The following is a 57,671-nucleotide window of genomic DNA, read 5'->3' as shown; positions in this document are numbered from 1 at the left end:
CCCGAGTGTTAGATAAGCTATATAATAAACGTTGAATTTCATTTGTGTCTTTAGCACTTTTTACTCCCCTTTCACACTTCCCTTTTTTCTTCTTTTTTTGTATAAGAGGAAGACGATAAGAAGTTTAATGTTTCATGTAATTGATCAGCTGCATAAAAAGCTTCCTGGTCTTTGGATATATCTCCAGGTTTATTTCCTTTCCCAATAATATATCCTTCAAAAGGTAGACCAACAAAGTCAAAGATGTAGTTGAATTGCTGAATTAATGGTAATCCTTTTATAAAAGGAGAATCTCCCCCAACTGCAACTACATAGGCCTTTTTCTTAGACATGATTTTTCGAAAGTCTTTATATTGAGGATCTCTCATCGTTTGGGACCATCGATCAATAAAGTTCTTCATTGTTCCTGTCATACTGTACCAATAAATCGGTGTCGAAAATATGAGAATATCGTGGTGCACCATTCGATATATTAGGGAGTTATAATCATCACCAACATCTTGAAAGCCGTCTTCAGTGTGGCGCATATCATCTATTGGTTTAATATTGTAATCCCTTAAGTAAATGGAATCTACTTCGAGATCCTTAATAGAACGTTTAGTTAACGTCTCTGTATTTCCATTTGGGCGAGTACCTCCGTAAATAACTGCAATACTCATAATTATTCCACTCCTTTTTTTTGACTGTTTATGATTTATAGCTTAAACTACACATATAAATCAGTAAAACAGATTATTCCGTTTGGTTCAATCGATATTTCCGATTTAGGAGGGAGACGAATATGGATATTAAACAACTCATCACTTTTAAGACGGCTACCGAAACTCTTAATTTCACCAAAACAGCTAGTATATTAAACTTTGCTCAATCTAGTGTGACAGCCCAAATTAAAGCATTAGAAGAAGAGCTAGAAAAACCTTTATTTGAACGCTTAGGTAAACGCCTAACATTAACCGAGGCAGGAAAAGAATTTAAAATCTATGCGGAAAAAATCATTAAACTAAATGAAGAAGCAAAAATGGCCATCAGTGGAAATAAAGAACCTTCTGGCACCCTTATCATCGGAGCACAAGAAAGTCAATGTACTTATAGGTTACCTACCATATTAAAAGAATTTAAAGATCGATACCCTAATGTAAAGTTAATATTTAAACCAGCTCATTCCGACGAGTTAGCTAGAAAGCAACTAATGAATGGTATGCTTGATATTGCCTTCATTATGGATATAACGAAACCTGAAGAAGCTTTAACGATAAAACCTTTGATACAAGAAGATATCAAGATGGTGGCTGCTCCAAACCATCCATTAGCTTCGAAGTCAGAGGTTTATCTTAAAGATATTGAGCATGAAACACTGCTATTAACCGAAAGTGGTTGCTCCTACCGTACTCTTTTAGAAAAGTCTTGTCACTCAGCAAAAGTCTACCCAGTAAATAAGTTTGAATTTGGTAGTATCGAAGCCATAAAGCAATGTGTGATTGCAGGATTAGGAATTGCTGCATTACCTACAATGGTTGTTGAAAAAGATATTAAAATGGGGAGAATGGTGGAATTAAAATGGGATAATAATATTCCTCCTATTTTCACCCATATCGCTTGGCATAAGGATAAATGGATGACTCCTCCATTGGAAGATTTTATTGAATTAACTCAAAGAACTTTCAACAGACACAAGATTTAAACATAAAAAATCGCTAAGAGTTTGTTAAACCTAGCAATTTTTTCATGTTAACCAGAATAATCACTTACTGGAAAAAAGAAGCATCAAAAATAATAAAACTCTAAGGCTATCCCTTGCCTTAGAGTTTTATTCTATCTTATTCAATTATCGGGTGCTTAGTTTAAATACACTTTTTACAAACTCTATCTAATTTTATCATAAACTTCCTTAATCATTCCTTACTCCATTATATGGCCCTTAATGGAATAAGGAACGATTATTGTTTCTCTTCCGACAGCTTTCTATATATGGGGAAATTAGGTCTTAGCTACAGCCTTACGCGAAATGGGAAGAATAGAAAAAACGATCTTTATTCTTAATTACATATCGGATGAAACTTTAAGAAGAAAAATACAAAGAGGATTGAATAAAGGAGAAGCGATGAATGGACTGGCAAGAGCTATTTTCTTCGGAAAACAAGGAGAGCTTAGGGAACGAACCATACAGCATCAATTGCAAAGAGCCAGTGCTTTAAACATAATTATCAATGCTATCAGTATCTGGAATACCCTACATCTAACAAAAGCAGTTGAATATCAAAAAGAGACAGGTAGTTTTAATGAAGACTTATTGCACCATATGTCACCTTTAGGCTGGGAACATATTAATTTACTAGGAGAATATCATTTTAATTCGGAGAAAGTGATCTCATTAGATTCTTTAAGACCACTACAACTTTCTTAACGTTGTTAAAAATGGGGGAATCGTCTTGGAAAAGAGCTTAGCGTTGTAAATCCGCATTTTCCTGATACTACCCCTACTACTATTTTTTGAGGCAAGTTTATGAGTTAATAAAAGATTTATGGCAATGTAATGCTTCAAATATTACAAGGATGTTCTCTAAAAACTATGCTTTCGGGCAATATTATGGTTCAAATTGTGGCGGACTTATAATTCAAATCACAAAATAAATCGGATGCTAGAAGACCAAAATAAAGTTAATAGACCAATACTCACTGATGATACAAAAGAAAGAATCCAACGCTCTTTACAGCAATCCTTAGAATACAATGAAGAGGTATTCCTCTCTTACTACAGAAAGGGATATTTACATCACCAATACATAACAGTGACTTCTATAGATCCAGGAAACAAATTGATTCATTGTCTTGATGCTTTTAATACACATACACAATTAAAATTTGATGAATTAATTGATATTAAATAAAAAGAATGCATACACAATCGTACAATTTATTAAGAAGACTCCATTCTGAAAAAATTTAATCAAAATGGAGTCTTTTGTTAGAAATATTCATTTGTTTTTTTAAAATACTGAAAATAATTAATGCAAAATAGTTATTTAAAAGAGTTAAACCCCTAACGGTACGTTAAGAGGCTGTGATTAACAAACTCTTACTAAAAATACATGAGATTGATGAAGAAATATGATAATTGATCCCTCGCATTATAGCACTAAATTAATTTAAATTTCAACTTGATAAATTTTCGTGTGCATTCAATTTATTAAAATACGTATTATCCGTTCAAACGATACTAAAAATTTAAAATGGTATAAGCATATTTATAGACCTGTCTTTTATTGTTCATATAAAATAAAAAAGTACGAAATACCCTATTTTGTATGTGATCCTGCAAGGTAACTTGTGGGATTTTTTATTGTCATTAAATCGGAGGGATTATATGGGATACTTTAATGTTGAATTAATGAAAGCTGAAATTACTCAAGAAGAAGCTATATATATAGTTACAAATTATATACAAAGGATAGCTGACAATAAGGCAGATAAATTATATGCTGCCGAAGTAATTGAGAGAGTTCATAATGAGGATAGCTCAACGAAAGATATTGATTTTATTATACGTTGTCGTAAAATGCTATAAAACAAAAAGGAACTCTGCAATATTAAAGAGTTCCTTTTTTATATTGTATTGAAAAAATTTTATGTTTCTTAAAAATGCTCTTAGAATTTCAGGATAAAGTGAGTAAAATGCATATGTAGAAAGGAGGTTTTACAATATGCAAAATCAAACAAAAACTTTTCATTTGAAAATAAAATTTTTCGGATTCAAAATAAGTATTAATTATTCCTTTTAAAAGAATCTAGCCTGTTTTTATTTGAGTACTAAAAGGTAGGATATCTCTTATTCCTATCTTTTAGTTTAACACCATTATTTTCATGAATTTTTAGACTGTAACAATTTTATTAGATCCTAAAATCTCTAAACTTTTCTCTAAAACTTTCTCATTATCAATGATAATAACATGCAATTTTTTTCTAGCTCTTGTCATCATTTGATAGAGCATTTTTGTATTATCATAATAGTAATCTTTTTTACTTGTTAGTAAATTTTTATTGTAAAAAAAGTTAGAATCTATCACTACAATTACATTATCAAATTCCTGTCCAATAACCTCATGTGCGCTTTTATTATCTCCGTTTTGATACACTTCATATGGATAATATTTATTTCCGTAACCAGGCGTATAATTTATAGCCTTCCATCCCCTATCAGTCAGTTCTTGAATATAATCCCTCACACTAGTATGACCCTCAAAATACTGCACGCTAATATTAGAATAAATTTGATGTGCATTACTTTTTGATGTATCAAACAAATTTGTGATAAAGGAAATAATCTCTTTATTGGTTCTAATTGTTTTTGTCAATGGAAAATGTCTTGGAGATACCTCAGCTTTTAAAAATTCAGGAATATTATTGCTAACTTCCCAACTAGCCAGACATTGATTAGGATCATATGAAAAAATACATTTCACATTGTTATCATTAATCCTTTGTAATATTTCCTCTAATTGGTCTTTACGTATGCGTTGAACTTCGTCTATGACAATCAGATCATATTCATTAAAGGTATAACTTTCATAGTATCTTATACCTGTTACTTCCCAATCATAAAACATTAGCTTTCTATGCCCAGCATTTACAGTTCCACAATGAATAATAAGTACTCTTTTGGAGTTATTTATATATTCTTTTGCAATATCATACGCTAAAAGAGTTTTACCAGTTCCAGCAGCTCCTTCAATTGCAATATAGGATGGTCCTCCCTCCTGTCTTAAATTTATAATCTCAGTTTTATAGTTATCTTGATGTTCAGTCAAAAAATACTGATTCTCTAGAAAGGCTTCTGTAGAATTGAATGGTGAGACTAAATAATTACAGGGATCAAACTCTTGATGTATGTCTTCAATTTCAATTAATTTTTGTTTATGTATTTGTTTAAATAAAAATTCAATATCACTCTCTTTAAATTCTTCATTTTCGTTTAAGTAATAAAGCTTTTCTTCTAAGGCAACGTAAGTGAACTGTAAAACTTTCTTTTCTAAAAAACTGAGATAATATTTATTACTTAAAAGTTGCTTTTTCATTCTATCCCCAGTATTTTTTCTTTTCAATTCTATATTAATAATAGTTTCTTCTCCAAATCTTAAAAGATCAAACTCTTTATTAATTTGGTTAATTTTATATCCTACATAAAATCCCTCTACTATTTTTAAAATATTTACAAATGATAGAAGCTCTTTAACTAAAGAACTTAAATCTTCGATTTCATCTTTTTTAACTTTAATGTCAAAATGTTCTTTATATAATTCAAATACGGAAGGTGATAGCTTTTCACTTGCATCAACTAGAGACAATAAATTTATAGGTTTCACATCAATCTTTCCCCTCAACTTAAAATAAATATCTAAACACTATCTTATTCTATTAATAAAATACCACATTTAAATGAATCTGGTAAAAATAACAAAGTACACATATAAAAAGCAAGTAAATAAAATCCCAGTAGTTAATCAAAAAACAGAATATTCAATTTTTATTTTTTCAATAACAACATCACCTTGAAATTCCGCTAACATGTTAAGATTATGGAAATATATACTAATAGGGTGAGGGGATTAAATATGAATGTGCAAACTGTCTCCAAAGGAGAAATAACAAATCTACTAAACAATTGGTATCAATCCATCATTTCACAACATGTACTAAAATCCACAAATTTCAAGAAAGAAATTGATAGCAAGATTCATCAAATTGAAGAAGACCAAAATATACTTATCTATTATTCATTACTAGATTTTAGATATAAGTTACTTACCCATGACGTTAAAAACTATAAAGATAGTTTAGAAAAGATAGATTGTATACCTGATCAAGCAGACACCTTCCTAAAATATTATCATAGTTTTTTTAAAGCAATTTATTCAATTAATATAGGAGATTACACATCAGCTAAAGAGCAATACGAAGAAGCTGAAACATTATTAAAGGATATTCCAGATGAACTTGAAATAGCTGAATTTAATTATATGTTTGGTTCTTTCCACTATCATATTTATCAGCCACTACCAGCAATCAAATATACTACAAAGGCAAAGGAATTATTTTCAAAGCATGCAGGGTATGAAATCAAAGTTGCTGCTTGTAATAACACACTAGGTCTTGCTTGTACTTCCCTCGGTCAGTATGAAAGTGCGGAAGAACACTTCCTTGCAGCTTTAAATACTTTCAACAAACACGACGAGGATAAACTATCAGCAAAAGTGAAACATAATTTAGGGTTATTGTACGCAGATCAAAACCTTTCCGAACTAGCAATAAAATACCTAAATGGATCACTTGTAAATAACCAAAAAACATTGTTCTTATTAGCGCAGGAGTATTTCAAATTAAATGATAAAAATGCTGTCACGTTGCATATTAAAAATGGATTAAAAATTTCAAACGAAGAGTATAATCATCATTTCAATATTCTAAAAGGATTAAATGACAATATAAGTACAGATGAATTGGAAGAAATCATTTTGGCAGGAATTTGTTATTTTAAGAAAGAAGAGTTATGGAAATACGTAAAAGATTATTCAGCTATTTTAGGCAATAAGTTTTACGATTCAAAATCGTATGAAAAAGCGAGCAAGTATCTACACATGACAAATGAAGCTGATAAAAAGGCTTCAGAGAAAGGAGCTTTAAAATAATGAAAAAATCTCTATTAATTTTTGCTATTATCACAGGTTTTTTATCTTTCAGCTTCAGTAACAATACAAACTTACAATCTGTATCAAAAGAAAAAGTAGATTTTGTTCAATATGCACATGGTGAAACTATTTAACACAATGAAATACTACAAAGTTATGTCATTACCCCTTTACAATGCATAACACAAATAATTATTAACAAAATAAAAAGAACCTATCATGTAGGTTCTTTTTATTTGCTGTATAAAGTTTTATAAGAAATGCTTTAACGTTACCTTTTCAGAATACAGTGATTTTCATATGTCCTTAAATTTATAACAATAACTTTTCTACACCTACGCCATCCATTAATAACAGTTTCAAAGAAGGTGATATTTTAATTGCTTCTTCGATATCTAAATCTCCAAAATCCACCATATATAATCCAAATCCTTCTTTTCCATTTGCATATAATAGCACTTTCCCACCTTCATCATCACCAATTGCAAGTGAGTTAGGTATATATTTTTGGATATTATGAGCTTCATTCATCTCTATACAATCTGCTGGACTCCAAATACGGATATATATTTCATTATTTACATTAATCTCTGCATCTGTACAATGTTGAATTATCTCTAGATAATCTGAAGGAACATCTATTGATGAAAAACCTTGTAACTCTTGAATTGTTTCTTTAGTTGCTGGAGGTTCTTGTGTTTCTAAAGTGAAAACTGCATTTAAGTTCTCAAGTATACTCATTAATACTCAATCCTTTCATATTTTACTTTTAACTTATCAAGCATTCTATATTGTTGTTCTAAAGTTCCTCTAATAGTTTCTTTAGAAAATCCCGCTTTTTCAAAATCAGAAACTATATTCTTTAATTCCGCTTGTAAAGAAGAGCTCCATTTTCCATTTCCTAAGGCTACACGTTCATCACGTCTCAAGTTCTGCGCATTAGTAATAATAGTATGTGGTAACCCCTTTCCTGTTTCAATCGTCACTGTTGGTGCAAGTTTTGGATCATATCCATATTGACTTAAATTTGCTTCCGCCCATTTCCCTTGTAAACCGTGATGAGATTGTAACTTCCCTCCATTTGGACCTCTCCCTTTTGGTTTAGGCATTGATTGTATATGCGTTTTATTAAAAAGTACATAATTCGATTCAGCACCCTTTACAGTTTTAACAGCACTAGCTGACATCTTTACACCTTTACCGATTTTAACCAACTTCCCGATTGGTGTAATACCGGCTACCGCCATACCTCCAGCTATGACTCTGTCAAAAGTACCAAGTTTCTCTCCCGTAGACGGATCTACACCTTCCCAAGCACGCCGAACATCATATTCTCCACTTATTTCACCTGTAATATCTCTGGCTAATTTATTACCATCAAATTCTTTTTTTCCTGATGCTAATGAAGTTTCATTGTTTATTGTTTCTTCTTGATTTAAATCGCTATACACAATTTTATCAGATTCACGTGCTTTTTCCTCTGTGATTTTTTGAATTGATGCAGTCCAGTTCATATTTAAATCTTGTATACTGAATGTTCCACTCGCAGGACTAAAACCTTTCCCACTTTGAACTTCTGCAAGACCTTGAGCAATACTCGTAGCTAATTGAAGCGCTGTATCAAAATTACTACTAGAAACATAATTAAATTCATATAAATGCTCTAGTTTTTCTTGAAGCTTTTGTTTCATCGTATCATAAATTCCCACCATAACTTGCATTCCTGGAAGGGTAATACTAGTTCCTTCAATGTCTGCTTTCATTCGGTCAATTTCTCGAATTTGTTCTCGTATTTCTTGTTCAATGACATCTGTTGTAGCGACTTGTGATTGAAAATCGTTCGGAAAGGAATTATTCTGTCGAATTAATTCTTCACACAAATAAATAATTCCTTGAGCTAAAGGATGAAATGTCTGTGCAAAGAATGTCTTCCCTGTATCATAAGTTTTCCCTTGCAAAATAGTATCGCCCACAAAAGCATCAATTGAATTAATAACTTGTTCCATACCTTGAATAGTGGCTACACAAAAAGCATTCATACTTTCTGTTTGAGCTTGTACTTCTCCCAAATACATGTTTAAACCCATGTACTCCCCCCTTAATAAGTAAATGATACCAACTAAAGGATAAAATTGTAAACTATGATTTTATTGATTTTTTTGATAATTTTAACTATAAAATCCTTAATGTTATTTCGCCGCCTTGTATCCTACAATTAATTCCGCAACCTATTTTTAAAACAATCGTAGCACAAAGTCAATTACACTCTCCCAAAAGGTACACCTTTAGATATAGTATATTCTTTGCAGCTTAAACTACTTCAAAAGGTATCAAAATGTACTTAAGACACACTTCATAAGTACACACACTTTTTGAGATGTGTTTGTTGAATGATTTTATGCTTATTGGAGGAGGATAGTGTCCCTATCAGTTGGATACACCACAGAGAATCCCCTTATTGTGCTGTTTATTGTTTTTAATATTTAATCTGGTACATGAAATTTTACAATTAAGTTATTCCTTTGTTTTACTTATAAAATTCCTATAGCATTCTATATGAATTTTGTGGTATTATAGAGATAGAAAATTTGTTTCCATTGTTTATACTCTATTGTACGTAGCGTGAAGGACAAACCTTACGCCCTGTTAACTCGGGCGAGGTTTGTCCTTTTTTTTTACTTTAAGGAGGAATTTACTATGAAAAAAATCTACAAAATTGGAGCAATTGTTACTACTTTATGTGTTGCTTGTATTGCGATCTTTACTTTAACTAAGAATGAATCAGTCAATACAGAAACTATAACACCAGAAAAAACAATTGTATCTGCTGCAGATGTAAAAGGATCACCTGAGAATATAAAAGATATTTCAAAAGAAGAATTAAAGGGAAAAATACAATCCCATGAAGAGTTCATTGCGTATTACTATCAACCAACCTGTCATTTTTGTAAAAAAGCTGCACCGGATATCAATCGTATGTCAAAAAAGCATGATAGAACCATTTATCGTATTGATATCTCTACACCAGAAAATCAAAGTGCCTTTCAAGAGTTCGACATTCCAGGTACTCCAGTTGTTGTAGCTTATAACAGAGGTGAAGAAATTGAACGTCTAGAAGGAGCAGTGTCAGCTGCTACCTATGATGGATTCTTTGCAAGACGTAATTCGAGCGCTAGCTAGTATAGTGCTCGTTTTTTCTGTTTAAGAAAGGAGAATTGACATGCAACAAAACGCCCGTATTCATTCGTTAGACATAATAAGAGGTATAGCCATACTATGTATCCTATTTGCGAATCTACCCACTATGACGGGACTAGATCCCTTTAATCAAGCGGGTTATATCGGTACAGATAAAGTGATTCGTTTTTTAGTAGATTTGTTTATACAGGCAAAGTTCTATACTATTTTCGCATTCTTATTTGGAGTAGGATTTTACATTTTTATGAAAAATACAGAAGCAAAAGGATATCCCATGTATAGGCTATTTATCCGAAGACTATGTATCTTACTACTCTTCGGTTTACTCCAATTCACCTTTCTATGGTATGGAGATATTCTACATGCGTATGCCTTAGCTGGATTTATTCTATTGTTCTTCTATAAGCGATCTACTAGGCTTATTTTTATAGCTGGTTGCAGTTTCCTAATGGTTAGTTATGTATTACATATCATTGTATTTTTGCGAGCAAGTTCTTCTATTTCAGAAGTGCCCAATTACTATCAATATATGTTTACAGGTAACACTACCAATCACACTGTAAATCTATTTATACATTATTCTCATCAAATAAAAGCACGTCTTTTCTTTCTAATGACTCAGGAATTCCAGCAACTACTAATAGGAATTCCGGAATATATAGGCTTATTTTTAATAGGGTTATGGGCTGGTAAGAAAAATATTTTTAAAAGGGTACCGGAATTAATAAAGAAAATTAGATTTTTACAGTGGAGTTCGTTATGTATCTCATGCCTTCTCTCTTATCCTATTATCTACTACTTTATAAAAACAGATGTCTATTACTCTCAGGATGTACAACTATGGATTCTATTTGGAGGGAAAATGCTAGCTATATTCTATATTTGTACTCTACTGAGAGTTTGTGAGAATAAAAAATATATAGAATGCCTGCACCCCTTTATGAACGTTGGCCAGTATGCTTTAACGAATTACATCACTCAAAGCATACTTACGCTTGTCATTCTTTCGTGGTGCTTTAAAGATGTCTCACACGTATATTACTGGCAATTATGTATCTTTGGGCTTTTAATTATTTTTGTACAAATTATATTCAGCAAGATTTGGAGTAAATATTTCCGTTATGGTCCTATTGAGTGGGTATGGAGAAAAGGAGTTTACAAGAAATAGGGGCACTATATCATTCTGATCCTATTAAACATTAAATAAAAAAGTGCAAAATCTATCAACAGATTTCGCACCAAAAACAGATAAAAAATACAATCACTAGAAACATAGGAGAGTGTTTCACCACTTATTATAAACCATATCTTTACATTTTTGTGTTGTAATTTTAAAATATGTAAAGATTCAATATTTTGTTTTAAATTTTCTTTTTATTTAAGTTATACTAAACTACAAAGGAACAACTCTCCTTTAGGCCGTCAAACATTATGCTAACAAAACACACACCAAAAAAACCAATTCCCGTGTAATGGAATTGGTTTTTTTGGTGTGCAATTCAGTCAATACAGCAACTTGAACCCACATTTTCAAATGTAGTCTTATTAATCTTACCATAATTTTAAAATTCTTAAACAAAAAAACTAAATCACTAGTAAGTTACGTGAATCCGCTGCTTTTTCATCAAGAAATCTGGAGTATAACAACAATTAAGTTCATACTAGCATGAACAACAAATGATACTAGTAACCTATTAGTACGCATATATACTACAGCTAGTATAACTCCAATTAAAAAATACCCAAATATAAATGGAAAATCAAAATGCATGATAGAAAAGAACAATGCGCTTATTAGTATGCTCCAAGTTTTCTTAAACTTAGACATTAAAATGTTTATGGCCGCATAACGAAAAACAAACTCTTCTACTAAAGGTGCAAGAAGAACAATTGAAACAAGTGCCACAGGAGATATTGCTGCTGCAGCGACTGTACTAGACGTATTTGCTGATTGCGTAGTTAGCTGGAATACACCCTTATCTAACACGCTACCAACCATCTGCGCAAGAAATACGAATATGATCCCAACTAAAGTCCATATGAATGAATTTCTTGATAATTTAATCGAAAACTTTGGATCATTTATTATTTCTTTACTATATATAAGAAAAATGATTATCAGCATAAGTGAAAACCCAATTAGTTCCCAATGCACAAGAAGTTGTTGAATTGCTTGCTGTTGGTTTCCCTGAATATCATACCAGCCCGTCTTCGCTAGCAATTGTACACCTATAATCCCAACAAATTGAGTCATTACAAAATAAATGAGTATGATATAACCTGATTTATGTATATTACTATTATTCATGTTAATGTATTCGCCTTTCACTTTTTTATTTAATTAACGATTTTGTTTTTAATAACGAACTTTCATTGGATCCAGTGATGTTTTTCGTTCGTCTTTTTTATAAAATTTTCATGTTATTTTTGTAAAGCCATTTCATTTTCTTTTTTAACACGTTTTCGATTACACCAGTAGCAAAGATTGGGACCCTTATGATTCATTGATGGTCTATATAAAGTTTTAACTGGCTTGCTGCATTTTGGGCATTTTTGTTTATCATATTTCACGATTTCATTCCCCTCTCAAATAAAAATTTTGTTTAGTTCTTGCAGTCAGCTTTTTGCTAACTTCCTTTTTATTTACGATCGAAGAATGATAAAAATTCACTGTAGCTAAAAAGTTCAAATTCTCCCGTGTCACTTTTAACAGCTATACCTACATCCTCTGGTGTTCTAAACATCTTGAAATCTTCATAGTTAAACCAATATTCTTTATCAATACTGAATCCTCTTAAATTGGCTTTTGGTACGACGTACATCCAATCTCTAAGATTTATTAGTAACTCAATTGAATCCTGTAAAAGATCTAGAGTATCATCCATATATATTCCCCTTTTCCCTTAAATAATTATTTTGTTTTATTTCATCGATTTTAAATATCAGATAAATCATAAATTGAAGCATCTATATGCTTAATAATAAAAATGTCTTTTTTAGAGTAACTACTATGGTTGCTAAAGCTATAAACATCAAGAGAAGGAAAACGCTCTGTAAGCATCTTTATAAGTAATGAACGATTTTGATGATTGTCGATTAAATCCAATTTTTCACTCCGTCCTTTTTCAAAGTCGGCAAATTCAAATCCCATTTCACGTAAATATTGAATGTGTTCCTCTCGGCTCCTTTTATCTGTTACAGGAGTTTTACTGAAAGAACGACAATGTTCTAACATAAAGCTAAGTTTCACTCTCATTCCACCATAGGGGTAATACTTCGTATCATGCACATGATTAAAACCTTCTGTATTCCACCATTCACTAACAACTTCAGAAAGATGTTTCAACTGTTCTTTTAAACCATCAACTGGTTTATCGGAACCTAATTTACCCTGTAATTCATGTATCTTTTGATTCGCCTTTTTAATCTCCGCATAACGTTTTTCTTTTTCTTCCAACAGATATGATTCGTAATTTAGTACTTTTGCTGCTTCACTAAAATAGCTTTCTATCAATGATGGAAGTGTTTTTGACATTTCGATTGAAAGTAAATCTTTACTCACCCATTCACGTAATTGAGCATTAGCAAAGTGCATATCCTTTAACACCTTCAGTAATACAGATTTTTGATCCTCATTCAATTCCAATTTCTTTTCGTCCATTTCCCCAGCTCCTTTATTTTCAAACAACGCTTTGGTTAATTATGATAATGATTCTTTTGCTATTCGATTCACATCTTTAACAATTGCATTATCTACTCCATTTGTTATTCCTTTTATTAGTTTTAACGATTCTTGGTATTTTTCGTTACGTATTTTGTACTCTTTATATGCCTTTGATGTTTGCTCTAAATTCCACAAAGCATTTAAACGATAATTATTAATGTCATAAGCCAAGCTCAGTAATTCATTTAATTCAGATAAACTAACCTCTACCACGGTCTTACCATTCTCAAAACGAGATTTTCCATTAGAGAGTTTATTTTTAATTGAATCAATCTTTTCTTTCATAAACCCACCTACTTCTCTACAAAATTCATATTTTATTACATTAAGTAATTACAAATGAACACTAAAAATTATATATAATAATTATATAATTAGGTGCCCATACAGTTATCTCAGACTATCTACTAAAATCAAGCCGCTTGCAGATGCTTTAAACCCATTTCTAATGCACCTGTTCCACCAAATCCCTGATTAAATAATAGTGGGACATCATACTTCTTTGCGTACTCTTTTGCTACATCAATAGATACATGGCCACATGCACCTTTTTGAATGACAATAACATCGCATTTTTTTATAACACTTCGAAACGTTTTCTTTACGCCTCCGTGATTTTTCCCATCATGGAAAATAACCTGGCAGTCTCTTTTTTTGGCCAACTTCTCTAACGTTCTTCCATTTGATCCACCTAAAACTAGAATTGTACTCATTCCCACTCACTCTCCTTATCTTTCTTCTTTATGTATGTACTTGGTGATGTTAATAACACAAGTGTACAAGCAACAATATTCATTAACACAAAACAAACTATTAATAAAATAATGAAAATCGGGGACAACAAGATAAAAATAAAGCCACTTACCACCAAACAGATGAAAATGAAGCCATTGCTCATATCTTCGTAACCATCTAGCCCTTTTACAATATTTAAACTATGCATCCATACTGTGATACTATCCCAATTTTCTATTAACAGATAGCCACCACCCAACAAAAAAGCCCATCCAAGCAACGTTCCTAATAATCCAGAATTTCGTCCTATATAATACCCCGAAACAAAATTCGCAGCTGTTCCAATTAACATTCTCATTTGTATTCCTCCATATCCATTTCATTTAACGTTATATACAAATTTCTTTTAACCATGGTTTTATTATATCAGAAAATTATGAATATTCAATAAATATTTTTAGGTACTCTTTATTTTTTTATAAAAGGGTTGTGTTTTTCTCCACAACCCTCACTTTCTTCTTAATCCACAGGTACTTCTTCTTGTCCATGTGGAATTTGTGCAATTGGTGTTACAATTTGTGCATATTTGTTTACCTGCACTTTAAATTGTCGTGGTTCTAAGAAGTTTACCTGTTGAATTAAAACTTCAATATGAAACGTATCTACTTTTTTTCCACGATCAATTTTGGTAATACGCGCATTGTAAAATTGATCTCCATTTAGGAAATACCTTTGAACAGCTTCTGTAGCCAGCATACGCTCATTACTTGTCATCTTCATTGGTTCAATACCAAATCCAGCCTTTGTAAACAAATACGGGACATCATAACTACTATTAGAAATTTTTCGTAGTAAATCCTCTACTGTTTTTGTCTTTGCGATATATTCTTCCTCTTTTGTATCAAATCCCTTTGGCTTATCACCAAGCATCTCGATTTCATCTTGATTTACCTGCTCTTCCTCTTGTACTTGTGATTTCATCATATAACGATGAATCGTATTATAGGTCGCAACGCCTACTACTAACACTATAATTACCAATATAACTAAGTACTTACGAGGCAGATTCGCTAACATATTCATGACTTTCTTCATATCATCACATCCCATATCAGTCGATTACATTACGGACTTGCGTCATATGTTGTCCTCTTGCCGTATAGTTTAGACCTGTAATTTGTACACCTTTATTATCACCAATATGAATCATTTTCTGATTCCCTAAATAAATAGATACATGGTTCGGATTTTCATAGAAAATTAAGTCTCCTGGCTGTGCACGACCGATATCGGGCACCTGTTTTCCCTGTCCAATTTGAGCACCTGTCCAATCCCCTAGTTGGACACCTATACTGGTTTTAAACACGTATTGTGTAAATCCTGAACAATCAGCACTACCTGCAGCTGGATTTCTAGCACCGGATACATAGCTCACTTTCCCTTGCCCAATCCATTTTTTCGCTTCTTCCAGTACCTTTTGTCGTTTAGCATTTGTCATTGTAGGAGAACCACCAGATGATAACCCTGGATCATCATTTTTCTTAAAGAATTTCATTGGATCTGTTGGTTGGTCATTAATACGAATTTGGAAATCTAAATGGACAGCGTATCCATTCATATTAAGGAAACCTGTATCTCTATCAAAGTTAGAACCGCCCATTTCCCCAATAATTTGCCCTTTTGTCACCATAGTTCCCGGTGCAACTGATATTTTACTCAAATGTAAGTAACGAGATACAATACCATTTCCATGATCTACATAGACACCTAGACCACCACCATTTACATTTCCTGTTTGGGCTGTTACAATACCTACTTCCATTGACCATACAGGGTCTCCAGCTTTTCCGGCGGTCATGGCCCCAATATCAACTGCATTATGTTGCTTTCCACCACGCACTGCATCAAACGTATCTGTAATACGACCTGATTTCGTTGGCCATTTCCAACCTTTATCAGAAATCCATTCTCCAGATACATCTGCCACACAACCTAAATCTTTGTAATATTTTAAAACTTTGGAAACATATGTAAAATCACCATAACACGCATTTACCTTGGTTCGGAAGTTATTCGGATCGGAGCAACCACCTGGATTTAAATGATTCTTACTTCTTGAAAACTCAATAGCTGTTTCTTCTGAATAGCCACCCTTTGCTAAAGCGTAACTAATAAAACCTTCGCCAAAGTTGTACGACTGCAAAGCGAGTGCAATGTCACCATTGACCTTTCCTAGTACATCTTTAAATTCCCGTACACCTGCTTCTATAGAAATATTGGGATCTTTAATACACCCTACACGAGCATTCCCCTTTACACCAATACAAGATGAGCTCATGTCTCCATATTGCCCCTGTTAGTGATAGGTAAGGATTTGAAGTTATCTCTACCTTTTCCCCCACTCCACACCGTACGTGAGACTTTCACCTCATACGGCGCTCCATCTAATTTGTTTATTGTTTAATTTTTTCTAAATTACAAGCTCTTCGATATTGGTTTATTCGTTTAACTTGTTCCACAGTCAACGAGTGTTTTTGAAAGTAGGATTCAATCGTTTGTTTATTTGTCATGTGAATTAATCTATGAATTTCTTTATGAATGATTCTAAGATTTTCATACTCATCTGTTCCGCCTAATCCCTTCGGAATATAGTGGTGGCAATGTAGCTCACTTGCTGGTAAAAATTCTTTAAGTATCTCACATTTTCCATTCAACATAGAATACCTTGCCATTCGATTATCCAAGTACTCTATACTTTCATTAGGGATATTTGCAGTTAGTAGTTTCTTAATTTCGCCTAATACCAATTTATTTAACTCAATATGTTTGGCAATCTTTCGGCCTTTTTGATTGTAAGGTGTTTGGGTTTGCGTGTAATTCCATATAGTTGCTGTTTGTATATCCGCTAGTGGAAATAAGTAAATACCACATACTTTAAATGTTCGATAATTATTTTTAAAGAATTTTGTAAACACCGGAGGTGCATTGATTGGAACTTCATATTTCCCGACACTTTTTAATCGATTGAATATTACTAATGATAGGTTAAATGCAAGCTGTTTCATTTCAATATTTACATGTGTAACATACCTAAAATAGTTACGCAGTCCAAGTACATAGGCATTATATAATTGCACATTTTTCCGAGTTGATGACAACTGAATAGCTTTTATTCGCTTTTTGATCTCAAGTTTGATTTGCTTCTTTTTCTTATTTGATATCCTAGAGTTACAAACCCATTTGTTTCTTTTGGGTACTACATATAATAAATATCCTAAGAACTCAGATTTGTTTTTTCTAAGGTTGATTATTCTGGATTTTTCTGGTGAAATGTCCAACTTTAATCGTTCCTTGAGATACATTTTTGTCGCGAAAAACCATTTTTGTGCCGTTCGGAAATCCTTTGCCATAATTTTAAAATCATCTGCATAACGAACAATAAATCCTTGTTTCAATTTGGTACCTTTCATTGCTCGCTTTTGATTTGCATTATTTGTATATGGATATGATGTTTCAAAATAGTGCCATTGGCTTGCTATCCATTGGTCTAAATCATTTAAAACTATATTGGATAGTAATGGCGAGAGTATTCCACCTTGTGGTGTTCCCTTTTTTGGAATTCCAAATCCCTTAATTGGTGCTTTTAGAATTAAATAGATAAGTTTTAACACTCGCTTATCTTTAATACCCATATTCCACAATTGTTTTAGAAGTAATGTGTGATTAACATTGTCAAAGAATCCTTTTATATCTATATCTACCGCGTAATGAAAAGTATTTCTGCTTATCAAAAACATTACTCTAGAAATGGCATGTTTTGTTCCTCTCATCGGACGAAATCCATAACTATGTTCGTAAAATTTCGCCTCGCAAATCGGCTCCAAAATTTGCCTAATCATTTGTTGAATTAACCGATCAAACATTGTTGGAATTCCTAAAGGTCTTTTATCTCCATTGGACTTAGGAATAAAAACTCTCTTTACTGCTTTTGGTTTGTATATCTCTAGTTGTTTACAAACCAATGATAAGAATTCCTTTTTATACATTGGTTTATAATTATCTATCGTGAACAAATCCGTGCCAGCGGTTTTGGACCCCTTGTTAGATTTTATTGTTCGGTATGCTAAAAGAATATTGTTCTCCGAAGTAATCAATTCATATAGACCATGGAATGATTTATTTCCTTGACTTTCTTCATATAACCTATCAAATGTTTCTTGCATATTGTAATATTCCCAATATCTCATTGTTGTGCTCAACTGTGGAAACCTCCTAGGTTTTTGCCCACATTCCTACCTGACCATTGAGCTTCATTTTCTTAAAATTAAACATAAAACAAACTAGACTTGGGGCCATCCCTCCACGTTCATTAGACGCTTCAACGGTACTGTGCCCCTACCTTCACAAAAATAAAGGAATTTCGGCTAATTACCTTATATCCACCTGCCCAGTAGTAGCTGTTTTCATTTAGCAGTTTTTTGCTTCCCACGTTCCAATATATCTAGCTATTCATGATAACCGTAGGTGTTTGCTATAAGCCTGTAGAGTTTATAAGCTCATCGTTGCTTATCCCGATTTCCTACCGTCAGATTCGTACTTCTCGGTACCCTACCACACTCTTGTGTGCTATACCTTTCGGTATAGTGCAATTTTAGACCCGTACCTTCGCAAATTCGTCAGACCCATAAGGGACATTCTCACCATAGTTATCTTTTCAGCCATCCGACCTATCCTACACCATATGATTAAAAATCACTTAGGCTCGTTCAGCCGACTTCACCTAGCTTCATACACAATCTGTCTACTAACAAATCATGCATGTAGGAGTATTAATGGAGTTGTTTCAATTCAACATGACGATTTTCATTCCAACTCTCGATATATTAGTTATTGTTGCTTAAGATAAATTTCAGCAACACTCTCACTTCACGTCTAAACGCTTATAGAGAAACGTGTCGCGCCTGAAGCCTGCATCGGGTCATTTCCTGCTCCACCTGATTCCTGCATCATTTGGGCAGCCAAAATACCAACATATTGAGCAACACCATGTTTTTCTGCCATTTCTTTAATCTTTGGAAGATATCCTGTAACTTTTGCATTAAGATTGACAGGCTCCCCGCCAGGACTCACATTACCTACACACATACCACCAACAAAATTACTAGAAGGTGCTAGATGTCCATACATACCTTCTAACATCCCGGCTTCTAATATCTCACGCGCACGTTCTTTTTGACTTTTACTAAACTTTGCGAGTTCCATAGCTTTCTCTAGTCCATGAGAAGATGTTGTCACTTTTTTGCTTCCACTTGCATTAATCTCATCTATTTTTTTCTTAAAATCTGTATCTCCTACTATCTTTTTTACATCTGGTCCGGAGTAACTTTCAGATTTTGTTTTTTGCATCTCTTTTTTCTTTTTTTCACAAGGACCATTCGGTCCCGCCTCACATACCTCTTTTTCTGTATATTCTTCATATTGGATATCCAATAAATATGATATAGCATCATGCGGATCTTTACCAGTTAAATCATTATCATATCGTGCCATGTCAAAGGCGACGACCTCTTTCCAATCCACATTCAAAGCCATTGAGACTTCCATATATTTTTTTACTTGTTCCTCTGTCTTACCTTCATCATCAGTAAAAGGTACAAAAGAGACTAAAATCACACACACAGCAATAATTACTCCCATAACCAAAGCGGCAGGTACTCCAACCGCTGCCACAACAGCACCCACAATTTTTAATATACCTGCTTTTAGCATTTTGGCAGCAGCTTTCGCTGCCGCCCTTCCTGCTTTTCCTGCCAATTTTGCCATTTTCCCGCGCGCTTGCATCCCTTTTTTCTTAATAAAGTGGGAAGCTACATCTTTTAAAGGATTACTTTTTTTCTGTTCATTTGGATCGTTAGGATTTTGACTCATAGACTTATCACACCATATTTTCCATTTTGAGAATTTCTTCCTCTTCGCTGTGCTAAGCGAGGGTTTGGCGCAAATGGAATCAGATTTTGTGGGTCATGTTCTGATAAATTCAAATGCGTCTCTGTACGGACTACTTCGTCCTGTGTTTGTGTTACTAAGATTTCTTCTCTTGGTTTAATACTACTGTCTTTCACTTCACAAGCTCTTTCAATCCTTTGGTTTGCTTGTAAACGCGTATCTCCTTTTCCGAATGGCGAAATACGTGACACTGTACCGTCTGTTGTTGTCGCAACCATGTAACTACGATCTCTTTCTACCACCATTTGTACATTCTTATAGCCACCTTGGTCTAAATCAGACATATAGAAGTGACCATTGTCTACCTTGTGATTGACTGTAAGTGGTGGTTCATTAAATACCGGTTTCTGTTGTAAAGGTCTTTGATTTTGGTTTCCTACTAATTGATTTGGATTTACATTGATTGAGCGATTAATATTGATTTTGCCACCACTTGAATCTTGTATATAGGCTGGAGATGCTTTCGTACCATTACGATACTGCGTTAATTGTCCGTCTGAAATATTTAAATCCTGATATACCACTTGTCCAGAGCGTATATTACTATCTCCACTACCATAACGAGATACAACTTGCTTCATTCCACTAGCGTCTTTTGCTTCAATCCATGATTTATTATTTGTCGTCACAAGACGTACTGCACCTTTTACAACCGATTGCGCGCCTGTATGATCTGTTGTTGTTGGTACCATTCTCTGAATCTCCTGAATCTCTTTTGCTTCTGTACGAACTGCACTGTTATACGGATTATGTTTACTTACCATACGTGCAGTTGCTTGATAAGCACCCGCACCACCAATCACACCTGCGGCGTAACTTAAGCCTTTTGTCACATTATAGTGGCGCTCTGCTGCATTCCCACCTAATGATGTATTAACAGCAGCAGTAGTCCCACTTATCACTCTTTGTACTGCATTCCCTCCGGATTGTTGAACAGCACTCGCGGCACTAAAGTATGCATTTGATACCGTATCAATGCGATCCGCAAGCATAAGGTGTTTCGCACCTTCCATTACACTCATGCCAAGTTTTGTACTCTGCTGTGTCATACGTCCCACTGCAGATGTTGGGATAGACATTTTACCAGCACTTTGTGCAATATTTGCTACACTTGTTGATGCATCTGCATAAGAGCGTTCAATTTCCGCAACGGAAAGATCTCCTGCACGTGCGATACTGGCTTGCGTTCGTGTCGCTGCATATACTGCTTTATTGATTGCGCTACTTGTTGCAACGCCATGTGAACGAACACCTTGAATCGCACTAGTAATTCCAGAACCTACTTGTTGACTCACCGTTCCAAGACTTGCATGGCTTTGTAATCCTTTCGTTAATTGCGAAGCAAAGGCATCTTTATTAATATACGATTGATTATGTAGACTCTTACCACTCGTATCTTTTGCCTGTACGGGCATCGCTCCTGCTTGTACTGCCGCTTGTTGTGCGACTGCTTTAAATTCATTTCCTTTTTCATTCAGGTGTGACTGCCACGCTTCTAATTTTTGCTTTGGATACATAGTTGGAGACAAGTTTTTCATAAAGCTTGCCTTGTTCTCAGCTGCATATCCTTGTTTAAAGGATTCTGTAGAAGCTTGTACCAGGTTCCCAACATTACTTACTTGTTTTGCTTGCTGACCTCCTGTTCCATTTGTCAAACCGTGCGTTTTCACACCGTTGACTGCCTGCTGAATGCCTGCCGCACTGGATATACCCATCGCATTTAAGTCAGGATCTTTTTGTAACTGTTGTGATAAATGAGAAGCGAAAGCTTCTTTATTCGCATAGTTTGTACCATCTTTTTGCTGTACAATACCAGCTGATTCCGCCGCTTGTTGTGCATGATTTTGAAATCCTTGTACTTTTTGACCTAAATGTTTATTCCATGCGGCTTCTTTTTCTTGCTGCGGCATATCTGCAGGGAATTGTTTCATGAATCCCGCCTTATGGTCTGCACTATATGCTTTCTTAAATGCAGCAGTAGAAGCACCGACAAGAGCACCGACTTGTCCCATATTTTGATGGCCACTTTCTAACGTTTCTCCTTTTACATCCTCGACTGCTTTTCCGACTTTTCCTAATGCAAGCCGAGAAGCAAACGCATCTTTATTCACATAGGACTTATCAAACAGATTGTTTCCTTGTTTGTCCTTCGCATCAACTGGCATGGCTCCTGCTTTTGTTGCCGCCTGTTCTGCGTGGTTTCTAAATCCTTGTACTTTTGTGTTCAAATGGTCGTTCCAATGTTTCTCTTTCTCTTCCGCTGACATATTTTCTGGTAACTGACTCATAAACGTATCTTTATGGTCTGCCTCATACCCCTTTTGGAATGCATTCGTTGCAGCGTTAACTAAATCTCTAGCATTTCCATATGGTGTAGCGGTTTTCTTTATATTTTGTAAATCTTGTTTCCGCTGATTTGAGAAACGAGACATTTGATCACCATTTGTTTTCGCTACTTTTTTAGCAATCTCTGCATCGGACGCACCAGGGAATGCTTGTTTTAAGCGACTCGCAACTGCAGAATCAGGATTATCCGCTTTCCAATTTTCAAAATCTTTTGTAGCTAAATCCTGTGCGATATCTTCATCGGTTAGTTCCGGATACGATTCGCCATTTAGATTTGAATACGTGTCCGCACCCTTCTTTATACTCGAACCAATATGTTTTCCTAAGGCTACAGCCCCTTCGCCGACTGCAGCAACACTTCTACCAGCCACTGCACCAGGAGCACTACCTAATGCACTTCCAACTTGCGAGCCTGCTACCATCGCTCCCGGTCCAAGACCAGCTCCCGCTGCCATACCTGCAAGTCCTGTCGCTGCTTTACCAATTGAACTTCCAATTTGACCTGCTTTTAACATACGAGCTGCACGAGATGTTGTACCAACATCTGTCCCTAAATTTGCTCCTAATGCATTTTTCGGGTTATCCGCATCTTCTTTATTATCTTTCTCTCCATCTTTCTTTTCTTTCCCTTTATCTTTTGCACTACGGTAGTCGTCACGAACACCTTTAACCAAACCAGCCACACTTGCTAAAGCACCCATACCCATCATCGTACCCGCTCTATGAATACCAGCGGATGCATTGGTGCTAAGGCCAATAAAACTTTTCACAATTTCACCAACTGGGATAAACATGGCAAGCAATACTAATTTTATGATAGGATTTTGTGCACCTCCAATAAGTGTAATGACTAACCATAGGGTAATTGCGTGAATCGCTTGAATTAATACTGCTCCCATAAACTCACGAATCCAATATAACGTCTGTTGTTTCTTTTGCGGGAACAACCACATTCCTACCATTACAGGGCCTAGTAACATTAATACGTATAGTGTCACAGCACGCATTAAATAATAAAAGTTTGCCCATATCATTAATCCAGCTTCAATAAATAGTCCGAATATGATAAACATATAATCATTTTTATGGCCTTCCATTGAAAGTTCTGTAATCGTCTTATTGTCAGACAGTCCAGACTTTAATAAAGGTATTTGTTGATCCGGGTTGAAATTCCCGTTATTTACTCCATTTATCGCCTCTTTAAATTCCAATGTAATCCAAGAATTTAGATCAAATACAAAATTATAAAAGAAATCTAAATGCCAGAGGCAAATCGAGATAATCATTAAGTCTTTTGCATATTCAATTAATGCCGTGCGATTATTTGGATTCATAGTCGTTGCTGAATATTTTGCTGCTGTAATCACTACACTGACGAGGACACAAAAAGCAACAAATTTAAACATGACAGGCATACCAGTATCTAATACATTCGTAACTGCATTCTTTGCATATAAAAAATCTAGATTAGATTTATCTCCACCAAAGACTAGAACTGGAATAGTATCCATAAATCCATAAATAGGCGCTAGTAGGGCCTTTACCATATGGATAACAAGGCCACCGACCCAATCTATTATTTTCTCAAGCATAATTTCACCTTCCTTTACAAAGGTACGCTACTATCCTGCGTACCCTTGTACTTTCTTCATATTGTTTAGAAGCTCTTGAAGTACCGCTTCATTCGATTCAATAAACATCATTTCTTTATCTGATGGATCTGTTTGAATCCAAACCGAACTATCTCCTACACGGAAAATCCCTTCTCCTTTTCCTGGATTGTTGAGAATAATATCAAGCTCCCCAGCAGTTAAGTTAAAGTTCTCTTGAATTTTTTTCTTATCAATCTTATTTTGTTCTAAGAAGAAATAAGAGAAAGTAGATTGCAAGATACCACGAGCTTTTACATTTTCTAAGATACGAACAAAGTCCTGACTTGCCCAACACATACCGGCATTTCTTTTACGTGAACGACGTGCTACTTTTTCTAAGAAGTTAACCGTTTGTTCATAATCGATAAACTGCCACATCTCATCCACATACAGTACTTTTCGTTTGATAGCATGTTCTGGACTCTTAATCCAATGCTCCCAAATATAGTTCAAGATAACGTGGAAAGCGATTGGTTTTAAAAATCCTTCCTCTAAATGGCTAATGTTGAAATTAACAACGCGTGATTCATTTAACTGTGTTTCTACACCACGACCAAAATGACTTTGTCCATCAAATAATGGTTTTGAACCATCACGTAAGAACGGACGAATCGCGGCGATTAACTCTTCTGCCTTCACATCATCTCCATGATTTTCTACTATGACATCGTAGATTTCTTTTAACTCTGGCTCTGGCTTTCTTACTTGAGACTGAATTAATTGTCCATCCACCTTCTTCACTTCATCTGTATATAAAGAAGAAGGATGTGAAGTAATACCATGTTTATCAAACACTTCACGGATTGCATCTTCTAGCATTGTACGTTGGAATACATTTAATCCTGGTTGATCAAAATCTTGTCCGCGTATAATAATGTCAAAGAATCCGAGTATTTCATTGATTTTCTCTAGAATCGGTACAAATCTTACATACTTCACGCCATCACGCTCTACGAGTTCTTTCTTATCGTATTGTTCCAGCGCTTCTAGTTCTTCATCTTTATCTGTAATTTGCAGTTCTGTTACAGCGATTGCACAAGGGTTAATAATGATATTACTTTCTGGTGAAATGTTTAAATTAATACCACCTAAACGTTTTGTAATTTTTACGAATTCACCTTCTGGATCGATAATCATTGCATGTGTATCTGCAAGTGACGTTTCACGAGCTAGCTTCATTTTTAAAAGTAAACTTTTCCCGGAACCTGAAATTCCTGTCACACCAATGTTATAGTTTGGTGGACGATAATCTGCATTCCCGAATGAATTTAAAAATTCTACTTGGCCAGTAATTTTGTTCTTTCCTATTGGTATCCCACCGTTAAATCTTCCGGATCCTGATACAAAGGGTGCAAATGTACATAGAGCACGTCTATCGATATTTCGATAAGTATCTTGCAGCGTATTTGGTGCACCTAATGGCATAACCGCTTTCAAACCACTTTTCACACGGTTCCAAGTACTCGCTATCTTAAAGTGAGATGCTTGCATTTCATCTTCAAGATATTCACATAAAACGTCTAATTCTTTCTTTGATTCTGCATACGCAACAGCCATCGTACTCACCATATAAGAGTCGTTTTCATTGAACTGGATTTCATCCATTAAATTGTTTGTATCTTGAATTTTTGCATCTAAGTCTTTTTCTTGGTCAATGTTTCCTCGTGTACGTTGGAAAGAAAGATTGGAACGTAACATTGTCAGCTGCATATCTAATGATCGCATTGCTTTAGCTTTTGGCTCTTTATGAATATCGATCATGACATCCACTTCTCCAGCCGAAGTTAACATGTTGAGCCAATTGGTTTGCATCATACGTGGGTACCCATCACGTGGAATATAAAACGGACGGAAGAACGTATTGCTTCCTAAAGATTGTTTAATAACTCCATAATCTTCTGCATCAATTTTCATACCTTCTGGAGCAATAACATCAAACACTGTTGTTTGATTGTCTAATTGCGTCGGTACTTCTTCTTCCAGCTCTTCCTCCTCTAGCTCCAATTCATCCTTCTCTTCGGCTTCTACTTTTTTCTTTTCTTTTTTCTTTTCCTTTTTCTTTTTTCCGAATAACTTCATATTTACGCCACCCCATTATTTGATTTTTCTGCTTTTTCTTCTGCTAGCACTTTCTTCATTAACTCTAGTTTTCTTTCATTTGTTTCCCCTGTTGAATAGAGCGAGAAATTCTCGTTTTCAATTAAATCCTGGAAACGAGCTTTTACGGCTTTCCGACGGTTAAATGCTACGTATAAAAGTTCTATTAATTTATCTTTCGTTAACATTTCTACATTAATTTTTGCTTTCGATAGTAGATTTCGGGATGCATTATAACGACGATATAGTTCGTTAAATGCCTTATCTACAATCTTTTCTTCTAATTCGTCCTCTGTATCAGCCGTAATCGTACTAATATCAACCTTATATGGATAAATTAAATAACGTTTTTGTTCATATCGAGGTTGTGAACGCTGCCAGTACTCTAAGTTATCGATAACTTCTTGTCCATATAGAACCGTCTCTGGTGTAAGGTCCTTCGCACCTTTCATCGTTTCTGTCATTTTTCGTACAGGATCTGTTAAATCTACGAACTTACTTTGAATATATACTTTCGTATTAAACTCTAATGTGGTTAACCATGATTCAATTTTGATATCAATCGCTTCTTGTTCCATATTGGAAAGTAAGTAATAGTTAACCGGATGTGCTTCCGCAATTAGGACAAATGTGTCATCATGATATCGAATCATGTGATTATCAATTTCCTTAATGTCTTCTACAAAATCCCGAAAGAAATCAACATTATCCTCATCAATTTCCGATTCAGCAGGTGTATTCTTTTTGTTTTTCTTTCCAGATTTTTCAGCAGTATGTTTCTCTACTCCACCTTGCTTTTTCCCCTTTTTCTTAGAACCAAACAGCGGTTTTCCATTCATTTTCCGATAAAAGAAAAACCCTACAATGGCTATCGCCGCAAAATATATCATTTCCAACATTTATAAATTCTCCTTTGCCCATGTAGTTGGCTCGTACCCTTTTCTCCACTTTCCTTTTTCGGAGCGGCTACGCATTTTGATAAGTAAAAATCTATCAAGATACATGTGTTGTTTTTCTTTATAAATAAAACCAAACGCTATTACACCTACTACCGTTGGTAGTGCTAAAATTAGGCAAATAAAAAACGCTACTACCGCATCAATAGGTGCAAACAACTGCCATAAAAATGGTACATATAAATAAAGGGCCGCCCCGCCACCTAATAAATAAATCAATTGGCGCTTACTTAATACACCTAACAGCGTTTTTTGTTCCGAAGTCATATCAACAGGAACAGTTACTTTTCTCATTTTGTTTCCTCCCTTGTATAAGAGAAGCTCTCCCCAAATGGAGGAGAGCTTGTACAAACTCTTTTATTAGATTGTTGTAACCCAAGCAGCAATGTCGTACGCTTTGATCATGACAAAGCCTCCAATTGCCGCGCAAGCTAAACCAATCATAGCTTGTGTACGGTTTTCAGGGTTCTTTCCTTGTGCACCAGATAGTTTAATAGCTGCGAATACAACGCAAGCTGCCACCCAAATTCCCCCAAAACCAATTAAAGTTTTCACTAAAGTGTTCATGCTTTTTTGGACAGTTTCAGCATTGGCACCACTGCCACTACCACCAAGACCTTTCGTAAAGCTACTTTTTGCCAGTAAGAAATCTCCTACTGATGTTGTCATAAGTTTTGCAGACAACCAATTCAACATAATTCCTGCACCTCCGGATGTTTTTGCTCGCAAAACGCAAAAAGACCCCAATACACGCACACGTCCCCTAAGGACATGGCGCATATTGAGGTCTTCTCTTATATGCGAACTGATTAATTTTATATTTTATTGTAAAATCTTATTACGTTTATATTATAGCAATACGATTTTAAAAATACAACCCCTTATTTACACCTTTATTACTTTTTATGCTCTTTGTTAGGATCGTACCATACCATTTGAATTTGAAAAATATCACTGTCCGTAAGACCTAAAACTTTCATTTCTTCATTCAATGAGCACGATGGTTCTATTTTTATAGATTTTGTACTTTTGTCTCTAAGTGTATACACATGTACATAATAACCTTCTTTTTTATTTTGCATAATAACATACCTCTTAACGTCCTTAAATATATAAAAATTACATATTAAGTATATAATTATTCTTTCTCTTCAAAAAATGAATCTAATGCATCTAACGAAACAACTTTTATTTTTTTCGCTTTTCTTAACGCTGCCTCTCTAGGGGTAATTATAATTTCATTACTATTTAAAATAGATTGCAACACATCGTATATTTTATGTATTTCACTTTCATTTACCTTGTCTATCATTTCATGTAGCATATCCCTGGTTACCTTCATATTTATTTCCTCTTCCCTCGTATATATTCTCTTAATTTCATTATAGCGTATTGAATTTTTGATCCCACATCGTTTTTTCTGAATGGTACAATGTAGAAAAAGGAGGCTTATTCATGGGTGACTTAATTGGCGATATATTTGGGGGAATCCTTATGTCCATTCCTTCAAAAAAAGAAAAAATGATTCGTAAAAACTTTAAGTTATTGAAAAATGAAACGTGGTTTAAAGAGATTGAACAAAGATACGGTAGATTAATGTTATTTAACCATTCCATTAGAGAATTTGTTAAAAAAGAGGATCTTGAGGCAATCTTAAAGGATGTTAAGAAGACTAATGAATTTCGTTATGAATTAGAGGGAATCCTAAAGCAAGAAAAAATATAGTTGTAATCACAAAATGGGCATCAATCAAAAATAATAAAAAAATAGGTAATTGTTTGTAATCACAATTACCTATTTAATATTATTTATATTTACTCTTTATTTTTTAAAATTTCATTAACCTCTTCCACACTTAATTCAGTGGCTTCCGCTACTTTCTCAATAGGTATACCGACATTAATTAAATTGTGAATCATCTCTATCTTAGTTGCAATTCTAGTCTCTTCTGTGGCTTTTTTGGTAGCTATTTCTGCGGCCTTTTTCGCAGCTTTTTCTTCTGCCGTTTCTATTTCTGATATTCTATCTTTTATTGCTTTTTCTCTAGCCTCATATAAGCGTAAAAAATCCTTATCGCTACTTAAACGCTCCCAATCCTCTATTGCCTTTTTCAAAACTGGATCTTTTTCCATTGCTATCGCCTCCAGGATTGTTGTTAATCTCTCATCCTCATGCGCAGGAAATAATAATAACCAACGCGCTAAAGAGTCTTCCCATGGATTCATTCGTTCTCCTTGCCATTCTTGAATTACTTTTGGAATTTCAAGAAAATGCAACTGCATATTTTCTGTAATGATACGCTTAGATTTTTTGTTCATCACTGTATTAACATTATGAAACTCTTGCTCTTCTGGAAATAGTATGAAATCTACTATATTAATACAAATGGTTGGTCTTAATTCCGTGTACTTCATCCCTTGAGTCATTTGGGAATAATACATGCCTGACCAATAGAACAAAGAGCGCTCTATCATATCTTTTTTGTCTCGAACTTGAATCTCTATATTTAATTTTATACCATTATTCAGAGTAGCTCGCAAATCTAAAATAGATAATTTATCACCCTTCTGCTCTCTTGGAAGATGCGGATCATCTAAGTGCAAAGATGTAATTTCTTCATCAATAGATGATTGTAGTACCGCATTCAGAAACCCTATTAATATATCTTCATTTCCTTCTACTCCAAACAAGCGCTTGAAAGCAAAATCAACTCGTAAATTCACTAGTTTTTTTTTCATAGATGTATTCATATTCTCTTCTACCCTTCTTTTAGTTAATTGGATATAAGAAAAAGATAGAATTAAAAACTCTATCTTTTTCAATCTACCTATTTATGAAAATATCAACCTACTTTATAACTTTCACAATCTCTGAAATACAGGTTTAAATCCCGCTTGCATTGTATCATCCAGCCCCTTACCTTGCGTTGGGTTCCATGCAGCTATGATTACGTTATAGCCCAATCGCTTTAACTCTGTCGCAAAGTCTATAAGAGCTTTCCTTACTTTTTGATTCTCTACTAAATCGGCATCAAACGCTAAATAGACATTTTCTACACCCATATCCTTTAATACAGGCATAGTAATTCGCCAAGCGTTTACACCAGGAATCGCAAGAACCGTCGTTCCTACTTCAATAAGTTCTGCTTTATTAAATCGCTTTGGAATCAAATCAGCAATCAAATCAGCTTTCATGGGTCCTTCTGTGATCATTACTGATTTAGTTTGATGCAATGTACCAGAATTCCAATGTTTTAAATGAGAACTCGGTACCGCTACATGTACAGGAAGTGGATTTTCACTACCACCTGCACCAGTCCCCTGATTTTTGTTTGCTGATGAGAGCCACAGATACTTTTGCCCTTTATGTATCTTTACAACAATTTGTCCCTCTTGAAATGGTATCTCTAGCTTTTTGCTCACTTCTAGTTCGCCTTCAAAGATACAATCACCATTTTTAGTTATCTTTACAACATTAGGCTGTTCGATTAATTCCGCTTGAACTCCATTGGGTGCCGATTTCACATGAACGGAGTTTTTCACTTCATCCACACGAACCTGCCATCCAACAATTTGATTGTACTGGTTTCGAAAAGGGATCAATATACCAGGAGATCCTGACATCAAACGAAGAGAAAGTTGACCCTTCCTCATCTCATAAAAGCCCGGAACCCCCTGCCAACAGTTTTTATTCCCCATCTGTTTAAAATGCTGTTCCCAAACAGTCGTATACGTATTATCCTTCTCTAACACAATTTGTTGTTTTAAGAAAGATCGATATTGACGTACTTGTATTTGTTCCTCGCTCATTTTTCTATCTCGTAATAAATGTGTATGATGATGCTCCTGCAATGGTATGAAATCCATTAATTTCCGATTAAACACATCTAATTCCTCATTGCTTTTCTTATCATGAATCTGAACTTCATCCGCCTCAGGCAATCGATACTTATCTTTTCCATTTATGTAGTGAATGTAGCTTGGGTTGCCCGTGTTTTTTCCGTAAATCCATTTACTTTCTACACGTGTACATGCTACCTTCTCTTGCGAAACATGCAGCATGCAATTACCTGTATCATGACAAATCGGACACGTAACACGGTAAAATTCCCACCAGCTACCTCTTGGATAAGCACTCGTTAAACGAAATTGACCTTTTTGAATGTTATAATTCATTATTCCCCACTCCTTGTATACTGTTAATTATATATGGAACAGCTACTTCCATTAAACTCTTTATACTTCTATTCAGATATTCTCTTTGTTCTCCTAACGGATATACAAAAGAATATGTATCACAAACTAAATAATCGTTTCTATGTTCTTGATCTAGCAAAGCTGATTCTACATACGATTCAAATGCTCTAGCAAACATCTCATGATTCGTAGACCAATACTTTTTGGTTCTCTTCTTATCTAACTGAATGGCTGTATCAAAGTATACAGACCCTTTCGCTTGATAAGATATTTCATTAAGTTTCTCGCCTGTTTTTTTATAGTGATAAGCAGCCAACATTTGTGCGGTTTTCTCAAATTCTTTTTCAACTTTACGTTCCATACGCGTCTTAGCTGCCCCTGATAAGGTATCCAGCTTTCTGTACGAACTTAAGTGATAGGATTCTAGAATACCTGACACATTCCCCTTATATACATCATAACTATTAATGACGCTACCATAGAAATACCACTTTCTAGCATGGGCATTTTCCACATTAATTACTCTGGCCACTTTTCCTTGTTTACAAGCATCTAGCACAGCTTGCATCCTATCTTTGATAATAGCAGGCAAAATATTTCCGATACTCTTCCCACTTGATAGGAAAGCAAGGCTACCATTTTTAAAATCATGACTACAATCATATAAGAAATGATCCAGTGATGTGTAGCATCCTCCTGCGATTAGCAAGAGGGTAGCTACTGCCCATTTCGGGTACGATAGGTAAGAATTTGATGTTATCTCCAACTTTTCCCCCGCCTCACACCGTACGTGCGACTTTCACCGCATACGGCGTTCCATCAATAACTTTTGTATTATTAAATAGTAAATAGATTCATGTTGGATCGTAGTTTATTTACCTTCTCAACCTGCTTATCACTAAGCATAAGCTGTTTCATTAGTTTTTCGATAAGGTTCGGTTTTGTAGCATGAAGCAATCTGTGTGCTAATTCATGTACAATAATGAGATTTCTGTAATTATCATCGCCACCATCAGCCCGCCTTTTCACATGATGGCAACGTACCATTTGGGGGTAGAATGCCATCTCAACACCTGAGATTTCACATCTTCCTTGTGTTTGAGCGAAGCGACGAATACGGTTATCATTAAACTCAATGCTACGGTTGGGAACAAAATTCCTTTCAAGATAAGCAAATGCCTTTTTCATATGTGCTGCTTTTTCTTTGTGGCCGTACTTTACCCGACTTTCTTCTGAGTAAATGGTGTGGGCTTGAGAAAAATTCATAGCACTTGAATGTGACACGTTACCGATGGGAATTGCTTGAATACCACCAACATTAAAAGTTTTGTAGCCTGATTTCTTATAACCTTTATTACTTCCATTATCCGCATGGAAATAAACCTTACCTTTTAACCTATTATAAATAACCCTATTAGAGTGATAGGTGATTTTGTGAAAACCTTTGTTTACTTGTGTTGCAACTTTAAAGTAGTCATGCACACCACGAATATAAGCATTTAATTCAGATACTTTTACTGGAATCGTATTAATGCGGATAGACTTCACTTTCTTCTTAATATTTGCTTGAATTGATTTCATTGAATCTTTAGGAATGTAGCTTTGTGCCACAAATTTTTTCTTCTTAGCAACTGCTTTAAATTCGATTCCTAGAAATAACGACTTCCTTTTACGAAGGTTAGTAATTTTTGATTTAGATTCTGAGATTTCAAGCTTTAGATTCTTTTCAATGTAGTTTTTCACCGCATGAAACCATCTTTTAGCTGAATTGTAGCTATTTGTGAAGATTTTAAAATCATCTGCATATCGCACAATAAAGCCTTGTTTTAGTTTCGTTTTCTTCTGTACCCTATATCTTGGTCTGTTATCTTCATAGTGTGTATTCGTTGGGAAGTTATGCCATTGTGAAGCTACCCAATGGTCTAAGTCGTTAAGTACGACATTGGCCAATAAAGGAGAGAGGATACCACCTTGTGGCGTTCCTTTTTCCGCTTTACCTTCACCCACAATTTCACATTTCAACATTTTCTTAATAATTGCTAGAACCTGCTTGTCTCTTACCCCAATATTCCATAGTTGTTTTATTAGCTTATTATGGTTGATATTGTCGAAGAAACCCTTTATATCAATATCTACACAATAGTGAAGCTTATTAATATTAATTAAAAAGTTGGTACGAGCGATTGCATGGTGAGTCGATCTCAAAGGCCTAAACCCATAGCTATGCTCATAAAATTTTGCTTCTACAATCGGCTCAAGAATCTGTTTGAAACACTGTTGAATAATGCGGTCAAGCATAGTTGGTATTCCTAACGGTCTACTTTTTCCATCAGCTTTGGGTATGAAAACCCTTCTTACGCTATCAGGCTTGAAGTTAATTAGTTTTTCACGGACTAGATGAATGATTTCATCATCTGAGAATCCTTTGTATTCATTAATTGTTATTTGGTCAGTACCAGGTGTTTTACTTCCTTGATTAGATTTAATAGTACCAAAGGCAAGTTTTATATTTCTTTCATCAATAATGAAAGAATATAAATCTTTGAAGTTCCCACCATTTTTTGATTTTACATACAGACCATCTAATTCCCCTTGAAAATTATAATATTGTGGTTGAATACTACGATTTGCCATTAGTTTGTTTGTTACTCTCCTTTATAGGATTTCACCTATCTACTCTTACTCGATTCCAAACATATTCACTATAATAATTATTTTGGTATTGACTTAGGGCTATCCCTCCACTATGTTTCCATAGTTTCAACGGTACTATGCCCCTACTCTCATCACATTGAACTACATTTCTTCTAGTATTTAGCTTCCCTGTAGTGACAGAACACTCGCCTATAACGATTAACATTTCTGTATGTGACTTTCCACGTTCCGTAACCTCTAGCTGTGCATACGATTTTAGGTCCAACCTCTCCACCTGTCACTTTAGCAATACCATATAATTGCTCCCGATTTTCATAATCACGATTTTTACTCATCGGTAAGTGACCTTGCGAACTTAGCAAGAAGTCCATTTCTAGACATTATGGGTATAGATGGGTACATTCAGTTGTTCGTCTATCCTTAATGGAATTACTAACCATAATCGTTTTATAGCCTCCCGCCCTATCTAATACGACAAGTACCTCTACTTGTTTTTCCACAACTCGTAAAGGAGATGTTAGGGTATTATTCAGGCGACTTCACCTAGCTTCATACAATAAAGCCAATAGGCGCTTTATCGCATGTAGGAGTATCAGAGTAGACGCTTCAAGCTTTTGTTGGCAGCTCTCATTTCATCTATCGAGAATACAGTTATCATAAACCTTTAATAAATACTGATTTATGTTCTCTTTTCGTAGTTCAACTACTTATAGAGAAACGTGTCGCACCATGTCCCCATTCATGACACAATGCCCCGACTCCATTATCACGAGTTAAATTAATGACTTTGGTAGAAGGTTCATAATGTGCTAATGTATTGCCGCTTCCTCTCGCACCAATTGCCAGCCCTAAGCGTCCTCCTAGCCCTATATACTCAGGTGGAATCCCCAATATACGGGCTACATCATGTAACGCCTCAGATACATGCTCAATATGTTCTTTTGCATATTGTTCGGTGCAATAATGTCCAAATTGCATTCCCTTCAATCCAAACATAGTAACTACGTCTTCAGGTTTGGTAGCAAATTCTATTTCTGGTCCTTTTCTTTGGAGGGTATCTGGCAGTTTCCTACTCCAAGCAGCTGTGGATTTCTTACGAGTCGTAACCTTTTTCGTAAGTAAATCATTCCATGTTAGTTCATGTGATACACGAAGGTATGTAGAATTAATACTTTTTGAATTTGTACAAAGTGATATGAATTTCTTTCCTAATATTAATAACTCCATACCATCTGCATCAACAAATTCATCAAAATATTCTTCTACCATTCTTTTAAATGTGTATGTGACATTCTTATCTTTTTTAAATGCATACCAACCGTTTTGCATTTCCTTACCGTAAGAACCAACAAGATCTATCCATTGTTCTGAGGTATGTATTAACTGTATATCATGCCAAACTCTTCTACATGCTTGCACATACAGTTTCCTTGCAGTCGGTGTATCTACAATTGGCTTCTTATCAATCCTGCCCACTAGCAGTTGCTTTAATTTTGCAACACGTGGCGGGACATCATTTTCTTTTTCATGTTCAAAAGAGAATGGAATTAATGCGTTTCGATCCAATGTATTGAGCGCTTCTACTGGAGATTCTTTTTCAATTTCTGCTAAAACTTCTAAAGAAAATGATACTAAAAATGATTCTTTTAAGGCTCTTAGCTCTTTCTTAGCTCCTACTAATTTCTCACCAACATCATAGCTGTATTGATTGCGAACTTGTTTATCTGTCCTCACATCTTGTACTATTATGTTTTCTCTTACCTCTAAATCGAACAGTTCAAATAAATTCATGCTAAAATCCTCCTTTATAAAATAAAAAGACAGAAATTCATAGTCGTTTTTCACTACGGATTTCTGTCATTCCCTCTGTCTGTAGACTTCCATATAGTTATGTAAATCACTCATTACGATACACTCACACCTGTTAAAGAGAAAAGATCCTCTTTTGTCGGATTTAGTGCTTGTAACCAGCTATCTACCTCCAGAAAGTTTACTTTTTTTAATTGTTCGCCTTTTTCCGCACGCTTAACCACCTCTAAACCTCCATGCTGATGCACAATCATTACAAGATCATCTTTCTTGAAAATACAATCTACATCTGCAGAATTTATGTGGTGGTTACGTAGAATCGGTTTCCATTTTTTAAGTGAATAACCTTCTACATCTAAAAAACCACGGATAGCAGTAAAGCGAAAACTCGTCCCTCTAAAACATCTTTCCAATAAAAAAAGGAAATCCCGTACACATCCATTAAAATGAACATGATACAAATAGATTTCCCCTGCTTGTTTGGCTGCTCGCTGTGACAAGTTTGATGGTTTAATGGAAAACTGATAACAATCTCGTTCCCAAAATGCTCCTTCCTTTGTAACCCTCATTCGTAATGCACGTAAATTTGGCATAAAATCATCTGGATGTGCAGAACAAAATATAGATACTTCATAACTCATTTTCATTTGAATTTCCCCCTGGTTATATATTTATTATTTTTCTACTTCACAACAATTGATTACTTTACACGTAGAATAGATAACTCAAAAATATGAAGAAAAAGTAATACTCGATAAAGCCACGGCAAATGTTTTTCTCCATGATACATGTAAAGTTCTTTCGTTTCCCTTCTATAAGCAAATTGAACACCTAAGTGTGTAGGAAGTTTTGATATGTCCTCCATTTCAACGTTTTGAATAATCTCAATAACGGTATGGGAGGACTCCTTTAATAATTTCTTTAATGGCTCAAGAGGAATATTAAATAATCTACTACACTCCTTAGTTCGCTCTTTGTTATATTTAATAATTCTGGCCAATTCTTCTACAGTCGGATCAAATAAAGGATTTGTAACCTCTACATACTCAGACATAACTTTTTCTAATGTACAATCCATCTTGTTAATAATATAAAGACCCCACTCCTTAAACATATCTTCTAACGTACATGGATAGCCATACACCTCTAAACAGTACTTCCTTTCAAATGGAAAATAACAATCTTCTTCACAATCATGGCGTAAAATTGGTAAAAAAATCGTATTGTAATACTCATCAGAGTTGATGTGTAAGGCTGTCATTTTATCTGCAATATAGTCTTCTGTATCACGGAAAATGCTAGAATTACGCTCTCGAATTGGTTGAGTAACTTCATTCCTCTGAAAGATTTTTATTATCTCCTCTAGTGATAGTAATGGTTTATCTAGTGTAATTGCATGTTCGTATTTCATTATAATGATCCCCTTCCAAAGCAAAAAAAACACAAATCTTGTGTTTTTTCTCACAGTGTTTTTTATTTGTATACCTAAATCTAAATACCTTTTTACAAGTGATTCCTAACTTGAAAACAACACAAAAAGGGCTCCTTCAAGTCGATTAAAAATGTGCATAGCAAAATAAGCTAGATATACACTAATCGGCTCAAAGAAGCCCTTTCAAAAATGAAACAAGACGCAACTTGCTTCTACAACTCAACCACAACACAATAAGGTGTGGGAATAAACGGAATCAATTAAACATTAAATATATATTTATATTAATCAATTCGTATCTAAATTTCAATAACTTTATGTTTTATCACAAAAATGAACTTATTTATTTTAGTTTTTTTCGAAAATTATGTATAATAAAATTACCCTACACGAGATATTGAGTCATATCTCATTCGTCATTTAATAAGGCCTATATAAAAAATAAGGCCTTATTTTTTATTCTTCCTTTATTTACTATTAACTAAATCCAATTCGTGTTACAATCAGAACAAACACACGTTCTTTAGAGGAGGATTTTCATGTTTAAAATGTTCAAAAAGGACCCAAAAAATGAAGAAACAGCTATTTTGGTAACTAAAGATTCATTTGATATTTTCTTATTTCCTACTAGCCATGAGGAGCAATACCATTTAGTAATAGAAAACTTCCACGTAGGTTACAATCACTTTTTACTATTCGTTGATAGAAAAAATCATGCATTGCACATTTATGATGACCTTTATACTATTGTTGGCGGAACAAGTGCTATTAACCTAATTAGCGAATATCTAATTGAAAAACTGTACGAATTATTGCATTTAAAAGACTATAAAAATGCAAAAGTACTAATTTACTTCCCTGAGAATCATAAAGATTCCGGTTTAGTATCTTATGGTTACCAATCAAAAAAGGATGATTTTGATTTCGGACTTGATATCAGTGAAATAACTAAACATGAAGCATATTTAGAACTAGCTAAAAAAAATGCATAGTTCATTGAGCTGTATAAATTAATAAAAAGACAAAAGTTATGTACTTTTGTCTTTTTATTTTAACGCAATCCATTCGTAGCTTTCCCACTCTTTTGGTTTCTTATCATATTTGATACGACCAGTCGTACAGAATGATGCAATCATCCATTGTATGAGATTCATTTTTGCATACGGATCAACACAATCCTCTAATTTTTTCAATTGATAACCTGTACTATTTTTCTGCCAAATTGTATATAAACGAAAGTGTGTTGTCGTAACAAGTCTAGCTTTTGTTGTAACTTGCCATTTTGCAATTTTCGTTAAATCCTCTTTGACTTTTCTATCATACTCTTGTTTTATGACTTTATAACTCTTATCTTTATTAATTAATCCATTAGAGAATCCAAAAGGCATTTGATGCACCTCATAAACAGCTCCTTCTTCATCTCCTAAAATATTTGATTCTACTAGAAATATATTTTTTAGTTTTAATTGTTCCGTTAATTCTTTTCCGCTCCGATAAAATGGCTTCTTTATCTTCTGCAACAAGATAACCTGCACAATTAATCCGATAAGTAACGGATACGCTAATACAAACACCATATGAATAAACATATTTGCAATAAGCACCCCTACTAGTACGAATATCGTGAAATAAATATATGTTTCTCTTTGATGAATAATTCTACTATTCAAGCTAACATACCTCCGTTTTGATAGATAGTGAACGAAATATACACCATTGCCCCTAGTAAAATAGAACAAGCCCCAGGAAAGCTCTGTATCAGCTGTATTTCTTTCTTTGGTAGTTTTGCCCCAAATATAGAAGCAGCATGCTCCAATTGGTCTTTAATCGCTCCCACAAACCCTAAAATTTTAATTAATCGATACACACTAGCAATCCAAAAGAATAGCAAATGGAAAGCTGTTAATGTAATGGCAGTAAGCATAGCCGATTCTTCTACTACATTGCTAATATATAAAGCTACCACCACAAGCATCTTGGTATCACCAGGTGAAGAGAATTTAAATGTCTCTAGCAATAAACCACACGCTAAGGCCATGACTAGTACAATTGCAATCTCTTTCCCTGTTCTTATTCCGGCAAGGTACGTAATTCCTATCCCTACTATTAAGAATAGTAGATGCCACATATTCTTTGTTTTTCTATATTTCAAATCAGTAAATACATTTAGGAACATGTAACTTAGTAATAATCCCACAATATACAGACCCATTTTCTTTACTCCCCTCTTAATTTCATAAAAAATGCTGTGTAAAAAAGGGAACCACTTTTAGAGTAGCCCCCTCGTTTATTTTTACATTTATTTTTTATTCCAAGAATCAATATCTGCATTGCTTGATGCTTTTGTGAATCTTGCCAGGATCGTATCATAGCCACCTTGGATTGCCTTCCATACAAATGGGCCAATGACTAATACGATAATTACCGCCAGAGCGATTAACATACCGTTTTCTGATGATAACTGTGAATCCTCATTTTTTAACCAACTTTTCATCTTTGCTAACATTTCATTTCGTCTCCTTTATATACCGATTTTAAGAATCTATTAAAATTAGAACTTATCTATTTAAATCTTTCATTACTTATTCCAAGAATTTACGTCTGCATTGCTTGATGCTTTTGTGAATCTTGCCAGGATCGTATCATAACCACCTTGGATTGCTTTCCATACAAATGGGCCAATTACTAATACGATAATTACCGCCAGAGCGATTAACATACCGTTTTCTGATGATAGTTGCGAATCCTCATTTTTTAACCAATTTTTCATTTTTGATAACATGATTGAATCTCCCTTTTCCATTTATTTGAGCTATACGTAATAAACATCATTAATCTAAAACTTCTATTACTTGTTCCAAGAATTCACATCTGCATTGTTTGATGCTTTTGTAAATCGAGCTAGAATTGTGTCATACCCGCCTTGAATCGCTTTCCATACAAACGGCCCAATGACTAATACAATAATTACCGCCAAAGCGATTAGCATACCGTTTTCTGATGATAACTGTGAATCCTCATTTTTCAACCAATTCTTCATTTTTGTTAACATGTGTAATGCTCCTTTACCTATTCCATTTTTGATAACATCTTCTATAAACTTGCAAATCCTTGCATTAAGGATTGAATAACAATCACCATTGGATAAATCACAATACATCCAATAACTGCGACGTTAAATTTATTCATTTCCATTGGTTTATTTTGAATGAGACGGTTATAGTTCTCATGTTTTAACTCACGCATCATTTTAATCTGTGCATCCATAATACGAAGACTCTGTACCTTGTCCGTTTTTTGCGCTTGTTGCAATGCAATCGTAAAGGTATTTACTTCTGGACTATTTAAAGCAGCAGCAAAGTTTCGAAATGGTTGATCCGAGCCAGCATACATTTCTAATTCCGCAGTAAGTGTAGATACATACGGACGAAGGTGTCTCCCGGCATATATCTCTGCCTTTTTTACTGCTTCTAATGTTGTATGTGTTTTTAACAGCTGCAGCATAGGTATTAGATACTCTGGTAATTCGAACTTCCTAGCTTCTATCGCCTGCTTGATTCTTCTCTTTAATAGATAATCAGGATAGAAATAAAGCAGTGGTGAAATCAAAACTCCCACTTTAAATAAGTAGTAATCATGGAACACCGTACATATCAAGAAAACAGAGGTGAAAATGATGGGATATGCTACCTTCATCTTTAAATATTCTTCTGGTTTCGTATCCAGGCCAGCTTCTTCTAATTTTTTCTGAATCTGCTCTTTCTTTTCTTCTGTCAGGTACTTATGTGATAACGACTGGAAGGGCGCGAGCATCATCTGATTTAAATTCTTCTTTTCAATTCGTTTTGCATTTTCTACATAGTTCGTAAGTAAGCTACCGCTGTCTTTTTTACTTTGTAGAAAGGTAGAGAATACCCAGTACATGACAACGAATACCACTACAGCTAAAATCGTAGCCACCTTATTCCCCTCTTTCTGTTGGGTTATAATTTGCAATCTTTTCTACACGGGTTGCTAAGAAAAAGACAATGAACATATTTACCGCTAACGCGATTTTCCCCATCATAGAACCTGCTAAAAATCCATATGCTTCTTTTGACATCAACATAATAACTATCGGCATAGCGATGACGATTAAGCAGTTCTGTACAAAAGCACGTTGTGCTTGTGACAAACTAGAACGTAATCTTGCCAAATACAGCTTTTGTTTTTCGAAATCTTCTGCAATATCTAGTAAGACTTGCACTGAATTTGTTCCACCTTCTCGGCTGCACACTTCCAACATTTCATGGAAGAAAACCAATTCTCTAAAGTTAAACGTTTCATTGAATCCTCTAAATGCACGATGCATTGTGGTTCCACCTTCTAATAAAAGAGAAACTTTCTCTATTTCTTCTTGAATGCTTTCATGCATCATTGGCTTCACCTGAACTAACACCCGTTTTGCATTGTTACTAATTTGAAGCGCATTCGCTACTGCCTTCATATAGATAGATAGACGGTCAATGACAACCAAGTAGTAACGTTTTTTTCTTCGATAGAGAAGAAATCTTGGAACTAAAAATCCACATAAAACGGAAATTAGTGTAAAAGGATCTCGTCCAAAGGAAAAATAGAATACCGCCGCAATACTCATTCCAGAAAGAATCGTATATACCCAGTACATGCCTTTCGTCAATTTCCACTCGTACTTTTGGGCTTCTTGGATAACGGATTGCGGTAGATACACCCGTATCCCCTTAATATTCCTTAACTCCAAGCGCCTTTCTTCTTTCTCATTTTCTTGTACAAATTGGGAAAGAGCAGAACCCTTAGATTTTGCAAAAAGTAAAACGAGCAATACTACACTGATAAAGATTAAAAATATACATCCATAAGCCAACAAACTATGCATACTGCACCTCCTGTTGTGAAAGGAATGGCGCATAAAGAGCTGGATTTACAGTAGAAGAACGGAATTTCTTCTCCATTTCGGCTGACATTTTTGCTGTAACGATATGATCCCCATGAATCTTTCCTACTCTCTCATCCATTTCATCGAATTCCTCACCTGAAGGAATAAATTGAGAAAGCTGATTGAACTGTATATCATCTTGATAATCTAACAATTCAATCATCTCTGTAATATAGCGATTACCATCATCTTTCTTTTCTAAAAAGACAATCACATCAAATGTCTGAGAAATTAATTCATATAAATACTGAGCATCGATATTCGCACCACTCTGCAGACACATGAGCATTAAACGTCTAACTGCTTCTTTTGCACTTCTTGCATGGACAGAGGTAAAGCCAGGATGTCCTGTTTGGAAGAAGTTAATCATTTTCAATGCTTCTTTCCCCCTCGATTCCCCTACGATTAAACGTTTTGGTCCTTGACGTAAAGCATTTGTTAACAACCTATCAAAATCGATTGCATTTTCTTCAACCTCGGATGCCCTACACTGCATCGGAACAAAATGATGTTCCGGAAAAATGCGATGCAAATATAATTCAGGGTTATCTTCTACTACAAGAGTACGTTCTTTTTTCTTTCCTTTCGGAATGTGAGAGGCAAGATATTTCATAAACTCTGATTTTCCGGTACCTGTAGCTCCAGCAACTAGAATATTCATTTTGGCTTTCACAGCTGCGGCCAAAAAGTTCAGCATTTCTTTCGATGCTTGATTGGTAGTTAACATACGTTCTTCAGAGGCACGGAGGTGATCTGCATTCTTACGAATCGTTATTGTTGTTCCGAGTCCCCCAAGTTCATCTAACGCAATATTGATACGGATATACGGAAACACGCAGTCAACATATGGCTTTGCTGTATTTAATGACTCTGATGTACTGTTTACCATCTTATAAGCTAGAGCTTTCACTTCTTCTTCCGTCTCAAATCGGTAAGGAAATGTACATTCTCCCTCCCCAATTTTTTCGTAAATGATTTCTTTTGTGCCATTGATATAAATATCAGTTACATCTTTATCTTCTTTTAAAGGTTCTATAATCCCAAACCCCACAATTTCGTCACACACCATATTTAGTAATTGTTCAGAAGGTACCTCTGAAATGACAACCTGATTACTCAATAAAAAGCTTTTAATAATTTGTTCTACAGCTGCTCTCTTTTCTTTATTCATAAAGGATTCACTTAGGATATCACGATGGTCTTTTACTAAAAATGCACGAATTTCATCTGTAATATCTTTAATTTGTTGAGCTGTAGTTGTTCCTAACTTTCGAGCTGATTTGGAACGAATCATGTAACCAAAGTGATATAAATCCACTTGATTTCGCTTTAAGGCGATTTGTTTTTCCTGTAAATAGCCCCACATACTCCTTGTCCCCCTTTTAATTTCGTAAACCAAAGAGACCCTTTTTCATAGAGGATTGCTGGGATGGAATACCAAGACCAGCTGCTTCCATAATGTGATGGACCTTTGTATTAATTTGCGGGGAACCAAATTGCATCCCCCATTCGTAACTCGTACGATCTCTGTCATACGGAATGGTTACTGCTATTTTTTGAGAAGAAAGCTTTTCAATATCTTCTACATAATTTTCATCTGCCATGTTCAAAACATGAATCATACGAGGCATTGTTAGCTTTGCATCTTCAATCAGCTTTAATTCTCGCTTAATAGCTAACGCACCACGAGGATTTCCGTTTAGCACATGAACAACAAGGTCTGCTTGGTATAGGATTGGATAACTCAGCACCTCGGATAATTCAGTTGGCACCGATAGAATGATATAATCGTATTCTGTGTCCACAAGTGACTCCATAAATGTAGTTACAAACAATTCTTTGTTTTGAATCTCAGGGAATTGAGCTAAGTTATAACCTGATGGAAATACTAGAAAATCCATCTTATCGTGTAATTTTTGCATCAACCTTGGATTCACTTTTTTCTCTAGCAAATCTTGCTTCGTACAAATATACTGCAAGAGGTTGTAATCATTTTCTTTTCTTACAAGCTCTAATATATTTTTACTATCGTGGCTAAGACCAGTTCCAACCGCAAAGCTTGGCCTTACTTGGTCTGCTTCTACATAAAGTACCTTTTTCCCTAAATGAGCTAACTCATTTGCCATCGCAATACTTAACGTGCTTTTTCCTACGTTTTCATTTGTGGCATAAAAGGCAACCATTCTTACTTGCCGATCCATCTTAAAAACTCCTTTCTTACTTAGATTCGCTCAGATACTGCGCTACATACTCTTTTACATTTTTAGAAATTGGATTGGTCGAATGCTTCTCTACATAGTCTAAAATGTTCTTTTGATCAGATATTTGCGAGAACCCTTCTGCTGGTTCTAATTCTTTCCCTGTTTGTTCTATTTTTTGTCCGACTGCAACAGGAATCACATCTCCAAGTGTTTTTGCACGATTTAAGTATTGAAGTTGTTCAGGTGAAACAGCTAGCGTATATAATCGCGTTACTTTGGGCTTTTGTTTTCCTTCTTGTTCTTCTTTTGATTCTTTCTTTTCTAATACAAATGCATCTTCTGTATTGCTATCTTTTGCGGCCGTAACACGTACACGTTGGAAAAGACCACCAAACACAACTTTCTCATTGTCGCCTTCTTTCACAACCTGTTTGAAATACAAGTCGACATACGTGTTCGGAATGATACTATTACCTGAACTTGTTTCCAAATCAACGAGTAACGGGAATGCAACTTCTCCATCTTTTAAATTTAAAATGGCAGAGTCAGGTAACTCTTCTTTCTTTACTACTTTGTTTTTAAAGAGATAGCTATTTTCTGTAATGGGCTGCCCATCATTTGTCCACTTACCTACTACTTCTTTTTTATTTGCACGTAATGCATTGGGGGGAATCGCATCACCAGGTAATGTTCGTTCCACTAGCATGTCTTCTTTAATCTCTGTATGCGCAGGTATATCCTTTGCGGCTACAACAATCTTTGTTGGTTTTACTGCATTTTCGACTGCGAAATGATTGTACCCATAGATACCCGCTACTGTTGCAGCAGCTAAACCTACCGCAGCAATCTGCTTCTTTTGAAACTTAGATGGCTTCAATGTTTGTATTCCTCCTTATGTAGCCTTTAAACGCAAAAAAAGGACACACCTATGGCATAATGCGCCTTAGGTGTGTCCTTTTAGCTAATCTAAAGTCTATATGAAAATGTTGGATTTGGTTTCTTTAATATTACAATTTCAATATTATGATATATAGAGTTTCATGTCAATCATTTCTAAAAAAAATATTATTTTTACCATTTCAAATCTCTGATCCCAAAACTTGAAAAACCTTAAAAACGTTGTCATATCAAGGTTTTTAAGCTATTAACCCAACTATAAATATGGTATAATTAATATAACGTAACTGAATATTTCAGGGTGGTCGGTTGCTATCCTTTCTCTTTCATTTTATGGAGAAAGGAGGTGATCGAATGGATATACTTTTCACGATAGCAATTGAGATACTGAAAGTAATTGCTAGAGAAGTCGCTGTATTTTTTGCAAAACGAGTAGGTAAATACCTATCAACGTCTTGGAAGCAAATACAAAAAAAGCGACGAAAAACGAAAAGAACCATCCACCTTGCGGTAGCAGTTACATAAGGCGAAGTGTTACCAGCACTTCGTCTTTATTAGTTTATGCAAAAACTATCTTTATAATACTTCTACACATATTATAACACCAACTATAGTACCTGTCATGTATATTCATCCACTATAGCTAGTTAAATAAAACAAAATACTTTTAGTTCGAAATCAATTTCGTTCCTGTTTCAAAATACTTTGCGGGAGCATAACTCTTCCCATTCCGATCCTGAAATTCGCTTCCAATGTATAGCGATACAATCATTGCGACAACCCCCATAATAATCGCACGTCTAACACGTTGTTTTTTCTTTTTATCCACTCTAATTTCCCCTTTCTATGAAAAAAAGGCACATCCCATTAAGGGATGTGCCTTTGGTTTATCCATTCAGCTACTAGTTTATGATGGATATATTATTGTGTCGATTCATCAAATTATACTATATTTTATTTTTATTTCCCAGTCTTCATGTAATACCAATCAGTCAATTTATGAAGTAGTTCTTCTTTCCCTACCCAGTTCCATCCTACTCCACTTCCTCCAGGGAATGGATCATCAGGAAATACTCTTCTTTTTATGAAATCATCGTACGCAACACCCTTAATCTCTACTTGCTCAGTTAAACATAAACTCATTTCATTGATACCTGCTGGAGCTGTTTCTACATTAAAAGTGTATACACCATCTTTTGTCTTCAATGGTGAATACCATTTTTGGCCACCATCAATAATTTTCTCTTGTCCATCCCAATATAAAGACTTAGTTGGTCTTTTACTATCAAAAACATGTCCTGTTGCTTCAGATAAATACATATTTTTAGGTAGGAACTTCGCTGTATTATCTTTAAGTTCTTTCTTCTCTAAATCTTGAGTAGCCTTTAATCCTTCGTCTGCAAATGGATATTGTGCCTTAGCAGCAGCAAATACACCAGGGTAATTTGCATTCCAGTCATTTTTATATTTTCCGTTTACTTCATACGAAAATCCATAACCAGAATGTAGCTTAGAAGGAGCTAAATTATCAATACTCCCTGTCAAAGTTTCATAATACATTTCCCCAGTTATATCTTCTTTTGATACACGTTCACTTACTGTTTCTACTACACCTTTTACACTCGTTACACCACACATTGCCTTTTCTTTTGAAGGCTCATAGATTGCTGTTTTAATAGGATTATTTTTGTATGTAGTTTCCTCGATGTCTATACGGTTACCAGCAGGGTTAATTTCCGCTTGAATTGTTCCTTTACCTTTATGTTGCCAGTCAAGATTCAGGGTTTTCTTTTCTCCCTCAGTTAATCTTACCTTTTGTAAAGCTACTTGTTGTCCGTTATGTTTTAACACAACTACTGTTTCAGGATTCGTATATTTTTCTTCTAATACATCTAACTTTTTAATTTTATTCTTCTCTTTTTCTAACTTCTGTCTTGCATTATCTAGCTTACTTGCCGCACTATCTAGTTTATTTTCTTCCCAAGAGCAGTCTCTATCATAATAGTGATCCTTTCCCTCGGCATCTACTTCATGAATTGGATTACGGCGACAATAACTTAGACTAGATTGAGCGCTATCTCTCTCCGATTCAGAGCTATTTACTTCTTGTTGAGACTTATTAATATTGTTGTTTACCTTTGCTCTATATTGGTCACGTTCCGGTTTAAAATTATCACGTGATACATCTATTCTTGTTTTTATATTCTTTCCTTCTCTTGCTGTTTCTCCTTCAATTCGGTCAGCAGAGAAATCGATTTTATATTTAAAATCATCGTCATCACCTGGATCTGGATTAGGTGTTACTTCTGTACCACAGTTACCATTTATGGTGAAATCAACAGTTTTCTCATTTGATTCCCTTTGAACAGCATCAATGACTTTAATTTTCGCAGTATATCGGCCACACATTTGTGGCTGCCACTTTAGTTCTTCTGACTTAAATTGCCCTGCATCACCTTCATTTGGTTTTTGATTATCTTTTTGCGGAGTTGAACGCAGATAATTTTCTTGATGATACACGGTTTCGCCATCTTTTGTAATATCTAACATCCATTTAACTCGGTTCCGTTCACCTGCAGCTGCTTGATATGGATTTACTGTTGTGCCATTTGGATCCCGATCATTATATCCTTTATTTTTACTTACATATTCGAATCCGTTAAATGTAAATTTCACAGGTACATCTTTTTTTCCACTCGTAGCCTTAAAATCTTTTATTTCAGGTTTACTTGTGCGTACATACCACAAGTTATACCTATTTACACCATTTACACTACCAGCCCCTGCGTATCCTCCAGAAAGATAGGCAATATCCCTAATCCAATAGAAATGTCCATAAGATTCAAAGGAATCTTGATTTGTAATCTTATGTGGAATTAAATATTTTAAAACAAACTGAGAGTTACCCCAATATTTATCCGTAATTATGCTATTTGTAATTCTCTCCACTTCAGTTACCATTCTATCTCCTACTACAACTGAAGGGTTAATGTAGCCGTCATTTGATATACGCACATAAGGCTCTGACTGGTCTTCATTATGGATAAGGTTTTCCCTTGGATTCCCCCAATTAAAAGAACCATTATAAACAGCAGGAAAATGTATATCAGCTTTATATTCGAACTCTTTTGGCTTATATCTACTTCCAGACCTAAGTAGTTTTCCCTTTAATTGTAATTCGTCTGATGCTAAAATCGTAGTTTCATTTCCATTATAAAATGGTACATCACTATTTCCTGCACTTGCTACTGACGGTAATAACAAAATTAAAGAAGTACAGGTTAATAATATTTTTTTTCTCAGTTTCATAAAATCCCTCCTTTAAACATAAAAAAGGACACACCTGTACCTTGGGAGGTACGTAAGGTGTGTCCTTTACGTAAATAAATCAAATTTATTTATTTATTATTATATTACATATATTAATATATCAAATGAAGCATTTAATTGCAATGATATTATACACGTACTTGAACGTACATCATGTGGTCAGCTGTAGAATGCCCTACACGGATCTTATATTTTCCTTTTTCATAGTTATTTATTTCTTGAGCATCTACAGTTTCTTGAATTTCTTTATCTAGAACTAAATCAGAATTTAACATCGTAGTCCACTTTTTAGCTAATTCAATAGTTGCTTCGTTATTATCTAAGAAAATAATTTTAAAATCATTCTCACTAGTAGCATTAACATAGACTTGTGCCCCAATTGTACCTTCTGGTAAATACATGTTTTTATCAATTATTCTAATAGTTCCATTTAAATCTGCATACTTAAGGTTAGTGCCATATTTAGCATTCACACTCTTGATAAGATTTTGCGCTTCTGTAGAAATGGATTTTTGAGCAATCGGGTTTTTCATAGCGTTTGGATTATACGTAACTTCTTCTGTAACTAAACCTTTATCTAAACTTGATGGTAAATTTGTATCTGGTTTTTCTTCAGGTTTTGTTTCAGGTTTTGGATCTGGCTTCACTTCTGGTTTTTCTTCTGGTTTAGGATCTGGCTTCACTTCTGGTTTTTCTTCTGGTTTTGGGTCTGGCTTCACTTCTGGTTTTTCTTCTGGTTTTGGGTCTGGCTTCACTTCTGGTTTTTCTTCAGGTTTTGGATCTGGCTTCACTTCTGGTTTTTCTTCTGGTTTTGGGTCTGGCTTCACTTCTGGTTTTTCTTCTGGTTTTGGGTCTGGCTTCACTTCTGGTTTTTCTTCTGGTTTTGGATCTGGTTTCACTTCTGGTTTTGTTTCTTTTTCTACTGCATTAATAGAGTTATATAAGAATTGGCTATATTGTTCACGGGTTACATGTGTATATGGTGAATACATATTACCTCCTGTACCAATAGTAACGCCATTTTCTTCTAATGCGCTAATTGCTTTTAATGCCCATGAGTTTTTATCAATGTCAGTAAACGATGTTGTCTTAGTAGCTTTGAATTTGAAAGCATTTGTAAGCACTTGTGCCATTTGTTCACGAGTTAAAATATCATCTGGACCATACTTCCCATCACCAAATCCATTGACAAGTCCTGCTTTAGCAAGTGCTAAGATTTCTTTTTCAAACAAATGTCCTTTAATATCAGTAAACGGATTTTTGAAACTAGCATTTGCATCTGCTGGTTTAACGTACATATAGATCATACGAGCAACTTGCCCACGAGTTACATTGTCACCAAAGCCAAAGATATTATTTCCGTACCCTTGCACTACTTTACGGTTTGTTAAATCATAAATTGCTTTCGTAGACCAGTGATTTGCTGGAACATCATTGAATTTTAATGAGTCTGTGTTATCAGCAGCTTTCGCTGTAAATGCTCCTGCTCCTAATAAAGATGTTCCCATAATTGTTAATGCTGTTGCTGTTTTTAAAAATTTGTTTGCCATTGTTTGTTCCTCCAAATATATTAGTTTTTTCATAGATTCTTTTATTGTACCTAAATTAAATATAAAATCCAGATACTTTAACATATAAATTAATTAATTAGCGTTTTTTTATAACCGCCGTTCTATATGGAAAATATTACCATATAAAAATAGGCTTGTAAAGTATTTTTATATATTTATTTTTAAATATATTTTTCTAGCAAAAAAACTATACTTTTCAGCATAGTTTTTTATAGTGAAAATCTTAGAATTTTTATCATTTAAAATACACTTGTCCCATTCCATCTTTACTCGCCCATATCGGAGCCTTTATACCATCTACCCCAATCAGCTTAAATATGAAGAAATGGTGTTCTGCTTTCACCTTAAAAGAAAGGGATTGATTATGATCGATGCGTCCCTTTGTATACTCATACTTCCATCCATCCATCTTTTCTTCTTTCATTCTTTTCTCTATCCCAGGGATTAAATCCACCCTTTTTCCATTGTAATCATATTGAAATCCTCCCTTATTCTCTGCGATTTCAACCATATCAGAAGCAAAGTTATGTGCTTTCACTAACTGTATTCCATACAAAACACCTTCGGGTAAAAGGCTGATTAATAATAAAGAAAGGGTAAGGAATAGAGCTGTAGTTACTGTATTTTGCATTCTTAATGCACCTACTCTTTTTCTTTATTTTACGTTTCCACCTAATTGTTTTTCTTTTGCATTTGTATCGTAGATAATAATACTTCTTGCTTTACTCTTTATTGTTTCTTTTTTCTCATCAAATTGCTTAAAATAACTAGCAGCTTCCGCATCACCTTCGACAGCAATCATTGCTGGTTTCTCCTGTACATCATAGACAGTAAAGTTACGTTTTGAAGCAGGATCTTTAAAATCCGCATTACTGTTATACGCTTTTTCAAACTCTTTTTTCGCTTTTTCTGCATCAATAGCTATTTCTTCTTCTGCACGAAGAGTACCTATTTTTACAGACTTAGCCAAAGCTATCTCGCCACCTCTTTCTAAAGACGATTTATTATCGGTATGTGTTGTATCTCCAATCACCATATCAGTTACAAAAAATAGACAACCTACAAATAACAGCAACATACTTGCTGCAACAATAAACTTTTGCATCCCTCTTCATCCTCCCTTAACTTTCAGACTTCCGAAATCGAAAACCACTTAAAATGGTACTTTTCTTTTGGTTCAACAATTGGTTTGGTAGCAATAACTCTGCTATTTCCTTCATTATTCCTTCTAGCTCTTTATAATAGTTCCGACTAGATAGTAACGTACTACTATTTAATTGAGATTCAAATACATCTTCTATCTCATATGGTGGTAAAGCAGTTAATACCTTATCTCCAAAACATTCTTCTACTACTTCATGCTTTAAAAGAGTAGGCGAAAACTTATTCCCAATGATTCTCGTTTTCTCTAAAGCTAAGTAAGAAACGAGCTTTCTCTCTTTTTGTGTAAGAGGATGCACTATCTTTAGCAATTGATGCAGATCTGGTTCCGCTACAAAGAATATGTAATCCGCCATTTCACAAATCTCATGGTATAAATCTTTATCCCAATCGTTCCCTGCATCAATAATAGATATAGGTGCTTCTTGGTTGGCCAATAAAACCTTAATAAAATGGTCAAAATCCTGCTCTGTCTCGTTTTTTAGCTCTTGATCCACAATAGGATTCTTTACAATATAATTTATTTTGCCTTGCTTCCATTTTGGAATTGATAATATATCAGATTCCTTCTGTAGCATCTCTTTATATCTCTGCAACATAAATTCACTACGATAGTTTTCTGGTGCCTCAGTATATCCCTTTAATAACGGATACGTATAACCATCATCATATAGATTCTCTATATAATTCACATCAATCTGTAGTTCATTTAAATACGCAGCTAAAAGATGTGAAACAAAAGTAGCACCACTTCTCCTGTTCATGCTGGCCACAACAATTGTTCTTCTTGGAATAGCAATACCGATTTGTTTTTCATATACCGGCTCAAAAGCCAATTTATACTGTTTTTTTATAACAGGTGCTTTTGGCATCTTCTCTGAAACGGACTTACGCTTTTGTTTGTTTTTAAATAGTTTGTTGGAATTAGAGCCAGGTTCACTGTCGCCGCCTCCCTCTAATTCACTTGATGCTTCTTCTTCATCAACAGGAACCTCGGGCAACTTTGTTTGTTGCGGTGCCTGACTTGCTCCTACGATTTCCGCTACATTTTTAATATCCGATTCCTGTAGTAGCTGCGGGATGACTTTATTATCAATATCAATTTTACGAGAGTTAAAAATGTCATAGATACCTAGATAAATCAGTTTCGCCAAAAACTCATCATCATTTTCACGCTCTGTAAATACCACAATACGAATATCCCGATTAAAGCGAATATCTCTTAATTTCTGTAAGATAATCAATTCACGTTTCTCTTCATGTCCCGCATCAATATTTAATCGTTTGTCATTAATACATAGAATATTGGGCTGTTCCGTATCTAGAATTTCATCTAGGTACTTGATGTGCATCACATCACTATCAGCTACTTCAAATCCTGCACCAATAAAATCCTCACGCAAATATGCCGTATATACAGTATCGCTAATAGCTAAAACGATTTTTTTTGTCATAAAATCCCCTCTCTATAGAAAAACACTTTTAAAGTAATACCATATTTTCAAACGGCACCTGTGTTTCATCTTGTAATTTTTTTAGTAATTCAGTAAGAAGTGCTTCTATTTCAAAACCTCCTAAATTACGTGGGGCATTATCAAGAAGACTGTATTTTACACGGATCTCAAAGCGATCTTGTATTTCTTCTAACGGCATGTTACCAAATAAAATTTGCTCATACAGGAATCCTTCTTGAAGATCCTTTTGTATATTCGTTCTTTCTTTATATACAATCGTAACTTGCGCTAATTCAACAAATGGATTATCTAAAGTTAGTTTTGCATTCCAATTTAAATTCCAGATTTCACATTGTTTTTCTGCATGTACAACATTTGCAGTAATAGATGGAGTGATAGTAAATAAACGATCAATAGGTACATTTGTAAGGAAGGTTCTTTTCCCTTCTTCTATCTGCAGTCCCTTCTCTTCTCTTTCATGTTCAAGTGCCATTTCTGCACCATATAATGCAATTTCACTAAAGATTTGTTCCATAAGTGGCTTAATTCCTTCATAAGTACGAACAGCAAATACGCTAAACTCCTGGGTTTCATCTGTTCTAATTAATTCATAAATATTAAATTCCGCAGCATTTACAATTGCAAAAGGAATATCTTGTACAAAATTAGGATTAGTAAATAGCTCATCTGGTATTACTGTTTCTGGATGTCTTAGAAACTCTAATCCTAGTTGGTATCCCTTAAGAAATGCATTTTTACTGGCAGCTGGGAATAAAGTTTCAAATTTTTTAAGATCGTTTTTAAATTTCTTTTCTTCAATTTCATTACCAAATTCTCTATCTTGTAAAATATTTGCTTGATCAGCAATTAATAAAAAATAGTAATTAATAAGAGATTCTATTTTTGTTTCAAAATCTGTATTGTCTTTACAATACTTTTCAAATCTTTCTTTGCTTTCGTTAATAATTTCATTCATTTTTTCTCGTCTCCTTATAAAGATTATGGTTTTTAAACAAAAAAAGACACACCGATGGCAGGTTATGTGCCTTCGGTGTGTCCGTTTAGCTAAAAATTAAATCTATTAATTTATATATTTCTCTTAGTTAATTGTTGTTCACATACAAGAATACCTCTATGAATTTTAAAAGTCAATACTTTTATCGAATCCGTGTGAACATATATTTACTCCTTTTTCTCTATTTTTGCTATGTATTTAATCTAAAAAATTACAATAAATTAAATATAAATAATCACAAGTAGTTTATATAAGATTAACAAGATATATATATAACTTAACACAATTATTAATTATAAAGAGATTTAAAAAATACCTCTAAAGTCTTGTATCACATACGTTCCTTGCTATTAAGATAAATTCCCTATCGTAATATCCCCAATACAAACAAGCCATACATCATATAAATCACAAAATAAGAAGTTAAATACCATATTACTCAGAATTCACAAGTCTAAAATAATATTACTAAGATACTCACAAGTAATGAATCGTATTATAAACAAACTGAATCGTATTCAAACATAGCATAAACAGCTTATATACTTGCGTAAAAATGCTCGTAGCTACATGTTCCTAAACAAAAAAGCATGTTTTCAAAGTAAAGAACATGCCAAATAACCCTTGCTTTTTAGTGATTTTTTAACAAGGGCTGTTTCTATATTTTTTTAAAAATACTACATAAATTCTGGATAATCACCATGTTGCCTATGATAATTTGTTCTTATATCGCTGCTTTCTCCTACAGACAAACTTTTCTCCTTAAAATAAATCCAGGCATCTCTAAACTGTACACGCATGAATGCTGGAATAGAGAATATTTCTTGCTCTTTCATACAACATTCAACTTGATCTAATGCATAAGTCATTGCATATATTAATAATTCATTTTGTTTTTGTATTGTTGGTAAATAGATTGCGATATCAACAATTTCTTGTCTAAATGCAGTCATTATATTTTCTTTATCTTTTTTTCTTAACGCTTGTCCCATATGTTTCAAACGAGATACCGCTTCTTTTCTACACTTCGCTATAGGTCTATGTAATTCTTTTTTATCATTTTCAATAACACAATTCGAAGAAAAAATGACATTAAACTTTTCAATAATAACTTGTTGTACCTGCCTTCTAACACGTGTAATACGAGACTCACTTGGTTTCTTATCTTTAGGATCTACTGCATTAAATTTAATAATAGGCTTTACAATCTCTATGTATTGTCGCACTTTCTTTGCATTACGCTTCAACTTTTTCTTTAGAAAAGCCATTTTTCTCGTAATCTCGAAATCTTCAATCTTGTGCTTATAATGTTCCATACCAATTTTTCTCGAAAATGTGTTGATTAATTCTAAAAGAAACATAATTCCTCTATTATCTCGAGCCTTTACAAGGCTACTTAGTATAGTTGTTTGAATTAAATAAAATGGAATACGGAAATACGATAACGATATATTTATCATATCTGTAGTTTCTGCAGCAGTGTGGTTGTACAATGCATAATCTACAATTTCATAAACAGTACGATTTCCAACAGGTGTTTCTCTTACGAGCTTACGCTCCAAGCAAACTTGAAATCCTGTATAAATTGTTGTGTAGGGAATCCCACTTTTCTTAGCAAGATCCATTATTTGAAATTCACGTGGCAGCATTCCTATATCATTGCATTCAAAGTGCAATAAGATATAAGTCGCTAATGCTGAGGATGGTAATTCTTTGCGTTCATTTTCTAGTTTTACAATATTAAAAAGTCCATTAAAAAACTTAACCCCATGAACTTTAAAGTTCTGCTGAGAAAAATTCAAACGTGTACTCATTATTCTAAATGACTCCTTCCGAAAAGAGCACAAAAAAAGACACTGTAATATCACATATACAAAAATCTACTTAAATCTAGATGATTTTTGTATATTTCTAGATAAACAATGCTCAAAATACGCAAGAAAATCGCCTTTTTCAGTTGCACAAATTTATAAGATCAAGTAAAATTATCTTATAAATTTATACAAATCAAAAAAGGTTTTGAAGCTAAAGTTTAATCTAGGTAATATTGTAAGTATAACTTTCAATCAATAAGAGTTTGTTGGGTTCCTAGAGATTAACCTCGATGAAATAGTTGGCGCTATTTTATCAAGCTGAAAGATCTTTTTTTTTTGCTTTTTTATGTTTATTTTTAGTTAATTGCGGCAAAACTATAACTATAGCTAAGTTTTGCCGCATTTTAATGTAATCATATATGCATTTTTTGGTACTTGCAAGACGATTTTTTATAAAATCGTCTTTTTTTTATATAACAATTTCCTGTTTAATACAGTTATGCTATTGTTCTATTTTCGAAAAAAAGAAGTTTTCTAGTTTTATATTCTTAAATACAGAAAGACTTCTAAATATATTGAACCATATGCGGAATATAATGAATGTTATAAAGTGGTTTCAAAACTAGAAAATATACATTCCAACATTAACAATAACCCTTATATAACAACGTTTTCAACCAATACTTCCAATTCTAATTTATCATAAATTAGCATAGTAAACAAAGAAAAAAACATAGAAATGATTCAGTAAAGCAAACAGCAAAAACATGGAATTAATAATAAAACGTATGAATTCTAAGTTTATAAATTTAAGAATTTATAAATCATATGCCACATTAACCTCATTTTCTCTATTTTTGTACAATGAATACGATCTTAAAATCAATACAAAAAGATTACTAGAATAAAAGTTAAAAAAAGATATAAACACTAACTAAAATAAGTTAGATGTAAATCTAGAAAAGATCGATTCTATATTGATAAAAACCCTTTATTTTAAAGGGTTATATACCAATATACATATTCTAATTTTGAATAATAGTATTTATACAGATTCCTAAACTTAGTAAGAAACCTTGTGTTTAATCAAACACAAACAAAAGAGTTATTTACAGCTCAACAACATACTATTTAGGTCATTTGGTTCTTATTATATCAATTTCGTATTTATTGTTACTCCTATGAATCACTTAATAAATACGAAATTCACTCTATTATTTTCTATTAGTAGCTAAATCTCAAACTATTATTTGCTTCATTTGAATATATCGCTATAAATTTTCTTGAGTTTTTGCAAATTTATATTACTCAAGAAAATTTATTTTTAGTGAGCGAGAATCGGATATTAGAAGAAAAACTTGAAGGAATAATCAGCGAGTTCGAGCTATAAAACTAGAACTAAAACTAGTATAAGTTTGTTCTAGTTTTATATTAAACCTTGATAAATCAATGTTATCCCTTGTTTTATTCTATCTAAATTTTGTTAGATAACCATATAGAAGATACAGAAAAGTAGAACGAATATTAGAATGCACAATACTATAGATAAACCATGTTATCTATAGATATAAAAATACTTGATTTTTAGTGGAATTATATTAAGATTTTCTAGTTTTTCTATGGTAGAGTAATCTATAGGAAGATAATGCCCATTCTATGTAGAATATAACATGGAAGAGACTTTCTAAGTTTTTTGGTTGTAAGGAGGTGTTGTTTCTATGAGTGAGAACAAAACAAACGAAGAACAAAATGAATATAGAATGAAAGAAGTATCTGAACTTACTG

The 57,671-nt window shown here is 34.1% G+C and carries 53 protein-coding genes and 5 pseudogenes (1 of these 58 running past the window's edge); 10 read left to right on the top strand and 48 right to left on the bottom strand.

Features of this window, described 5'->3' with window-relative positions:
* A protein-coding gene (locus QCI79_RS31950) for a DMT family transporter (protein WP_000921229.1) crosses the window boundary here: on the bottom strand, positions 1-57 show its 5' end (the start). It extends 873 nt beyond the left edge of the window; the window shows 57 of its 930 coding nt (coding positions 1-57); its start codon is at positions 55-57; the stop codon falls past the left edge of the window.
* Between the two features lie 14 nt (positions 58-71).
* On the bottom strand, positions 72-659 hold the full coding sequence (locus tag QCI79_RS31945) for a flavodoxin family protein (RefSeq protein ID WP_000020440.1): 588 nt from the start codon (positions 657-659) through the stop codon (positions 72-74).
* Positions 660-781: 122 nt separating this feature from the next.
* Here QCI79_RS31945 and QCI79_RS31940 point away from each other — a divergent pair, with 122 nt between their 5' ends.
* The 4 genes and pseudogenes from QCI79_RS31940 to QCI79_RS31925 all read left to right on the top strand — a co-directional run bounded on the left by QCI79_RS31940 (position 782) and on the right by QCI79_RS31925 (position 3,565).
* Entirely contained in the window at positions 782-1,681 is a 900-nt protein-coding gene (locus tag QCI79_RS31940; RefSeq protein WP_000351941.1) for a LysR family transcriptional regulator, read from the top strand.
* 303 nt (positions 1,682-1,984) lie between these two features.
* Positions 1,985-2,404: pseudogene (locus QCI79_RS31935) on the top strand (Tn3 family transposase); the annotation flags it as partial.
* A gap of 232 nt (positions 2,405-2,636) precedes the next feature.
* Positions 2,637-2,888: a YolD-like family protein gene (locus QCI79_RS31930; protein ID WP_000888766.1), complete on the top strand. Its 252-nt coding sequence runs from the start codon at positions 2,637-2,639 to the stop codon at positions 2,886-2,888.
* Between the two features lie 476 nt (positions 2,889-3,364).
* Positions 3,365-3,565 carry a hypothetical protein gene (locus QCI79_RS31925; RefSeq protein WP_021727833.1) on the top strand — a complete coding sequence of 67 codons (201 nt, stop codon included), beginning with the start codon at positions 3,365-3,367 and terminating at the stop codon, positions 3,563-3,565.
* A 304-nt stretch (positions 3,566-3,869) separates the two neighbouring features.
* Here the strand turns inward: QCI79_RS31925 and QCI79_RS31920 are convergent, their stop codons facing one another.
* Positions 3,870-5,360: a DNA/RNA helicase domain-containing protein gene (locus tag QCI79_RS31920; RefSeq protein WP_000802626.1), complete on the bottom strand. Its 1,491-nt coding sequence runs from the start codon at positions 5,358-5,360 to the stop codon at positions 3,870-3,872.
* A 249-nt stretch (positions 5,361-5,609) separates the two neighbouring features.
* Between QCI79_RS31920 and QCI79_RS31915 the strand changes: the two genes are divergently transcribed.
* Positions 5,610-6,683, top strand: a complete 1,074-nt coding sequence (locus tag QCI79_RS31915; RefSeq protein WP_001102776.1) for a Rap family tetratricopeptide repeat protein — start codon at positions 5,610-5,612, stop codon at positions 6,681-6,683.
* Between the two features lie 312 nt (positions 6,684-6,995).
* Here QCI79_RS31915 and QCI79_RS31910 read toward each other — a convergent pair whose 3' ends face one another.
* Together QCI79_RS31910 and QCI79_RS31905 are read right to left on the bottom strand one after the other, a co-directional pair.
* On the bottom strand, positions 6,996-7,424 hold the full coding sequence (locus QCI79_RS31910; RefSeq protein WP_000025329.1) for an SMI1/KNR4 family protein: 429 nt from the start codon (positions 7,422-7,424) through the stop codon (positions 6,996-6,998).
* Entirely contained in the window at positions 7,424-8,770 is a 1,347-nt protein-coding gene (locus tag QCI79_RS31905) for a pre-toxin TG domain-containing protein (protein ID WP_000523962.1), read from the bottom strand. Before QCI79_RS31905 ends, QCI79_RS31910 begins: the two co-directional genes overlap by 1 nt.
* A 610-nt stretch (positions 8,771-9,380) precedes the next feature.
* Here QCI79_RS31905 and QCI79_RS31900 point away from each other — a divergent pair.
* Both QCI79_RS31900 and QCI79_RS31895 read left to right on the top strand, forming a co-directional pair.
* Positions 9,381-9,863, top strand: coding sequence for a thioredoxin family protein (locus QCI79_RS31900; protein WP_000725572.1), 483 nt, complete (start codon positions 9,381-9,383; stop codon positions 9,861-9,863).
* 40 nt (positions 9,864-9,903) lie between these two features.
* Positions 9,904-11,049, top strand: a complete 1,146-nt coding sequence (locus tag QCI79_RS31895) for a DUF418 domain-containing protein (protein WP_001186844.1) — start codon at positions 9,904-9,906, stop codon at positions 11,047-11,049.
* 456 nt (positions 11,050-11,505) lie between these two features.
* On the opposite strand, the gene QCI79_RS31890 is transcribed toward QCI79_RS31895, so the two are convergent.
* From QCI79_RS31890 to QCI79_RS31810, 17 genes and pseudogenes are all read right to left on the bottom strand, one after another.
* Complete coding sequence (locus QCI79_RS31890) at positions 11,506-12,189, bottom strand: CPBP family intramembrane glutamic endopeptidase (RefSeq protein WP_001065855.1); 684 nt, start codon at positions 12,187-12,189, stop codon at positions 11,506-11,508.
* Positions 12,190-12,520: 331 nt separating this feature from the next.
* Positions 12,521-12,766, bottom strand: a complete 246-nt coding sequence (locus QCI79_RS31885; RefSeq protein ID WP_000342852.1) for a hypothetical protein — start codon at positions 12,764-12,766, stop codon at positions 12,521-12,523.
* Positions 12,767-12,816: 50 nt separating this feature from the next.
* Positions 12,817-13,542, bottom strand: a complete 726-nt coding sequence (locus tag QCI79_RS31880) for a hypothetical protein (RefSeq protein WP_000343609.1) — start codon at positions 13,540-13,542, stop codon at positions 12,817-12,819.
* Positions 13,543-13,581: 39 nt separating this feature from the next.
* Positions 13,582-13,890, bottom strand: coding sequence for a hypothetical protein (locus QCI79_RS31875; protein ID WP_000659905.1), 309 nt, complete (start codon positions 13,888-13,890; stop codon positions 13,582-13,584).
* 128 nt (positions 13,891-14,018) lie between these two features.
* Positions 14,019-14,318: a DUF2325 domain-containing protein gene (locus QCI79_RS31870; protein WP_000104242.1), complete on the bottom strand. Its 300-nt coding sequence runs from the start codon at positions 14,316-14,318 to the stop codon at positions 14,019-14,021.
* The gene (locus tag QCI79_RS31865; protein ID WP_001242518.1) at positions 14,315-14,698 is read right to left on the bottom strand and encodes a hypothetical protein; all 384 of its coding nucleotides are present in this window, start codon (positions 14,696-14,698) and stop codon (positions 14,315-14,317) included. Before QCI79_RS31865 ends, QCI79_RS31870 begins: the two co-directional genes overlap by 4 nt.
* 161 nt (positions 14,699-14,859) lie before the next feature.
* Positions 14,860-15,435 carry a hypothetical protein gene (locus tag QCI79_RS31860; RefSeq protein ID WP_000757464.1) on the bottom strand — a complete coding sequence of 192 codons (576 nt, stop codon included), beginning with the start codon at positions 15,433-15,435 and terminating at the stop codon, positions 14,860-14,862.
* 16 nt (positions 15,436-15,451) lie between these two features.
* A pseudogene (locus tag QCI79_RS31855) lies at positions 15,452-16,696 on the bottom strand (NlpC/P60 family protein); the annotation flags it as partial.
* A gap of 97 nt (positions 16,697-16,793) precedes the next feature.
* Complete coding sequence (gene ltrA / locus QCI79_RS31850; RefSeq protein ID WP_000108316.1) at positions 16,794-18,599, bottom strand: group II intron reverse transcriptase/maturase; 1,806 nt, start codon at positions 18,597-18,599, stop codon at positions 16,794-16,796.
* A 703-nt stretch (positions 18,600-19,302) separates the two neighbouring features.
* Positions 19,303-20,268 (bottom strand): annotated as a pseudogene (locus QCI79_RS31845) (lysozyme family protein); the annotation flags it as partial.
* Positions 20,265-24,284: a TrbL/VirB6 family protein gene (locus QCI79_RS31840; protein ID WP_000890337.1), complete on the bottom strand. Its 4,020-nt coding sequence runs from the start codon at positions 24,282-24,284 to the stop codon at positions 20,265-20,267. The gene QCI79_RS31840 and the pseudogene QCI79_RS31845, both read right to left, overlap by 4 nt.
* 30 nt (positions 24,285-24,314) lie before the next feature.
* Complete coding sequence (locus QCI79_RS31835) at positions 24,315-26,258, bottom strand: VirB4 family type IV secretion system protein (protein WP_372584303.1); 1,944 nt, start codon at positions 26,256-26,258, stop codon at positions 24,315-24,317.
* A 167-nt stretch (positions 26,259-26,425) separates the two neighbouring features.
* A complete protein-coding gene (locus QCI79_RS31830) occupies positions 26,426-27,340 on the bottom strand; it encodes a hypothetical protein (protein WP_000892000.1) in 915 nt (304 codons plus the stop codon).
* A complete protein-coding gene (locus QCI79_RS31825; protein WP_001233517.1) occupies positions 27,341-27,691 on the bottom strand; it encodes a PrgI family protein in 351 nt (116 codons plus the stop codon). It abuts the gene before it with no gap.
* 66 nt (positions 27,692-27,757) lie between these two features.
* Positions 27,758-28,177 carry a hypothetical protein gene (locus tag QCI79_RS31820; RefSeq protein ID WP_001216652.1) on the bottom strand — a complete coding sequence of 140 codons (420 nt, stop codon included), beginning with the start codon at positions 28,175-28,177 and terminating at the stop codon, positions 27,758-27,760.
* Between the two features lie 116 nt (positions 28,178-28,293).
* On the bottom strand, positions 28,294-28,479 hold the full coding sequence (locus QCI79_RS31815) for a hypothetical protein (RefSeq protein ID WP_001180021.1): 186 nt from the start codon (positions 28,477-28,479) through the stop codon (positions 28,294-28,296).
* A gap of 56 nt (positions 28,480-28,535) precedes the next feature.
* Positions 28,536-28,739, bottom strand: a complete 204-nt coding sequence (locus QCI79_RS31810) for a hypothetical protein (protein WP_000869334.1) — start codon at positions 28,737-28,739, stop codon at positions 28,536-28,538.
* 113 nt (positions 28,740-28,852) lie between these two features.
* Here QCI79_RS31810 and QCI79_RS31805 point away from each other — a divergent pair, with 113 nt between their 5' ends.
* Entirely contained in the window at positions 28,853-29,122 is a 270-nt protein-coding gene (locus QCI79_RS31805) for a hypothetical protein (RefSeq protein ID WP_000502626.1), read from the top strand.
* A gap of 89 nt (positions 29,123-29,211) precedes the next feature.
* Here the strand turns inward: QCI79_RS31805 and QCI79_RS31800 are convergent, their stop codons facing one another.
* From QCI79_RS31800 to QCI79_RS31765, 8 genes and pseudogenes are all read right to left on the bottom strand, one after another.
* Positions 29,212-30,147 (bottom strand): Rpn family recombination-promoting nuclease/putative transposase, encoded by a 936-nt coding sequence (locus QCI79_RS31800; protein WP_001098031.1) that lies wholly within the window; start codon positions 30,145-30,147, stop codon positions 29,212-29,214.
* A gap of 111 nt (positions 30,148-30,258) precedes the next feature.
* Positions 30,259-31,572, bottom strand: a complete 1,314-nt coding sequence (locus QCI79_RS31795) for a DUF3854 domain-containing protein (RefSeq protein WP_001108754.1) — start codon at positions 31,570-31,572, stop codon at positions 30,259-30,261.
* Positions 31,562-32,275, bottom strand: a pseudogene (locus QCI79_RS31790) (LPD1 domain-containing protein); the annotation flags it as partial. The pseudogene QCI79_RS31790 and the gene QCI79_RS31795, both read right to left, overlap by 11 nt.
* Before the next feature lie 155 nt (positions 32,276-32,430).
* A complete protein-coding gene (ltrA, locus tag QCI79_RS31785) occupies positions 32,431-34,227 on the bottom strand; it encodes a group II intron reverse transcriptase/maturase (protein ID WP_000013625.1) in 1,797 nt (598 codons plus the stop codon).
* Positions 34,228-34,400: 173 nt separating this feature from the next.
* Positions 34,401-34,583: a hypothetical protein gene (locus tag QCI79_RS31780; protein WP_021727900.1), complete on the bottom strand. Its 183-nt coding sequence runs from the start codon at positions 34,581-34,583 to the stop codon at positions 34,401-34,403.
* A 379-nt stretch (positions 34,584-34,962) separates the two neighbouring features.
* Positions 34,963-36,039, bottom strand: a pseudogene (locus QCI79_RS31775) (hypothetical protein); the annotation flags it as partial.
* Between the two features lie 113 nt (positions 36,040-36,152).
* Positions 36,153-36,704, bottom strand: coding sequence for a hypothetical protein (locus tag QCI79_RS31770; RefSeq protein WP_000784218.1), 552 nt, complete (start codon positions 36,702-36,704; stop codon positions 36,153-36,155).
* A gap of 53 nt (positions 36,705-36,757) precedes the next feature.
* Positions 36,758-37,468, bottom strand: a complete 711-nt coding sequence (locus QCI79_RS31765) for a hypothetical protein (protein ID WP_000873001.1) — start codon at positions 37,466-37,468, stop codon at positions 36,758-36,760.
* A gap of 560 nt (positions 37,469-38,028) precedes the next feature.
* Here QCI79_RS31765 and QCI79_RS31760 point away from each other — a divergent pair.
* Positions 38,029-38,481: a hypothetical protein gene (locus QCI79_RS31760; RefSeq protein WP_000475631.1), complete on the top strand. Its 453-nt coding sequence runs from the start codon at positions 38,029-38,031 to the stop codon at positions 38,479-38,481.
* 54 nt (positions 38,482-38,535) lie between these two features.
* Here the strand turns inward: QCI79_RS31760 and QCI79_RS31755 are convergent, their stop codons facing one another.
* The 10 genes from QCI79_RS31755 to cpaB form a co-directional block, all read right to left on the bottom strand.
* Positions 38,536-39,159 (bottom strand): hypothetical protein, encoded by a 624-nt coding sequence (locus QCI79_RS31755; protein WP_001088476.1) that lies wholly within the window; start codon positions 39,157-39,159, stop codon positions 38,536-38,538.
* Positions 39,156-39,701, bottom strand: coding sequence for a hypothetical protein (locus QCI79_RS31750; protein WP_000525025.1), 546 nt, complete (start codon positions 39,699-39,701; stop codon positions 39,156-39,158). The genes QCI79_RS31755 and QCI79_RS31750 overlap by 4 nt, the downstream gene beginning before the upstream one ends.
* A gap of 87 nt (positions 39,702-39,788) precedes the next feature.
* Entirely contained in the window at positions 39,789-39,995 is a 207-nt protein-coding gene (locus QCI79_RS31745) for a hypothetical protein (protein WP_000879959.1), read from the bottom strand.
* Between the two features lie 72 nt (positions 39,996-40,067).
* Positions 40,068-40,271, bottom strand: a complete 204-nt coding sequence (locus QCI79_RS31740; protein WP_000949459.1) for a hypothetical protein — start codon at positions 40,269-40,271, stop codon at positions 40,068-40,070.
* Positions 40,272-40,337: 66 nt separating this feature from the next.
* The gene (locus QCI79_RS31735; RefSeq protein WP_000956352.1) at positions 40,338-40,541 is read right to left on the bottom strand and encodes a hypothetical protein; all 204 of its coding nucleotides are present in this window, start codon (positions 40,539-40,541) and stop codon (positions 40,338-40,340) included.
* A 41-nt stretch (positions 40,542-40,582) separates the two neighbouring features.
* Positions 40,583-41,449, bottom strand: a complete 867-nt coding sequence (locus QCI79_RS31730; protein ID WP_000201168.1) for a hypothetical protein — start codon at positions 41,447-41,449, stop codon at positions 40,583-40,585.
* 1 nt (position 41,450) lies between these two features.
* Positions 41,451-42,383 carry a type II secretion system F family protein gene (locus QCI79_RS31725; RefSeq protein WP_000555828.1) on the bottom strand — a complete coding sequence of 311 codons (933 nt, stop codon included), beginning with the start codon at positions 42,381-42,383 and terminating at the stop codon, positions 41,451-41,453.
* Positions 42,376-43,809 carry a TadA family conjugal transfer-associated ATPase gene (locus QCI79_RS31720; RefSeq protein WP_000264594.1) on the bottom strand — a complete coding sequence of 478 codons (1,434 nt, stop codon included), beginning with the start codon at positions 43,807-43,809 and terminating at the stop codon, positions 42,376-42,378. The genes QCI79_RS31725 and QCI79_RS31720 overlap by 8 nt, the downstream gene beginning before the upstream one ends.
* A 16-nt stretch (positions 43,810-43,825) precedes the next feature.
* Positions 43,826-44,644, bottom strand: a complete 819-nt coding sequence (locus QCI79_RS31715; RefSeq protein ID WP_000375879.1) for a CpaE/TadZ family protein — start codon at positions 44,642-44,644, stop codon at positions 43,826-43,828.
* 16 nt (positions 44,645-44,660) lie between these two features.
* Complete coding sequence (gene cpaB, locus QCI79_RS31710) at positions 44,661-45,521, bottom strand: Flp pilus assembly protein CpaB (RefSeq protein ID WP_021727955.1); 861 nt, start codon at positions 45,519-45,521, stop codon at positions 44,661-44,663.
* A gap of 374 nt (positions 45,522-45,895) precedes the next feature.
* Here cpaB and QCI79_RS31705 point away from each other — a divergent pair, with 374 nt between their 5' ends.
* On the top strand, positions 45,896-46,066 hold the full coding sequence (locus QCI79_RS31705) for a hypothetical protein (protein WP_023901613.1): 171 nt from the start codon (positions 45,896-45,898) through the stop codon (positions 46,064-46,066).
* A 142-nt stretch (positions 46,067-46,208) separates the two neighbouring features.
* On the opposite strand, the gene QCI79_RS31700 is transcribed toward QCI79_RS31705, so the two are convergent.
* The 8 genes from QCI79_RS31700 to QCI79_RS31665 form a co-directional block, all read right to left on the bottom strand.
* Positions 46,209-46,370, bottom strand: coding sequence for a hypothetical protein (locus tag QCI79_RS31700; protein WP_000358420.1), 162 nt, complete (start codon positions 46,368-46,370; stop codon positions 46,209-46,211).
* 131 nt (positions 46,371-46,501) lie between these two features.
* Positions 46,502-48,850 (bottom strand): hypothetical protein, encoded by a 2,349-nt coding sequence (locus QCI79_RS31695; RefSeq protein ID WP_000776679.1) that lies wholly within the window; start codon positions 48,848-48,850, stop codon positions 46,502-46,504.
* A gap of 149 nt (positions 48,851-48,999) precedes the next feature.
* The gene (locus QCI79_RS31690; protein WP_001284451.1) at positions 49,000-50,421 is read right to left on the bottom strand and encodes an S-layer homology domain-containing protein; all 1,422 of its coding nucleotides are present in this window, start codon (positions 50,419-50,421) and stop codon (positions 49,000-49,002) included.
* Positions 50,422-50,677: 256 nt separating this feature from the next.
* Complete coding sequence (locus tag QCI79_RS31685; RefSeq protein ID WP_001181733.1) at positions 50,678-51,073, bottom strand: DUF4320 family protein; 396 nt, start codon at positions 51,071-51,073, stop codon at positions 50,678-50,680.
* A gap of 24 nt (positions 51,074-51,097) precedes the next feature.
* Positions 51,098-51,547 (bottom strand): DUF5411 family protein, encoded by a 450-nt coding sequence (locus tag QCI79_RS31680; RefSeq protein ID WP_001168891.1) that lies wholly within the window; start codon positions 51,545-51,547, stop codon positions 51,098-51,100.
* Positions 51,548-51,563: 16 nt separating this feature from the next.
* Complete coding sequence (locus QCI79_RS31675; protein WP_000162560.1) at positions 51,564-53,057, bottom strand: CpaE/TadZ family protein; 1,494 nt, start codon at positions 53,055-53,057, stop codon at positions 51,564-51,566.
* Positions 53,058-53,085: 28 nt separating this feature from the next.
* Positions 53,086-54,033 (bottom strand): hypothetical protein, encoded by a 948-nt coding sequence (locus QCI79_RS31670; protein WP_001002529.1) that lies wholly within the window; start codon positions 54,031-54,033, stop codon positions 53,086-53,088.
* A 716-nt stretch (positions 54,034-54,749) separates the two neighbouring features.
* Complete coding sequence (locus tag QCI79_RS31665; RefSeq protein WP_000107504.1) at positions 54,750-55,886, bottom strand: hypothetical protein; 1,137 nt, start codon at positions 55,884-55,886, stop codon at positions 54,750-54,752.
* Positions 55,887-57,671 lie beyond the last annotated feature (1,785 nt).

Origin of the sequence: Bacillus cereus group sp. MG1 (assembly GCF_040460035.1) — a bacterium.
GTDB classification, from domain to species: domain Bacteria; phylum Bacillota; class Bacilli; order Bacillales; family Bacillaceae_G; genus Bacillus_A; species Bacillus_A cereus.
This window is presented reverse-complemented; position numbering and strand designations above follow the sequence as displayed.

Excerpts from the sequence above, each read along its gene's own strand:
- QCI79_RS31945 (WP_000020440.1), bottom strand. The coding sequence starts at position 659 with ATGAGTATTGCAGTTATTTACGGAGGTACTCGCCCAAATGGAAATACA.
- QCI79_RS31940 (WP_000351941.1), top strand. The coding sequence starts at position 782 with ATGGATATTAAACAACTCATCACTTTTAAGACGGCTACCGAAACTCTT.
- QCI79_RS31930 (WP_000888766.1), top strand. The coding sequence starts at position 2,637 with ATGCTAGAAGACCAAAATAAAGTTAATAGACCAATACTCACTGATGAT.
- QCI79_RS31925 (WP_021727833.1), top strand. The coding sequence starts at position 3,365 with ATGGGATACTTTAATGTTGAATTAATGAAAGCTGAAATTACTCAAGAA.
- QCI79_RS31915 (WP_001102776.1), top strand. The coding sequence starts at position 5,610 with ATGAATGTGCAAACTGTCTCCAAAGGAGAAATAACAAATCTACTAAAC.
- QCI79_RS31910 (WP_000025329.1), bottom strand. The coding sequence starts at position 7,424 with ATGAGTATACTTGAGAACTTAAATGCAGTTTTCACTTTAGAAACACAA.
- QCI79_RS31905 (WP_000523962.1), bottom strand. The coding sequence starts at position 8,770 with ATGGGTTTAAACATGTATTTGGGAGAAGTACAAGCTCAAACAGAAAGT.
- QCI79_RS31900 (WP_000725572.1), top strand. The coding sequence starts at position 9,381 with ATGAAAAAAATCTACAAAATTGGAGCAATTGTTACTACTTTATGTGTT.
- QCI79_RS31895 (WP_001186844.1), top strand. The coding sequence starts at position 9,904 with ATGCAACAAAACGCCCGTATTCATTCGTTAGACATAATAAGAGGTATA.
- QCI79_RS31890 (WP_001065855.1), bottom strand. The coding sequence starts at position 12,189 with ATGAATAATAGTAATATACATAAATCAGGTTATATCATACTCATTTAT.
- QCI79_RS31885 (WP_000342852.1), bottom strand. The coding sequence starts at position 12,766 with ATGGATGATACTCTAGATCTTTTACAGGATTCAATTGAGTTACTAATA.
- QCI79_RS31880 (WP_000343609.1), bottom strand. The coding sequence starts at position 13,542 with ATGGACGAAAAGAAATTGGAATTGAATGAGGATCAAAAATCTGTATTA.
- QCI79_RS31875 (WP_000659905.1), bottom strand. The coding sequence starts at position 13,890 with ATGAAAGAAAAGATTGATTCAATTAAAAATAAACTCTCTAATGGAAAA.
- QCI79_RS31870 (WP_000104242.1), bottom strand. The coding sequence starts at position 14,318 with ATGAGTACAATTCTAGTTTTAGGTGGATCAAATGGAAGAACGTTAGAG.
- QCI79_RS31865 (WP_001242518.1), bottom strand. The coding sequence starts at position 14,698 with ATGAGAATGTTAATTGGAACAGCTGCGAATTTTGTTTCGGGGTATTAT.
- QCI79_RS31860 (WP_000757464.1), bottom strand. The coding sequence starts at position 15,435 with ATGAAGAAAGTCATGAATATGTTAGCGAATCTGCCTCGTAAGTACTTA.
- QCI79_RS31840 (WP_000890337.1), bottom strand. The coding sequence starts at position 24,284 with ATGCTTGAGAAAATAATAGATTGGGTCGGTGGCCTTGTTATCCATATG.
- QCI79_RS31835 (WP_372584303.1), bottom strand. The coding sequence starts at position 26,258 with ATGAAAATTGATGCAGAAGATTATGGAGTTATTAAACAATCTTTAGGA.
- QCI79_RS31830 (WP_000892000.1), bottom strand. The coding sequence starts at position 27,340 with ATGTTGGAAATGATATATTTTGCGGCGATAGCCATTGTAGGGTTTTTC.
- QCI79_RS31825 (WP_001233517.1), bottom strand. The coding sequence starts at position 27,691 with ATGAGAAAAGTAACTGTTCCTGTTGATATGACTTCGGAACAAAAAACG.
- QCI79_RS31820 (WP_001216652.1), bottom strand. The coding sequence starts at position 28,177 with ATGCGCCATGTCCTTAGGGGACGTGTGCGTGTATTGGGGTCTTTTTGC.
- QCI79_RS31815 (WP_001180021.1), bottom strand. The coding sequence starts at position 28,479 with ATGCAAAATAAAAAAGAAGGTTATTATGTACATGTGTATACACTTAGA.
- QCI79_RS31810 (WP_000869334.1), bottom strand. The coding sequence starts at position 28,739 with ATGAAGGTAACCAGGGATATGCTACATGAAATGATAGACAAGGTAAAT.
- QCI79_RS31805 (WP_000502626.1), top strand. The coding sequence starts at position 28,853 with ATGGGTGACTTAATTGGCGATATATTTGGGGGAATCCTTATGTCCATT.
- QCI79_RS31800 (WP_001098031.1), bottom strand. The coding sequence starts at position 30,147 with ATGAATACATCTATGAAAAAAAAACTAGTGAATTTACGAGTTGATTTT.
- QCI79_RS31795 (WP_001108754.1), bottom strand. The coding sequence starts at position 31,572 with ATGAATTATAACATTCAAAAAGGTCAATTTCGTTTAACGAGTGCTTAT.
- ltrA (WP_000013625.1), bottom strand. The coding sequence starts at position 34,227 with ATGGCAAATCGTAGTATTCAACCACAATATTATAATTTTCAAGGGGAA.
- QCI79_RS31780 (WP_021727900.1), bottom strand. The coding sequence starts at position 34,583 with ATGAGTAAAAATCGTGATTATGAAAATCGGGAGCAATTATATGGTATT.
- QCI79_RS31770 (WP_000784218.1), bottom strand. The coding sequence starts at position 36,704 with ATGAAAATGAGTTATGAAGTATCTATATTTTGTTCTGCACATCCAGAT.
- QCI79_RS31765 (WP_000873001.1), bottom strand. The coding sequence starts at position 37,468 with ATGAAATACGAACATGCAATTACACTAGATAAACCATTACTATCACTA.
- QCI79_RS31760 (WP_000475631.1), top strand. The coding sequence starts at position 38,029 with ATGTTTAAAATGTTCAAAAAGGACCCAAAAAATGAAGAAACAGCTATT.
- QCI79_RS31750 (WP_000525025.1), bottom strand. The coding sequence starts at position 39,701 with ATGGGTCTGTATATTGTGGGATTATTACTAAGTTACATGTTCCTAAAT.
- QCI79_RS31745 (WP_000879959.1), bottom strand. The coding sequence starts at position 39,995 with ATGTTAGCAAAGATGAAAAGTTGGTTAAAAAATGAGGATTCACAGTTA.
- QCI79_RS31740 (WP_000949459.1), bottom strand. The coding sequence starts at position 40,271 with ATGTTATCAAAAATGAAAAATTGGTTAAAAAATGAGGATTCGCAACTA.
- QCI79_RS31735 (WP_000956352.1), bottom strand. The coding sequence starts at position 40,541 with ATGTTAACAAAAATGAAGAATTGGTTGAAAAATGAGGATTCACAGTTA.
- QCI79_RS31725 (WP_000555828.1), bottom strand. The coding sequence starts at position 42,383 with ATGCATAGTTTGTTGGCTTATGGATGTATATTTTTAATCTTTATCAGT.
- QCI79_RS31720 (WP_000264594.1), bottom strand. The coding sequence starts at position 43,809 with ATGTGGGGCTATTTACAGGAAAAACAAATCGCCTTAAAGCGAAATCAA.
- QCI79_RS31715 (WP_000375879.1), bottom strand. The coding sequence starts at position 44,644 with ATGGATCGGCAAGTAAGAATGGTTGCCTTTTATGCCACAAATGAAAAC.
- QCI79_RS31705 (WP_023901613.1), top strand. The coding sequence starts at position 45,896 with ATGGATATACTTTTCACGATAGCAATTGAGATACTGAAAGTAATTGCT.
- QCI79_RS31695 (WP_000776679.1), bottom strand. The coding sequence starts at position 48,850 with ATGAAACTGAGAAAAAAAATATTATTAACCTGTACTTCTTTAATTTTG.
- QCI79_RS31690 (WP_001284451.1), bottom strand. The coding sequence starts at position 50,421 with ATGGCAAACAAATTTTTAAAAACAGCAACAGCATTAACAATTATGGGA.
- QCI79_RS31685 (WP_001181733.1), bottom strand. The coding sequence starts at position 51,073 with ATGCAAAATACAGTAACTACAGCTCTATTCCTTACCCTTTCTTTATTA.
- QCI79_RS31680 (WP_001168891.1), bottom strand. The coding sequence starts at position 51,547 with ATGCAAAAGTTTATTGTTGCAGCAAGTATGTTGCTGTTATTTGTAGGT.
- QCI79_RS31675 (WP_000162560.1), bottom strand. The coding sequence starts at position 53,057 with ATGACAAAAAAAATCGTTTTAGCTATTAGCGATACTGTATATACGGCA.
- QCI79_RS31670 (WP_001002529.1), bottom strand. The coding sequence starts at position 54,033 with ATGAATGAAATTATTAACGAAAGCAAAGAAAGATTTGAAAAGTATTGT.
- QCI79_RS31665 (WP_000107504.1), bottom strand. The coding sequence starts at position 55,886 with ATGAGTACACGTTTGAATTTTTCTCAGCAGAACTTTAAAGTTCATGGG.